Origin of the sequence: Oribacterium sp. C9, from assembly GCF_002007235.1 — a bacterium.
Lineage (GTDB): Bacteria > Bacillota > Clostridia > Lachnospirales > Lachnospiraceae > Oribacterium.
Map to the genome: position 1 here is coordinate 115,344 of NZ_MUHW01000003.1, position 57,671 is coordinate 173,014.

Annotated in this window: 45 protein-coding genes and 2 tRNA genes (2 of these 47 cut by a window edge); 5 read left to right on the forward strand and 42 right to left on the reverse strand. The window is 44.4% G+C overall.

The window, feature by feature from the left end:
• Positions 1-3,875, forward strand: partial view of a 2-hydroxyacyl-CoA dehydratase gene (locus tag BXO88_RS03245; RefSeq protein WP_078036336.1) — the 3' portion only. Its footprint begins 505 nt before the window's first position; 3,875 of the gene's 4,380 nt are visible here — the last part of the coding sequence; its start codon lies off the left edge, out of view; the stop codon is at positions 3,873-3,875.
• Between the two features lie 136 nt (positions 3,876-4,011).
• Here the strand turns inward: BXO88_RS03245 and glyA are convergent, their stop codons facing one another.
• Together glyA and recJ are read right to left on the reverse strand one after the other, a co-directional pair.
• Positions 4,012-5,265 carry a serine hydroxymethyltransferase gene (gene glyA, locus BXO88_RS03250; protein ID WP_078036337.1) on the reverse strand — a complete coding sequence of 418 codons (1,254 nt, stop codon included), beginning with the start codon at positions 5,263-5,265 and terminating at the stop codon, positions 4,012-4,014.
• A 24-nt stretch (positions 5,266-5,289) separates the two neighbouring features.
• On the reverse strand, positions 5,290-7,041 hold the full coding sequence (recJ, locus tag BXO88_RS03255) for a single-stranded-DNA-specific exonuclease RecJ (RefSeq protein WP_078036338.1): 1,752 nt from the start codon (positions 7,039-7,041) through the stop codon (positions 5,290-5,292).
• A 216-nt stretch (positions 7,042-7,257) separates the two neighbouring features.
• Here recJ and BXO88_RS03260 point away from each other — a divergent pair, with 216 nt between their 5' ends.
• Positions 7,258-8,127 carry a CPBP family intramembrane glutamic endopeptidase gene (locus tag BXO88_RS03260; RefSeq protein WP_078036339.1) on the forward strand — a complete coding sequence of 290 codons (870 nt, stop codon included), beginning with the start codon at positions 7,258-7,260 and terminating at the stop codon, positions 8,125-8,127.
• Between the two features lie 217 nt (positions 8,128-8,344).
• Here the strand turns inward: BXO88_RS03260 and BXO88_RS03265 are convergent, their stop codons facing one another.
• The 3 genes from BXO88_RS03265 to pflB form a co-directional block, all read right to left on the reverse strand.
• Complete coding sequence (locus tag BXO88_RS03265; protein ID WP_078036340.1) at positions 8,345-9,904, reverse strand: helicase HerA-like domain-containing protein; 1,560 nt, start codon at positions 9,902-9,904, stop codon at positions 8,345-8,347.
• Positions 9,905-10,007: 103 nt separating this feature from the next.
• Positions 10,008-10,745, reverse strand: a complete 738-nt coding sequence (gene pflA, locus BXO88_RS03270) for a pyruvate formate-lyase-activating protein (protein ID WP_078036341.1) — start codon at positions 10,743-10,745, stop codon at positions 10,008-10,010.
• A 209-nt stretch (positions 10,746-10,954) separates the two neighbouring features.
• On the reverse strand, positions 10,955-13,201 hold the full coding sequence (pflB, locus tag BXO88_RS03275) for a formate C-acetyltransferase (protein WP_078036342.1): 2,247 nt from the start codon (positions 13,199-13,201) through the stop codon (positions 10,955-10,957).
• 365 nt (positions 13,202-13,566) lie between these two features.
• On the opposite strand from pflB, the gene BXO88_RS03280 reads away from it, so the two are divergent.
• Together BXO88_RS03280 and BXO88_RS03285 are read left to right on the forward strand one after the other, a co-directional pair.
• The gene (locus tag BXO88_RS03280) at positions 13,567-13,977 is read left to right on the forward strand and encodes an RrF2 family transcriptional regulator (protein WP_078036343.1); all 411 of its coding nucleotides are present in this window, start codon (positions 13,567-13,569) and stop codon (positions 13,975-13,977) included.
• Positions 13,978-14,129: 152 nt separating this feature from the next.
• Positions 14,130-14,203 (forward strand) — tRNA-Arg (locus BXO88_RS03285).
• A gap of 83 nt (positions 14,204-14,286) precedes the next feature.
• Here the strand turns inward: BXO88_RS03285 and BXO88_RS03290 are convergent.
• The 21 genes from BXO88_RS03290 to BXO88_RS16435 form a co-directional block, all read right to left on the reverse strand.
• The gene (locus BXO88_RS03290) at positions 14,287-14,850 is read right to left on the reverse strand and encodes a DUF5662 family protein (protein WP_078036344.1); all 564 of its coding nucleotides are present in this window, start codon (positions 14,848-14,850) and stop codon (positions 14,287-14,289) included.
• 138 nt (positions 14,851-14,988) lie between these two features.
• Positions 14,989-15,312, reverse strand: a complete 324-nt coding sequence (locus tag BXO88_RS03295) for a hypothetical protein (RefSeq protein WP_078036345.1) — start codon at positions 15,310-15,312, stop codon at positions 14,989-14,991.
• A 251-nt stretch (positions 15,313-15,563) separates the two neighbouring features.
• Complete coding sequence (locus BXO88_RS03300; protein WP_044995130.1) at positions 15,564-15,761, reverse strand: hypothetical protein; 198 nt, start codon at positions 15,759-15,761, stop codon at positions 15,564-15,566.
• Between the two features lie 409 nt (positions 15,762-16,170).
• Entirely contained in the window at positions 16,171-19,467 is a 3,297-nt protein-coding gene (locus BXO88_RS03305) for an EAL domain-containing protein (protein ID WP_078036346.1), read from the reverse strand.
• A gap of 152 nt (positions 19,468-19,619) precedes the next feature.
• A tRNA-Ser gene (locus BXO88_RS03310) sits at positions 19,620-19,705 on the reverse strand.
• Positions 19,706-19,865: 160 nt separating this feature from the next.
• A complete protein-coding gene (locus BXO88_RS03315; protein ID WP_078036347.1) occupies positions 19,866-20,885 on the reverse strand; it encodes a glycosyltransferase family 2 protein in 1,020 nt (339 codons plus the stop codon).
• Between the two features lie 173 nt (positions 20,886-21,058).
• The gene (arcC, locus tag BXO88_RS03320; protein WP_078036348.1) at positions 21,059-21,994 is read right to left on the reverse strand and encodes a carbamate kinase; all 936 of its coding nucleotides are present in this window, start codon (positions 21,992-21,994) and stop codon (positions 21,059-21,061) included.
• A 17-nt stretch (positions 21,995-22,011) separates the two neighbouring features.
• Positions 22,012-25,227, reverse strand: a complete 3,216-nt coding sequence (gene carB, locus BXO88_RS03325) for a carbamoyl-phosphate synthase large subunit (RefSeq protein ID WP_078036349.1) — start codon at positions 25,225-25,227, stop codon at positions 22,012-22,014.
• 4 nt (positions 25,228-25,231) lie between these two features.
• On the reverse strand, positions 25,232-26,341 hold the full coding sequence (locus BXO88_RS03330) for a carbamoyl phosphate synthase small subunit (RefSeq protein ID WP_078036350.1): 1,110 nt from the start codon (positions 26,339-26,341) through the stop codon (positions 25,232-25,234).
• A 292-nt stretch (positions 26,342-26,633) separates the two neighbouring features.
• Positions 26,634-27,470, reverse strand: a complete 837-nt coding sequence (gene dapF / locus BXO88_RS03335; protein ID WP_078036351.1) for a diaminopimelate epimerase — start codon at positions 27,468-27,470, stop codon at positions 26,634-26,636.
• Positions 27,471-27,641: 171 nt separating this feature from the next.
• Positions 27,642-28,349: an ABC transporter ATP-binding protein gene (locus BXO88_RS03340; RefSeq protein ID WP_078036352.1), complete on the reverse strand. Its 708-nt coding sequence runs from the start codon at positions 28,347-28,349 to the stop codon at positions 27,642-27,644.
• Complete coding sequence (locus BXO88_RS03345; RefSeq protein WP_078036353.1) at positions 28,342-29,121, reverse strand: ABC transporter ATP-binding protein; 780 nt, start codon at positions 29,119-29,121, stop codon at positions 28,342-28,344. Before BXO88_RS03345 ends, BXO88_RS03340 begins: the two co-directional genes overlap by 8 nt.
• On the reverse strand, positions 29,118-30,227 hold the full coding sequence (locus BXO88_RS03350; RefSeq protein ID WP_078036354.1) for a branched-chain amino acid ABC transporter permease: 1,110 nt from the start codon (positions 30,225-30,227) through the stop codon (positions 29,118-29,120). Before BXO88_RS03350 ends, BXO88_RS03345 begins: the two co-directional genes overlap by 4 nt.
• Before the next feature lie 12 nt (positions 30,228-30,239).
• Positions 30,240-31,121, reverse strand: coding sequence for a branched-chain amino acid ABC transporter permease (locus BXO88_RS03355; RefSeq protein ID WP_044995138.1), 882 nt, complete (start codon positions 31,119-31,121; stop codon positions 30,240-30,242).
• An 88-nt stretch (positions 31,122-31,209) separates the two neighbouring features.
• Entirely contained in the window at positions 31,210-32,397 is a 1,188-nt protein-coding gene (locus BXO88_RS03360; protein ID WP_078036355.1) for an ABC transporter substrate-binding protein, read from the reverse strand.
• Between the two features lie 370 nt (positions 32,398-32,767).
• Entirely contained in the window at positions 32,768-34,294 is a 1,527-nt protein-coding gene (locus BXO88_RS03365) for a D-alanyl-D-alanine carboxypeptidase family protein (RefSeq protein WP_078036356.1), read from the reverse strand.
• A gap of 12 nt (positions 34,295-34,306) precedes the next feature.
• Positions 34,307-35,206 carry a DNA-3-methyladenine glycosylase family protein gene (locus BXO88_RS03370; protein ID WP_078036357.1) on the reverse strand — a complete coding sequence of 300 codons (900 nt, stop codon included), beginning with the start codon at positions 35,204-35,206 and terminating at the stop codon, positions 34,307-34,309.
• A complete protein-coding gene (locus tag BXO88_RS03375; protein WP_078036358.1) occupies positions 35,187-37,271 on the reverse strand; it encodes an aminopeptidase in 2,085 nt (694 codons plus the stop codon). Before BXO88_RS03375 ends, BXO88_RS03370 begins: the two co-directional genes overlap by 20 nt.
• A gap of 6 nt (positions 37,272-37,277) precedes the next feature.
• Positions 37,278-37,604: a hypothetical protein gene (locus tag BXO88_RS03380; protein ID WP_078036359.1), complete on the reverse strand. Its 327-nt coding sequence runs from the start codon at positions 37,602-37,604 to the stop codon at positions 37,278-37,280.
• The gene (locus BXO88_RS03385) at positions 37,604-38,104 is read right to left on the reverse strand and encodes a VanZ family protein (protein WP_078036360.1); all 501 of its coding nucleotides are present in this window, start codon (positions 38,102-38,104) and stop codon (positions 37,604-37,606) included. Before BXO88_RS03385 ends, BXO88_RS03380 begins: the two co-directional genes overlap by 1 nt.
• 1 nt (position 38,105) lies before the next feature.
• On the reverse strand, positions 38,106-38,255 hold the full coding sequence (locus BXO88_RS16435) for a hypothetical protein (RefSeq protein WP_168171603.1): 150 nt from the start codon (positions 38,253-38,255) through the stop codon (positions 38,106-38,108).
• Positions 38,256-38,371: 116 nt separating this feature from the next.
• On the opposite strand from BXO88_RS16435, the gene BXO88_RS03390 reads away from it, so the two are divergent.
• A complete protein-coding gene (locus BXO88_RS03390) occupies positions 38,372-39,235 on the forward strand; it encodes a GNAT family N-acetyltransferase (protein ID WP_078036361.1) in 864 nt (287 codons plus the stop codon).
• Between the two features lie 48 nt (positions 39,236-39,283).
• Here BXO88_RS03390 and BXO88_RS03395 read toward each other — a convergent pair whose 3' ends face one another.
• The 16 genes from BXO88_RS03395 to BXO88_RS03465 all read right to left on the reverse strand — a co-directional run.
• Positions 39,284-41,740 carry a glycogen/starch/alpha-glucan phosphorylase gene (locus BXO88_RS03395; protein WP_078036362.1) on the reverse strand — a complete coding sequence of 819 codons (2,457 nt, stop codon included), beginning with the start codon at positions 41,738-41,740 and terminating at the stop codon, positions 39,284-39,286.
• Positions 41,741-41,826: 86 nt separating this feature from the next.
• A complete protein-coding gene (gene ileS, locus BXO88_RS03400) occupies positions 41,827-45,078 on the reverse strand; it encodes an isoleucine--tRNA ligase (protein WP_078036363.1) in 3,252 nt (1,083 codons plus the stop codon).
• 93 nt (positions 45,079-45,171) lie between these two features.
• A complete protein-coding gene (locus BXO88_RS16440) occupies positions 45,172-45,324 on the reverse strand; it encodes a hypothetical protein (RefSeq protein ID WP_168171604.1) in 153 nt (50 codons plus the stop codon).
• A gap of 112 nt (positions 45,325-45,436) precedes the next feature.
• The gene (locus BXO88_RS03405) at positions 45,437-45,850 is read right to left on the reverse strand and encodes a PTS transporter subunit EIIB (protein ID WP_078036364.1); all 414 of its coding nucleotides are present in this window, start codon (positions 45,848-45,850) and stop codon (positions 45,437-45,439) included.
• Between the two features lie 13 nt (positions 45,851-45,863).
• Positions 45,864-46,772: a LysR family transcriptional regulator gene (locus tag BXO88_RS03410; protein ID WP_078036365.1), complete on the reverse strand. Its 909-nt coding sequence runs from the start codon at positions 46,770-46,772 to the stop codon at positions 45,864-45,866.
• 97 nt (positions 46,773-46,869) lie between these two features.
• Positions 46,870-47,793 (reverse strand): hypothetical protein, encoded by a 924-nt coding sequence (locus BXO88_RS03415; RefSeq protein WP_078036366.1) that lies wholly within the window; start codon positions 47,791-47,793, stop codon positions 46,870-46,872.
• A 112-nt stretch (positions 47,794-47,905) separates the two neighbouring features.
• Positions 47,906-48,889 carry a diaminopimelate dehydrogenase gene (locus tag BXO88_RS03420; RefSeq protein WP_078036367.1) on the reverse strand — a complete coding sequence of 328 codons (984 nt, stop codon included), beginning with the start codon at positions 48,887-48,889 and terminating at the stop codon, positions 47,906-47,908.
• Between the two features lie 101 nt (positions 48,890-48,990).
• Positions 48,991-50,229, reverse strand: coding sequence for an alanyl-tRNA editing protein (locus BXO88_RS03425; RefSeq protein WP_078036368.1), 1,239 nt, complete (start codon positions 50,227-50,229; stop codon positions 48,991-48,993).
• A 35-nt stretch (positions 50,230-50,264) separates the two neighbouring features.
• The gene (locus tag BXO88_RS03430) at positions 50,265-52,088 is read right to left on the reverse strand and encodes an aminopeptidase P family protein (RefSeq protein WP_078036369.1); all 1,824 of its coding nucleotides are present in this window, start codon (positions 52,086-52,088) and stop codon (positions 50,265-50,267) included.
• A gap of 80 nt (positions 52,089-52,168) precedes the next feature.
• A complete protein-coding gene (locus BXO88_RS03435; RefSeq protein WP_078036370.1) occupies positions 52,169-52,975 on the reverse strand; it encodes a Cof-type HAD-IIB family hydrolase in 807 nt (268 codons plus the stop codon).
• Between the two features lie 158 nt (positions 52,976-53,133).
• Positions 53,134-53,565 (reverse strand): aspartate carbamoyltransferase regulatory subunit, encoded by a 432-nt coding sequence (locus BXO88_RS03440; protein ID WP_044995161.1) that lies wholly within the window; start codon positions 53,563-53,565, stop codon positions 53,134-53,136.
• Positions 53,566-53,577: 12 nt separating this feature from the next.
• Positions 53,578-54,504, reverse strand: coding sequence for an aspartate carbamoyltransferase (gene pyrB, locus BXO88_RS03445; RefSeq protein ID WP_078036371.1), 927 nt, complete (start codon positions 54,502-54,504; stop codon positions 53,578-53,580).
• 35 nt (positions 54,505-54,539) lie between these two features.
• On the reverse strand, positions 54,540-55,175 hold the full coding sequence (gene pyrE / locus BXO88_RS03450) for an orotate phosphoribosyltransferase (RefSeq protein ID WP_078036372.1): 636 nt from the start codon (positions 55,173-55,175) through the stop codon (positions 54,540-54,542).
• 22 nt (positions 55,176-55,197) lie between these two features.
• Complete coding sequence (gene pyrF / locus BXO88_RS03455) at positions 55,198-55,896, reverse strand: orotidine-5'-phosphate decarboxylase (protein ID WP_078036389.1); 699 nt, start codon at positions 55,894-55,896, stop codon at positions 55,198-55,200.
• A gap of 159 nt (positions 55,897-56,055) precedes the next feature.
• Positions 56,056-56,967 (reverse strand): dihydroorotate dehydrogenase, encoded by a 912-nt coding sequence (locus BXO88_RS03460; protein ID WP_078036373.1) that lies wholly within the window; start codon positions 56,965-56,967, stop codon positions 56,056-56,058.
• A protein-coding gene (locus BXO88_RS03465) for a dihydroorotate dehydrogenase electron transfer subunit (protein WP_078036374.1) crosses the window boundary here: on the reverse strand, positions 56,961-57,671 show its 3' portion. It continues 12 nt past the right edge of the window; only the last 711 of its 723 coding nucleotides appear in the window; its start codon lies off the right edge, out of view — the gene reads right to left on this strand; it ends in the stop codon at positions 56,961-56,963. The genes BXO88_RS03460 and BXO88_RS03465 overlap by 7 nt, the downstream gene beginning before the upstream one ends.

A 57,671-nucleotide genomic window follows, 5' to 3' on the forward strand; every position in this document is an offset into this window, starting at 1 on the left:
CAGACATTCAGCCCCTGATAAATGAAGGTGCCGCAAGGGAGGATCTTGCCGCATCCATTTTTCAGGCCGTTGTAAATCAGACTATATCAGGACTTGCCCAGGGCAAGCCTATCAGGGGACACGTAGCATTTCTCGGTGGTCCTCTTCATTTTATGCCGGAATTACGTAAGGCATTTATCCGTACCCTTAATCTTCAGGGACCGGAGATCATCGAGCCCGAAAACAGCCATCTCTTTGCAGCTATAGGTTCCTGCCTTAACTGTCCTGAAGATGCAAAAACTGCAGCTATAGGTACTCTCATCGATCTGCTCCGTAACGGGATCAAGATGGATGCAGAGCTTAAGCGTATGGCTCCTCTCTTTGAGAATGAGACTCAGTACAGAGAATTCACTGAACGTCACGACCAGGCTAAGGTAAAGACAGGAAATCTGTCTAATTATCATGGCAATGTCTATCTCGGTATAGATGCCGGTTCCACCACTACAAAGCTGGCTCTCGTATCCGAGAATGGAGAGCTCCTTTACAAGTTCTATAAGAACAACAACGGTTCTCCTATAGCGACATCCATAGAATCCATGAAAGAGATAAAGTCTCTTCTTCCCGAGGATGCACGTATAGCCTATGCCTGTTCAACAGGTTACGGAGAAGCGCTTCTAAAATCAGCATTCCAGCTTGATGAGGGAGAGGTCGAGACCATCTCCCATTACTATGCCGCTTCCTTCTTCGACCCTGATGTCGATTGTATTCTCGACATCGGAGGTCAGGACATGAAGTGCATACGCATAAAGGACGGTACTGTTGATTCTGTACAGCTCAATGAGGCCTGCTCCAGCGGATGCGGTTCCTTCCTCGAAACCTTTGCAAAATCACTGGATTTTTCAGTTATTGATTTCGCCAAAGAAGCACTTTACGCCGAAAATCCTACCGATCTCGGCTCACGATGCACTGTTTTCATGAATTCCAATGTTAAGCAGGCTCAGAAGGAAGGTGCCACTGTTTCGGATATTTCCGCAGGACTTGCATATTCCGTTATCAAGAATGCTCTTTTCAAGGTAATAAAGGTAACAGATGCGAAAGAGCTCGGAAAACACATCGTGGTACAGGGCGGAACCTTCTACAACGATGCAGTTCTTCGTGCCTTCGAAAATCTTCTCGGCGCACATGTTGTACGTCCGGACATCGCCGGCATAATGGGTGCCTTTGGCGCAGCTCTAATCGCCAGAGAAAGATATCATCTTGCCAACGAGAAGCTGAAGAACATGAAGCCTACAGAGGAGGTCAAGGTCCCACGTACCGCTTATGGTCGCGTTCAGACCACCATGCTTCCTATCGACGACATCATTAACCTTAAGTACACCACCAAGATGACCCGTTGTCAGGGCTGCAACAATCATTGCGTACTGACCATAAACCAGTTCGGTGCCGGAAGAAACTTTATTTCCGGAAACCGCTGCGAGCGCGGTCTCGGCAAGACAAAGCTAAAGAGAGACATTCCTAACCTTTTTGCATATAAACTTCAGAGAATGTTCGACTACGAGCCACTCCCTCAGGATATCGCAGAGCGTGGCGAAGTAGGTATCCCAAGAGTCCTCAACATGTATGAGAACTATCCTTTCTGGGCAACCTTCTTCCGTGAGCTTAAGTTCAGAACAGTCCTCTCTCCTGCAAGTACAAGAAAGATCTACGAGCTCGGAATAGAAACCATTCCGTCCGAGTCAGAATGTTACCCTGCAAAGATCGCTCATGGTCATGTTGAATGGCTCATAAGAAACGGTCAGAAGTTTATCTTCTACCCATGCATACCATATGAACGTAATGAAACACCTGATGCAGGTAATCATTATAACTGTCCTATGGTCACATCCTACGCTGAAAACATAAAGAACAACGTGGAAGGTCTCGAGGATAACTCCATTATGTTCATGAAGCCGTTTCTGGCTTTTACCAATGAGAAGATCTGCACAGATCAGCTGGTAAAGATATTTGCACACCCTGAGGATGGAGAGCATTCCATCCGTCCTGTCGGTGAGCTCACTGCTCAGAAAATCGCTGAACAGTTTAAGAAATGGAACTTTACCGAAGAAGAAATACGTTCAGCCGCTCATGAAGCATGGAAAGAGCTCACTCAGGCTCATCTGGATATGCAGAGAAAGGGAGAGGAAACTCTCAGATGGATGAAGGAAACCGGGCACAGAGGTATAGTACTCGCCGGACGTCCTTATCATGCAGATCCTGAGATCAACCACGGTATACCTGAGCTTATCACCAGCTATGACTTCGCAATCCTTACAGAGGATTCGATCTCACATCTCGGACAGGTGGAGAGACCTATCATAGTAACAGATCAGTGGATGTATCACACGAGACTTTACCGCGCCGCCGAGTATGTAAAGACAAGAGACGATCTTGATCTCATACAGCTGAACTCCTTCGGCTGCGGTCTCGATGCAGTCACCATAGATCAGGTCAGAGACATTCTCACCGGATCCGACAAGATCTATACTGTGCTCAAGATCGATGAGGTGAACAATCTCGGTGCAGCGCGTATCCGTGTACGTTCACTTATCGCTGCCATCCGTGTACGTGATGAAAAGCATTATGTTCGCACCATGCGTCCTGCAAGTTACGAGAGACGTCTTTTCACAAAGGATATGAAGAATGAGCGTTACACCATTCTCTGCCCTCAGATGTCTCCGATACATTTTGATATGCTTGAGCCTGCCATCAGAGCTTCCGGCTACAACCTGGTGGTACTTAACAATGCAAATCGTAATGCCATAGACACCGGTCTAAAGTACGTTAACAACGATGCCTGCTATCCATCCATAATCGTTGTCGGTCAGATCATGGATGCCCTTAATTCCGGTAAATACGACCTGGACCATACAGCGATCATCATGTCTCAGACAGGAGGCGGATGCCGTGCTTCAAACTATATCGGATTCATACGTCGTGCCCTTGAGCATGCAGGTATGTCTCAGATTCCTGTTATTTCGCTCAATGCTAACGGCATGGAGTCTACACCGGGCTTTAAGCTGACACTTCCGCTGCTTACCAGAGCTATGCAGGCAATAGTTTACGGTGATGTTTTTATGCGTGCTCTGTATGCCACAAGACCTTATGAGCTTGTTCCCGGTTCCGCCGAGGAGCTTCATCAGAAGTGGCTCAAGGTATGTGTTAAGTCACTTTCCAGAAAGACCACATCCATGAACCAGTTCTCAAGGAATGTACGCGGAATCATCAGGGATTTCGATACACTTCCTATCAAGGAAGGGCTGGTCAAGCCTAAGGTCGGAATCGTAGGTGAGATACTTGTAAAGTTCTCGCCTCTCGCCAACAACCACATAGTTGAGCTTCTGGAAAAGGAAGGAGCCGAGGCTGTCGTTCCCGATCTCATGGACTTCCTGCTCTACTGCTTCTACAACCAGAACTTCAAGTACGAGAATCTGGGAGCACGCTGGAAGGGTAAGGCACTCTGCAACTGTGTCATCAACCTTTTAGAGTATTTCAGAAAGACGGCCCGTAAGGAATTTGCCAAGTCCAGTCGTTTCACTCCTCCCGGAGAGATCAGAGAGCTTGCAAAGATGGCCAAGGAATATGTTTCTATCGGCAATCAGACCGGCGAGGGCTGGTTCCTCACAGGTGAGATGCTGGAGCTTATGGATGAGGGTGTTTACAACATCGTCTGCACACAGCCTTTCGGATGCCTTCCAAACCACATCGTAGGCAAGGGTGTCATCAAGGAGCTGAAACGTCACAATCCTGAGGCAAACATCATCGCTGTGGACTATGATGCAGGTGCTTCCGAGGTAAATCAGCTTAACCGTATCAAGCTGATGCTCACTGTGGCGCAGAACAAACTAAAGACTCAATAAAAACTTGTTTTTACATTACATTCAAAAAGTCCATCAGTGCTTAAACACATTCTGTGTTTTTCACTGATGGACTTTTTTCATTACATGTTCTTTAAATACCGTGGACTGCTGCTACAAAAGTCGAATTCTGTATGTTTCAGCCCTCGTAAATCGGATACTTCTTCACAAGCTCAGCTACCTTGGCATTGATCTCATCCTTTGAATTTTCGAAATCAGTAGCTGCCTTCCAGATGCACTCCGCGATAGGAAGCATATCCTCCTCCTTGAAACCACGAGTGGTTACAGCCGCAGTACCGATGCGGACACCGGATGTGACGAACGGAGAACGAGGATCGTTAGGAATAGCATTACGATTCAAGGTAATGTGAACCTCATCACAATTGTTCTGAAGAGTCTTACCTGTAAGCTCGGGAATATTGGTAAGATCCACAAGCATGAGGTGATTGTCTGTACCACCTGAAACAAGCTTGAAGCCCTGCTTGATCATAGCGTCAGCAAGAGCCTTACAGTTCTTAACAAGCTGAGTCTGATATTCCTTGAATTCCGGCTTCAGTGCCTCGCCGAAGCAGACAGCCTTGGCTGCAACAACATGCTCGAGAGGACCACCCTGACATCCCGGGAACACTGCCTTGTTGAAATTGTATTTCTTTGCGATCTCCTCACTGGAAAGTATGAGACCTCCTCTCGGACCACGCAGAGTCTTATGAGTGGTTGTGGTAACGACATGTGCATAAGGAATAGGTGATGGATGAAGTCCTGCTGCAACAAGACCTGCGATATGAGCCATATCCACCCAGAGAACCGCATCAACCTTATCAGCGATCTCACGGAATCTCTTGAAATCAATGGTTCTCGGATAAGCAGAAGCACCTGCGATGATCATCTTTGGCTTGTGCTCAACTGCCAGAGCCTCTACTTCGTCGTAATCTATATATCCTTCAGCATTAACACCGTAAGGAACGACGTTAAAAAAGCTTCCGGAGAAATTGGCAGGTGAACCATGAGTAAGGTGTCCGCCGGCATCAAGTGACATTCCGAGGATAGTATCGCCAGGCTTACAAATAGCCATGGTAACAGCCATATTTGCCTGAGCACCGGAATGTGGCTGAACATTTGCATACTCACAATTGAAGAGCTTCTTTGCACGCTCTATGGCGATAGTCTCGATATCGTCCACATGAACGCATCCACCGTAATAACGCTTTCCCGGATAACCTTCAGCATACTTGTTTGTAAGCACAGTTCCCATGGTGAGCATCGATACATCTGATAAAATATTCTCTGATGCAATAAGCTCGATGTTGTTCTGCTGACGTTCATACTCTTTGATGACTAATTGTCCTACCTCAGGATCTGCCTGAGCGATATAGTTCATCACTTCCTTGATCATAGTTACCTCCAATTAAGACAAAATTTAAGGCTTCAGCTGGTAATCATCAATCACAATCTGAAGACTTTGAATCCCATTATATTCATTAATCTGAGGATAGTAAACAATATCTATCCTTGAAGCAGCTCCCTTTTGCCTTAAAAAATCGTCTCCATTGGTAAAAATTAACCCGTCCATGAGGCAGCCTCCATCAGACAGAAGCTTCATCTTAACCACATTTCTGTTCTTACCGAGCACTCTGCACTCAGTAATTCCGAGGTTTTTCGTCGCAAAGCTTGGTTTTTCATTTCCTTTTCCGAAAGGCTCAAGCTTTTCAAAATCATGAATCAGGTTATGCGAAATATAATCAATCGGCATAGGCACATCTATCCATAGCTTGTCCACCAGCTGCTCCCCGGAGAGTTCACATCTCCTGTTAAGCTCTGCCCTGAACATGTCAATGTTTTTCTCCATAAGAGTGAACCCGGCTGCCATTGGATGGCCTCCCCACTTTACGAGCAGTTCATCGACCTCCTGAAGATGTTCCGACATGGAATAACCGTCAATGCTTCTGCCTGAGCCCTTTGCAAGACATTCTCCGTCTTCATCTCCCTCGCAACGGGTTATGACGAAGGATGGCCTGTAAAAACGTTCCCTTAATCTTCCTGCCACTATCCCCGCCAGACTCTCATGAAGCTCTGGAAGATATACCACCAGCACCCTGTCATTCATATGGTGCCTCTGGACCATCTCTATAGCCTGATTTGTAGCCGATATGGTCATGGTCTTTCTGGAATCGTTAAGCTCCTTCAGCCTTGCAGCCTTCATGATGGCCTCTTCTCTGTCATCGGTAAGGAACAGATCAAGCGCTATCTCAGCGCTTCTGAGCCTTCCACCGGCATTGATACAGGGCCCTATGATATAGCCGATATGGTAGGCACTCACATGATCCTGAGTCAACAGATCCTGCAACTCCAAAAGAGCTCTAAGCCCCTGATTCTTTGTCTGCTTTATCTGCTGAAGACCGAACTTTACTATAGTCCTGTTCTCATCCTTAAGCTCCATAACATCACAGATAGTAGCAATGGCAGCAAACTCAAGGAAATCATAGAACTCTTCCTCGGGGATGGTATGATTCTGATACATCATAATGATTATCTTCCATGCAACAACCGCACCGCATATCTCCGGAAACGGATACCTGTTGTCCTCTCTCTTAGGATCAACAACGGCACTGGCTGGTGGAAGGATATCCCTTGACTCACATCCGAAATCCTCATCCTGATTCTGACGGACATCATGATGGTCGGTAACGAGTACAGTTATTCCCAGATCTCTTGCATGCTTCAGCTCCTCTATTGCTGCTATACCGTTATCACAGGTGAGTATCACCTGAACTCCATCTTCCTTTGCTTTGTCTATGATGCCAATGTTTATCCCGTATCCGTCCTTGATACGATCTGGAAGTACATAATCAACCACTGCTCCGAGTCGTCTAAGCCCCTTAACAAGGATATATGTGGCACACACACCGTCCACATCATAGTCTCCTACCACACGTATATGCTTTTTTTCTTTTATGGCACGATTAAGCTGATTCATGCACTTTATGGCATCTGGAAGATAAAGCGGTGAGTGCAGATCCTCCTCCAGTGAACCATGCAGGAACTGTTCTATCTGTTTTTCCGAGTTTATCTCTCTGTTACGAAGTATCCTTGCAGTGACCTGATCGATATGATATTTATCCGCTATAGCCTTAAAGTCGGCTTTTTTATTATATAGAAACCACTTTTTCATAGAATAACCTTTATCAAATGATGTATAATACAATTTCAGCGCAAATTTACTTTACGCAAACAGACAAAAGTATAACACAACATATAGATCTTTTGTTAAAATGATGCTCTGCATAAGCAACACAATTTCGCAGGAAGAGAACATACTCAGCTTCCTTCGTGATAGTGTAGGCGGCTGAAGCATTATCATCCAATATATATAGGAGTTTTTGATTTAATGACTAAATCTATCAAAAGAATATTTGCCATAATTGCCATAGTCACACTATTGTTTGAAATCGTTTTTCAGGCAACGGCAAACATACTTATTTCATATGGTTCGGATTTATACAGGAACGAATTTTTTTCTCTGACGGTATCCGCATTTCTGTCACTGCTTGCCGGATTTTTGCTCATGGGCTTTGAGCGCCACGCTGAAATGAAGCATATGAGGTTCAATCTGCTCACTCTTCTGTGGCTGATCCTCATTATGAACGGTATACAGTATCTGGTTTCCATAGCAACTCAGCCTATTCTTGATATCATTTACAGCCAGGGTTTTGATATGAAAACTGCAAGAGAAAACGCCACAGGCGCAGATATCGTAGGATTCTTTGGCATAGCTTATTCAGTGGCAGGTGCACCTATAGTTGAAGAGACCTTTTTCAGAGGGATAATATATGGAAAACTCAGGAGATACGGAAAGATTTTCGCCATAACCATAACTGCATTTCTTTTCGGGCTTCTCCACTGCAACCTAATACAGTTCTTTACCGCTGTTGTTATAGGCATTCTGTTTGGATGGATCAGAGAGAACTATGGTCTCAGATACTCGATTCTCGTCCATTCCTGCAACAATACTATGGCATTTGTAATGAGTTCACTAAACCCGGAGGATACTCTTTCATACTATGTCCTGATACTTCTGTTTTACGGAAGCATCCTCACTACGATCCTCTCTTTCATACTTAATTTCAAAAAGATCGAGACCTCATTCAGGGCCGAACCTGATCTTGGAAGAATGTACTATCTTTGGTTCACCACTATTCCGGTCATCATCGTAACAGTTTTTATGCTTATCATGACCGCCTTCAGTATCTTTACCTGAAGGTTTTTTCGATGTAAAACGGTTCACCCGTCCACTAAACACCTCTTTTTCATACTTTTTTCAAAAACAAGACCTTTGTCATGGGAAACTGTCCCATGACAAAGGTCTTTTCTGTTCATATCAGAATTAAGATTTTTCAAAAACATCGCCCAAATTCGTGAAGGCAACTCCGCATGACGTATCCCCAATTAGTCTATACAAAGCTCACTTCCCACGATTATTTATTAAACAGAGTGTCAAGTATGCCTCTTCCCAATGCCGCGCCAATGTTTCCGCCGATACGTTTTCCGAAGCTTCCAAGGAAGGTTTTACCTATAGCTCCTCCTGCCTCTCTTCCGAGAGTACCGGCAGTTGAACGTCCGACTGATTTTACCGCATTTCTTGTGCTCCTGGATGCCTTCTCCTCGGCCTTCGCTTTCTCGAGAGCCTCCTTTTCAGCCTGCTTCTCTGCCGCTATTCTTGCAGCCTCTGCTGTTGCTTCATCTGTCAGTCGCTTGAAGAATTCATAGGCAGAATCTCTGTCAACGGTTTCATTGTATTTGCCGGAAAGCTCCGAAGCGACCATAGCAGCAAGTCTCGATGTATCATCTATCGATCCCTTCTTTGACTGTGGAGGAAGTACCCTGCATCTTCTTACCATCTCAGGCTTTCCATCGGAATCAAGGAATGAAATGAGAGCCTCTCCTGTACCGAGATTCTGGAGAACCTCCGCAGTATCAAAGTTCTTATTCACTCTGAAGGATGAAGCAGCTGACTTTATCTTCTTTTCCTCCGCTGGAGTATACGCATGAAGAGCATGCTGCACCTTATTTCCGAGCTGCGCCAGAACTCCGTCAGGCACATCACCCGGATTTTGCGTAATAAAGTATACTCCTATACCCTTTGAACGTATGAGCTTAACAACCTGCTCTATCTTATCTATAAGAGCCTTCGGCGCACCATTGAACAAAAGATGCGCTTCATCAAAGAAGAACACCATCTTCGGCTTACTGAGATCTCCCACCTCAGGCATCTGCTCAAAGAGTTCTGAAAGCATATAAAGCATGAAGGTCGAATAGATCACCGGATTCTGTATGGTGGTCTCTGCATCGAGTATGTTGATCATTCCCTTACCTGCGTTATCGGTTCTGAAGAAGTCGTGAATATCTATGGCTGGTTCTCCGAAGAAACGGTCTCCACCGGCAGTTTCAAGTGCCACTACAGAACGAAGTATGGCATTGAGTGAAGCTGTGGTCATGTTTCCGTATTCCGCACTGTATTCCTTATTATTCTGAGCCACATACTGCACCATGGCACGTAGATCCTTGGTATCAAGGAGAAGCTGATCCTCCTCATCTGCGATTCTGAAAATGATGGTGAGGATATTCGCCTGAAGATCTGTGAGACCAAGTACTCGTGAAAGGAGTGTAGGACCGAATTCAGTCACTGTGGTCCTGAGTGGCATACCCTTTTTACCGTCTATATCCCAGAACTGTGTCGGGAAGGGCCTGTATGAAAAACCGGCATCAGATAGACCGAAGCTCTCTATACGCTTCTTCATATCCTCACTGTCAGCTCCGGGACTTATCATTCCTGCCAGATCACCCTTAACATCAGAGAGAAATACAGGCACTCCCATATCGCTGAACGATTCGGCAAGTACCTTTAATGTAACAGTCTTTCCGGTTCCTGTCGCACCAGCAATGAGTCCATGTCTGTTGGCCATATTTGGCAATATGCAGACCTTTTCATCAGTATCCATATCAAGGCCGGTCCAAATCTTATCTTCAAATACCATAACTATCTCCGTTCCTCCGCCCATCCTGCGAAATGTATTAATGGAAAAACCAAATCTAATGCTATTTTAACACATCGGGAAATATTTTATGATAAGAAACTGATCATCTGATTCCTAAGAGCTCCTCAGCATACTTCACAGCCTCCTGAGCAGGAGCATTAACATCACTCAAGGTATATTTGATTCCTAGCTTCTCGTATTTAAATGCACCGAGGCTGTGGTATGGAAGTATCTCTACCTTTTTAACAGTCTTCAGTGTATCGATGAACTTCCTGGTTTCGATGAGCTCTTCATCTGAATCAGTTAGTCCGGGAACCAGCACATGACGTATCCACATATCAACACCCTGATCGCTCAGATACTTGCAGCAGTCAAGGATGTTCTTATTGGTCTGTCCTGTAAGCTTTTTGTGCTTTTCATCGTCGATCTCCTTGATATCAAAGAGCACAGTGTCAGTTACCTTGATGAGACGATTGAACTTACTGAAGAAAGGCTCCTCTCTGGTGAAGGGCTGTGCTGAGGTATCGAGACATGTACTTATGCCCATTGCCTTTGCCTTCTCGAAAAGATCAATGACAAAATCTATCTGAATAAGCGGATCCCCGCCGCTTACAGTTATTCCTCCATCCTCTCCCCAGTATTCCCGATATCGTACAGCATTCTGAAGAATCTCATCAGCAGTACGCATATCTTCGCTGTGAAAATCCCATGTATCCGGGTTATGGCAGTAACGACAGCGCATATTGCAGCCCTTCAGAAATACGATATATCTGACACCGGGACCGTCTACAGATCCAAATGTTTCAATGCTGTGTATAGCACCTTTAATTGCTTCAGCCATAATATTACCTCCTGAAATATAAGCTCATTTCAAAGAAATGAGTCTGTCCCTAAGCCTTCCTGGCCGGTATATACATATTATTGAATAAAATAAGCCGTCACTCTCGTACGAAAGCGGCGGCTTATTTTCATGGAACAGATAATGATACAAAAGATATGGGTCACGCACCGGAAAGAGTATGTATCATTTAGATCTGACCTTCCTGTTTATCAGAGTGCCTTGTGCTCAGTTCTTGAAATTACATCAAGCTGCTGCTCTCTTGTAAGATCGATGAACTTAACTGCATATCCTGATACACGGATTGTGAAGTTAGCGTACTCAGGCTTCTCAGGGTGCTCCATAGCATCCTTAAGCTTCTCAACGCCGAAAACGTTAACGTTAACGTGGTGAGCGCCCTTTGAGAAGTAACCGTCCATAACTCTTACAAGAGTTGTAGACTGCTCATCCTCTGTGTGTCCGAGAGCTGCAGGGTTGATGGTCTGAGTATTTGAAATACCGTCAAGTGCATACTCATATGGAAGCTTTGCTACAGAGTTAAGAGATGCAAGAAGACCTGATGTCTCAGCACCGTAGCTTGGGTTTGCTCCAGGTGAAAGTGGAGCACCTGCCTTACGTCCGTCAGGCATAGCACCTGTAGCCTTACCGTATACTACGTTTGATGTAATAGTAAGGATAGATGTTGTAGGCTCTGAATCTCTGTATGTGTGGTGCTTCTTGATCTTGTTAAGGAATGTCTTGAGAAGATCAACAGCGATCTCATCAGCACGGTCGTCATCATTACCATACTTAGGGAAGTCACCCTCAACCTCGTAATCAACTACGAGACCATCCTCATCACGGATAGTCTTAACCTTTGCATACTTGATAGCGGAAAGTGAATCTACTACGTGTGAGAAACCAGCGATACCTGTAGCAAATGTACGACGTACGTCAGTATCGATAAGAGCCATCTCAGCAGCCTCATAGAAGTACTTGTCGTGCATGTACTGGATAAGGTTAAGTACGTTTACGTAAACGCCTGCGAGCCAGTCCATCATCTGATCGTACTTGTGGCAAACCTCATCATAATCAAGGTACTCTGATGTGATAGGCTTGTACTCAGGTCCGATCTGCTCCTTTAACTTCTCATCAACACCGCCGTTGATAGCGTAAAGAAGACACTTTGCGAGGTTTGCACGAGCTCCGAAGAACTGCATCTCCTTACCTGTCTGTGTTGCAGATACGCAGCAGCAGATTGAATAATCATCGCCCCATACAGGTCTCATAACGTCATCGTTCTCATACTGGATTGATGAAGTTGTAACAGAGATCTTTGCAGCGTACTTCTTGAAGTTCTCAGGAAGTCTCTTTGTGTAAAGAACTGTAAGGTTTGGCTCCGGTGCAGGTCCCATGTTCTCAAGAGTGTGAAGGAAACGATAGTCGTTCTTTGTTACCATTGAACGTCCATCCTGACCCATACCTGCTACCTCAAGTGTAGCCCATACAGGGTCGCCTGAGAAGAGCTGGTTATATGAAGGGATTCTTGCGAACTTAACCATACGAAGCTTCATTACGAAGTGATCGATAAGCTCCTGAGCCTCAGCCTCAGTAAGAGTTCCCTCAGCGATATCTCTGTTGATATAGATATCAAGGAATGTAGAAACACGACCTACTGACATTGCAGCACCGTTCTGTGTCTTGATAGCAGAAAGGTAACCGAAGTAGAGCCACTGAACAGCCTCTCTTGCATTCTTTGCAGGAGCTGAAATATCGAAGCCGTAAGATGCAGCCATCTCCTTCATCTGACGGAGAGCTCTCATCTGATCAGCGATCTCTTCTCTCTTACGTACGATGTCATCAGTCATTGTACCGTCGCCACAGTTATCGAAATCTTTCTTCTTCTCTTCGATGAGGAAATCGATACCATAAAGAGCGATTCTTCTGTAATCGCCTACGATACGTCCACGGCCATATGTATCAGGAAGACCTGTAAGGATGTGAGCGTGACGAACCTTCTTCATCTCCGGAGTGTAAGCATCAAATACACCCTGATTGTGTGTCTTATGATACTCTGTGAAGATCTTGTGAAGAAGTGGATCAGGTGTGTAGCCGTATGTTGTACAAGCCTGCTCTGCCATCTTGATTCCGCCGTAAGGCATGAATGCTCTCTTAAGAGGCTTATCAGTCTGAAGACCAACAACCTTTTCCTTATCCTTTGAATCGGCTGTGATATAAGCTGCATCGTAAGCTGTGATACCGGAAACGATCTTTGTCTCCATATCAAGAACTCCGCCCTTAGCTCGCTCTTCTTTCTGTAATCCCTGAACCTCATCCCAGAGCTCCTTGGTAGCGTCTGTAGGTCCCTGCAGGAAGCTGGCATCACCGTCGTATGGTGTGTAGTTATTCTGGATGAATGAACGTACATTTACGTCGCTTGTCCAATGTCCGGCATTAAAGCCTCTCCATTCCTCTCTCATGTCTTTTCCTCCAATATAAACATTGTCTTATCCATAAAGCATCAGAATCAGCACTCTGCAGTCCCACCGCACTGTGTCTTTTCTTCTGATACTATGATGATAAACTTTCACCTTCATTTTGTATGTTGCGTACGCAACGTTATTTAATTGCGTGTATACAATTTATGAAAGCATTGGAAGTATATTACCTTGATAATAATCTGTCAATACACAGAAATGCTTAAAAATCAATGTTTCTAGATAAAAACAACAGCCTTTATTGATTTTGTTTTAAGTGGAAAACAAAGATTGAAGACACGTTGAACAAACTCTAGTAATGTGGTAGGATTAATTACAGCTTTACGCTCTTTTTTGGAGGTTATTTTATGATGATTTCAACGAAGGGACGCTATGCTCTTGCGACCCTCATAGATATCGCCCAACATTGTGACGGCGAAAATCCTGTATGTATTAAGGAGATTTCTGAAAGACTGGGAATTTCCCTCAAGTATCTCGAACAGATCATTTCTCTCATGGTAAAGGGAGGCTTTTTAAAATCTATCCGTGGAGCAAAGGGAGGTTACCTGTTCACACGTCCTACGACAGAGATCAAGGTAGGTGATATACTCAATGCCGCAGAAGGAAGCCTCGCTCCTGTCGAATGTGTAAGCGGCACTTCTGTCTGCCAGAAATCTGCAAGCTGTCCTTCCTTTTCTTTATATAAGGAAATAGATACTGCCATATACAACGTAGTCAACAAATACACCCTGTATGATCTTGCCAATGAAAAAATCTGACACTGTCGTTGCTCTCAGGTCTTTATTACATTCAGGATGTTTTACATGCCGGCGAAAAAAATAAAAAAATTCAAAAATACTGTTGACATTCGTTTTCGTATTCGCTAATATAACTGAGTCGCTTGAAGAGAGCGGCACAAAAACTAAAAGATGCGTGCGTAGCTCAGCTGGATAGAGCGTCTGGCTACGGACCAGAAGGTCGTGGGTTCGAATCCTGTCGCACGCATATTTAAACCGGATCGCATTTGCGATTCGGTTTTTTTGTACCATATAAAACATATCTCATTGTTTCTTATAAAGAACGCACCCTTAGAAATGGTCATGTTCTCTCTTACGTCTCTTTATTTCTTCCTTCAGATATGTAAATGCCTTTTCTTCTCCTTCATCTTTCAGCATCATCAGAAGCTCTATAAGCTCTTTCTTCGTATCAGGATGAAGCAGAGTCGTATCCTTTGTGGGCTCAAAATACTCCCACGCTACCCCATCGTGGTAGTCCTTCCCCTTGTACACCTTTGCGGCAGCCACTCTGTCGCAGAACATCTCTGCCACATATCTGTATGGCATCCTGCAGCCGATCATGGTCCCCTTCTTATCCAGATCATAATCGCACCAATATTCAAAATGATGCTTGTTTCTCCCCTTGTGATGTAGCCAAGCCTCAGATACACCTGTTTTCAGACGTTCCTCTGTATTAGGGCTCTTATCTCCCTGATAGTACATGATACCTGTCTTGAACTCTATCCATGAATATTTAGAAAGGTCATGCAGGATTCCCTGGCTGTAAAGTCCTACCCTGAAACAATTCTTGAGTACCTCCCATTTATGTCTGTTTATAGTTTTAAAATGCTTAACAGCATTGATTATGTAGTTCATAAACCGCGCTCCTTTGATGCTAATGCTTAAATAATAGCACAGCTGCTCTTCAATGTTCATATAGTAAATACTGACTAAAATAAAAAAGACCGGCAGAAGTACAACTCCCACCGGTTTCTCTATATTGAATCACGTATATCAGAATTCATTCAGCAGCATCTGATTTGCTTTCTTATGATCTCCGAGATCTATGAAATATCCATAAAGGAAATCTCTCTGCCTTGATGTTAACGGACGAATATGTGTTGCGGAAATGTTGTTTCTCCCGGGATTATGCAGCAAACAATAGCCTTTATCACAGAGAAAATCACGTTCATTAGCACAATATCTCTCACAGAACTCATGGTACCAGCCGTTTTTGTTGATTATCTCAACGGCTCCTTCAGTGTGTTCTCCCCACTCATAAGGAGTAAAGGTTCCATCAGGTGAAATCCATCCAAGAATTGCTCTCGCTTCGCCCATAACATGCCCTCCTTTTGGGTTATCCATGACATATTTTTCATATGCAGGACCTCAGGAAGTGAGGAAATAGCGCCCCACTTAATTCATTATGACTCTTTATAACTCCTATCTGATTTCCATGACCGGAAATATTTGTTGATTCCATAATAACAAATATATAAGTCCCTCTTTATTAAATTTTGATAAAAAAAGAAGCATTTCATCGACTTCAAAATCGAAACCAATGAAATGCTTCTTTTTATGTCCCTCATTTATTTAGAGACTTCCGACCAAGATCCCTTCATGCCTACACTTCCGAACTGGCAAGGATTTACCTTTGAATAAAAATGCTGCTTTCCGCTGTCATCAATAACTGATACGCAGAACTGGTTTACATCTTCAACCTCATACATCTTTCCGTTTGTAAGTCCATTGGCAAAGCTTGAACCTTTGTACAGTAGTCTTGTCATTATTCTCTACTCTCCTTAAAGCATAAATTGTTTTTCCCCAAAAACATGGTTGATTATAGCATTTATATTTATTAATGCAAACATAAAATAAATTTAATTCCTTTTTGATATACCTGGCCCCGATATGGCACACATACCCATATATTTCCATTAATTGAAATATTTTTCCAATCAGTCATTTCCATTTATTTTAAATAATGCTCAAAGTTTGTTAAATCATTTTCAATCATAAACAGTCAAATTATTTCATTTTAAATCGCTTTCATGATCACATAACCATAAAAGTGTTGATTTGCTCTGAATGATAGCTTTTTCATAATACCAATTAAATTTATCATTAAAATAAAACCGTTTTAATAAATTCGCGAAATTTACTAAAACGGTTTCATTACTTCTGATTATATTAAAATCACTTTTTTTCCTTATGTCCTCTCATTTCTTCATCCACAACATCGCAGATAACAAAGCAGGCATTAGGCTCCTCCGTTGGAGATGCAGTAAACTTCAGCCAGTGGTGAGTAGCACCATCATACAGTGTAGCCTTTACCAGCTCCCCCTTGCATGCTCGATAGGTCAGATCTATCCAGCTTTTATCCGTCTGCGGGAAGGTCTCCAGATACCCCTGCCCCAAAAGCTCATTTCTGGTTTTTCCAGTCATTTCGCAATAAGCATTATTGACAAAGATGAATATCATATCCACAGCCTTCTCACCGCTCTTATCCATTCTCGGTCTGACCATGGTACCGGCAAGCGGTATATCAGTGTACGGATCCGGTATTGTTTCGTCTCCTAAAGCAAGCTTCTCGCCATTGAAGCGTCTTGCCTTACGTATACGGTTGTTTGCCAGCTCCATAAGATTCTGATATGATTCTGTCTCTGTACCGCTCGCCATACCGCATCGAGGCACCAATCGACATTCTCTTCCATCTATCTCGGTTATTTCACTTATCCTGGATCTGCATTCATTTATACAGCCAAATACCACATCTATAGAACGACCTCTCTCGCATATTCCAAAATGAGAACCCTCATTTCTCGATATAGCCGCTGTATTGCTGAATGTACCTTTAATTATGGCAGAAAGCTTTTTAAGAAGCTTCATGGCTACTTCACCGCCATAGTCAACCAGAACATCTGTGTACCCGTCAACCTTTAAGGAAATATACGTATAGTTCTCTCCGTTTGTACGGAAATTGTTATCAAGCTCCGTAAGTGCCCCTATAAGTCCCTGCAGATTCATGAGTCCGGTAACAGGATCTACAAACCTGGCATCTCTGTTAGGACCGTCTGCTATCACGTCATAATCTGCATCCACCAAATATCCAACGAGACCAACGATATGATTGTCTCTATACACAGGTATCTTTGATGCTATGATATGATGCGTTACTCCGTCCACCACATTGATGGTTGTTGCATTTTGTATGGATTCACCCTTTGTAAGCACTCTGACCTCATCCGATTCGAACGGAACATCATTCAGATGCCAACCCACCTCTTCATCGGTCTTTCCGAGGAATTCTTCTCCGGTCTTAAATCCATAATAATCATAAAATGCCCTTGTCGCTCCAAGAAAACGTCTGTCCTTGTCCTTCCAGAACATCTTGAGATTGCTTTCATCCACCAAAGATTTCCATATGTAGCTTTCATCAGACTCTATGTTATCGAGCTCTATATATCCGTATCTCAAAACCCTCTTAACGAAGTCTTTTTTACCTTCGGAATCCAGATTCTCTATGGCTGCCGGCTTGATGCAAAAAACAAGCTTATCCTCTTCTGTCTTACTGCCGAAAAGCAGCATAAACTCCATCCAAAGATAATTACCGTCATCTCTTTTTACCAGGAAGAAGTCCGAAAAGAATCCTCTTCCGGATTTTCTTATCTTACCAAGAATATAATCCTTTTGAGCAAATTCCTGCCACTTTTCGATCTCGTCCCTGTACAGTCTTTCCTTTACAGGCACGTTGCAAAAGACATCATCGCCTCCGATCACATCTCCTTCAGACTCTCCCTCCATGTCGCTTACAACAACAGTACGGAGATTGTTTTTCAGATCCAGAACATATATACACTCATATACAGAACCGAGATTTCTGATTATACTGTCAGTCTCCTCAGATGCCCTTATACGGTTATATATCTTCCCGTCAAGAACCGCTGAAAGAATCACGCCCTTCCTTGATTTCGCCACCAGAGTAAACGAAAAATGCAGATATCTACCTCTGAAAAGAAAAGACATCGATTCTCTTTTCTCGCTTTTTACAGCATTGTCAGCCAGGCTTCTGAACCTCGAGCTGTATGTACTGTCCTCCGAATTCATTATGGTATCAATGTATTCGTCCAGCACATCATCTTCGCCTTCTGTAGGCAATTCCGCAAGGTACAGATCATTCCTGAATATCATCTCAAACCTGCTTCCTTCATAGAAGAACAGCGCAAGCGGACTGTCAGAAACAACATCTATAAGCCCTATTTTCTGATAAAGTGTGTAATCCTCTCTGGTCTCATAAGCTATCTTGTTTTCCCGAAGGCCATCTATCGTTTTTGAAAGCGGCATAGGCTTTCCGAAATAGTATCCCTGTATACGCTCGCAGCCTATTCCTCTTAGAAACTCAACATGTTCTCTGGTTTCCACTCCCTCGGCGAGTGTATGGATTCCCAGACTTTTCGCCATCCTTACAGCCATGGTAACGATAGTCTTGGATTTCTCATTGAAATTCTTGAGAAATCCCATATCTATCTTTATTTCATCAAAGTCAAAATCCTTCAATATGTTCAGGGATGAATAACCGCTTCCGAAATCATCCATCAGAACCTCAAAACCCGCTTTATGGAATCTGTCTATAGCGTTTCTCATGGCTTCACTGTCAGATATGACTGAAGTTTCCGTGAGCTCGATGGCTATGAGATTTCGCCTTACTCCGTGAGCGTCACAGGTCGAAGCTATGATCTCCACGGGATCACAGTGTTCAAAATCCGAACGGGAAATGTTTATGGAAACGGGCACAACATTAGTACCCTGTCTGATCCGCTGCTGGAGCATGGATATAACTCTTTGAGCGATATATATGTCGAGCTTATACGAAAGATCACTCTCCTCCAAAACAGGAATGAACTGAGACGGAGGGATCATGCCAAGCTCCGGATCATCCCATCTTGCCAGCGCTTCAACACTGCACAGCTTTCCTGAAAATGCTCTGATTATAGGTTGATAATACGGTTCTATCCAACCTTCTGAGATGGCTCTTTCTATGTTAGATAAGATATAGCTTTTCTGTGTCACCCCGGTATCTGCTATAGCGATCGGAAAATTGATGAACACGTTAAACAAAGGACCTTCGCTCTGACTCAAATAGTATCTCCCGTGAGCAACAACGTTTTTTATGGTCCCTTTTTTTGATATGATCCTGAACTCTATCTTCGAATATTCATCTCCTGTCTGTGATATCTGTCTGCGTATATTCTTTTTAACTGTTTCGTAATCATCCGGATGGATCACATCCTTAAAAGAGCCTCCGGCATACTCCAGAAACTCCTCTTTACTTTCACAATCAAATTCATCGATCAGGATATCATTTACAAAGACTATCTCTTCTTTATTCCAGTCCGCCTTATGTATGATGAGACCTCCCGGAATAGCCTTTATGGCATCCATCATATATGGTTTAGAATATTCTCTTATTGATACAATATTTTCCGCCCGCATACCGAAAAAACTCCACTTATGTCTCCCAGCAAATCCATGGTTTCAACTGTTCTATCGGCACTAATCCTGCAATTAATAAATGCGACTCTTTTGTTTAATTCACTTTTAAGAATAACAAAAAAGGCCCGTGCCAAAGCACAAGCCTCATTTAGCGCAGAGGGTGGGGTTCGAACCCACGTGCCCTTGCGGACAAACGGTTTTCAAGACCGCCTCGTTATGACCACTTCGATACCTCTGCATATTCATTTGTGTCGCTGTTTCAGCGACTTGTATAATATACTCATTTTACTCTTCCAAGTCAAGAACTTTTTGATTTTTTCTCTTTGCTGTTCCGCATCTCGATAAATCCTAAGAAACCCAACATAAAACAATCCCCGCATTGCTGCGGGGATAAAATATCAGTTGAATCCGTAGAATTTCTGAGCTAGCTTATAGCACATGATAGTGAGCTTATTTCCCGCCTTGGTATTGAAATTCATACCCTGTCCGAGGAATGAAGCCCTCATACGGAGCCATACAGGGAAGTTGGTCTCTCTGATATGATTCCAAAGCTCCTTTTTCTTCTCCATATTCTCAGGAAGACCTGACTTTATGGCAAGAACAGATGAAATTGTGGTTATGATCTGAAGATAGCTGAACATGTACTTACGGAGCTTTCTGCTGGTAAGCTTGTTAATGTCACAGCACTCAAGCATGATACGGTTTACCTTGAGCTGCTGGTCTATACGTCCTATCATGACCGTCTCATTGACAGACTGGTCATCACGACCGATGAAGTAATGATACAGATTGATGTTCATATAATACATTGACTTAACGGATGGCAGCGGCTGATATACGAAGATATTGTCTACATAGAAGGTATGCTTGGGAAGCTCAAGCTTACAGTCTCTCAGCATCTGGGTACGATAGATAACTGAATGCATCAGTATATACTGTCCGATATGGAAATGCTTCACATCCTTCCATGAGAACACCTGATCCTGCGGAAGAGCAGTAGTGTATCTCATCACCTTTTTATGAGTCTGGCCAACCTTATCATAGATAAAGTTGCAGACAAACATATCTACTGAATTCCCCTCCATAACAAGAGAACGAAGCTGTGAAAGAACTTTAGGAAGTGCATCCGCATCAAGCCAGTCATCGGAGTCTACTACCTTGAAATAAAGACCTGTAGCGTTCTTCAGACCGGTGTTTACAGCCTCTCCGTGCCCGCCATTCTCCTGATGCACAGCCTTTACGATTCCCGGATACTTCGCTTCATATTCCTTTGCTATTTCAAAGGTATTATCCTTCTGAGAACCGTCATCCACAACGATGATCTCTACCTCCGGTCCTCCCGAAAGTATGGACTCAATGCACTTTCCCATGTATGCTGCGGAATTGTAGCATGGGATAGCAAAACTAACTAATTTCATTTATTTTCCTCACATTTTTTCAGATTGCCTTATTGTCTCTTCAAGACGATCCTTGGATTTATACACAGTGCAGAACCGCACGCCCTGTATGAACATTATTTCTCGATAAAAAAAGCCACGTGGAAATTTTAACCCCACGTGGCTTTTTATTCAAGTTTATTTATTTACACTCATCATGCGATGGTAGTGCCAGCCAGTCCAGCTACCGCCTTCTCTGCCAGCTCCATGGAAGTGATGATGGCACGTCTGCCGTTTCCGGCCTCTACAAAGTCGATTCCGGCTTCTACCTTTGGCTGCATGGACTTGAACTCAAAGTGACCGTCCTTTATGTACTGTCTTGCCTCATCTATGGACATCTTGCCGAGAGGTTTTTCATCAGGCTGTCCGAAATTGAGTGATACCTGATCCACAGCTGTTGTGATGAGCAGTACATCTGCATCGATCTCCTTCGCGAGAAGTCCTGCTGTTCTGTCCTTCTCTATGACCGCTGCAGCGCCCTTCAGATTATTGCCCTGTCTAAGCACGGGTATTCCGCCGCCGCCACAGGCTATTACCACCTGATCCGCATCAAGAAGAGCCTTTATGGCATCGATCTCAACGATAGACTTTGGTACAGGAGCTGGAACTATACGCTGGAACTTTCCTTCCGAGATCATGACAACATGATTACCGTTATCCTCTTCTCTCTTGGCCTCTTCAGCGTTCATGATCTTTCCGACCTTCTTGATGGGATTATAAAAGCTCTCATCATAAGGATCCACCAGCACCTGTGTAAGAACTGTAGAAGCAGATTTATAGATTCCTCTCTTAACAAGCTCAGCTCTTACAGAGTTCTGAAGATCATAACCGATCATGCCCTGACTCATGGCAGAACATACACTGAGCGGTGTAGTCACATACTGATCAGGAAGCTCATCAGAGAGATTCTTCATTGCAGTGTGTATCATACCTACCTGTGGAGCATTTGAGAAGACCAATGCCACCTGATAGCCGTTCTCAACAAAGTCAGCGATCATGACCGCAGTTTTCTCTGTCGCAGCCTTTAACTCAGGAAGTGTAAAGCCCAGATCCTTGTGTCCGAGGGCGATAACCATACGCTTCTTACTCATGTTCATTTTCCTCCCTATCAGTCATTATCATCAAGCTTTGCGATATCGATAAGGTGAAGCTCTGATGATTTGTTTTCAAGTGAAGTTGCGAGAGCCTTGGCTGTATCTATTGCAGTGAGAACATTAACACCTGTCTCAACCGCGTTTCTTCTGATAACGAAGCCGTCCTTGCTTGCCTCTGCACCTTCCTTTGGAATATCTATAACTATATCAAGTTCATGTCCGAGAACCAGATCCAGGATGTTAGGAGACTCCTGCTCAACCTTGCGAACCTGATAGCACTTTACACCGCCATCGGAAAGAGCCTTGAAGGTACCGTGGGTCGCGAAGATCCTGTAACCGAGATCCTCAAAACGCTTTGCGATAGGAATTATCTCAGCCTTGTCCTCATCCTTTACTGTGATGACCATGTTCTTGTACTTCGGAAGCTGTATTCCTGCACCCTGAAACGCCTTGTAAAGTGCCTCGTTGAAAGACTTTGCGATACCAAGACACTCACCTGTAGACTTCATTTCAGGTCCGAGGCTGATGTCTGCACCCTTGATCTTCTCGAAGGAGAATACAGGCATCTTTATTGCATAGTAATCCGCTTCCTTCTGAAGTCCCGGCTCATATCCAAGCTCTCTTATGGTATGTCCGCAGATTATCTGTGTAGCCAGAGGTACTATAGGTATACCTGTAACCTTACTGATGTAAGGCACTGTTCTTGAAGAACGAGGGTTCACCTCTATGATGTATACATCATCACCGTCAGCTATGAACTGAACGTTTACCATACCGATAACATGAAGGGCTTTTGCAAGACGCTCTGTGTAATCGATGACTCTCTGCTTTGCAGCTGCACTGAGACTACGCTGCGGATAGATGGAAATAGAGTCTCCTGAGTGGATACCTGTACGCTCGATGTGCTCCATGATTCCAGGGATAAGGATGTCATGTCCGTCACAGATAGCGTCAACCTCCAGCTCTGTTCCTCTTATGTACTTATCAACAAGTATCGGGTGCTCCTGAGCGATCTGATTGATCTCTCCGATGTACTCGTCTATATCCTCGTCGCAGATGGCGATACGCATACCGGCTCCGCCAAGCACATATGAAGGACGTACAAGTACAGGATAACCAAGCTCACCTGCAGCCTTCTTTGCCTCCTCAGCGGTGAATACAGTCTGACCTGCGGCACGCTGACAGCCGGTCTCCTGAAGGATGGCATCGAATCTCTCACGGTCCTCTGCTGCATCCACGTCATCCTGCTGTGTGCCGAGGATAGGCACTCCCATCTTCTCCAGTGCGTCTGCAAGCTTGATGGCTGTCTGTCCTCCGAACTGAACCACTGCTCCATCCGGCTTCTCCACATCAACAACATTCTTTACATCCTCAGGTGTAAGCGGCTCAAAGTAAAGCTTGTCAGCGATATCGAAGTCTGTGGAAACAGTCTCAGGGTTGTTATTTATAATTATAGTCTCGTAGCCTTCCTTTTTGAACTGCCATGTGCAGTGTACAGAACAGAAGTCGAACTCTATACCCTGACCGATACGGATAGGGCCGGAACCGAGTACCAGAACCTTTTTCTTTTTAGCAGGATCACGGAATGCACCTGTAGACTCATTCTCTGAGCCGAATACGCTGTAGTAGTAAGGTGTCTCTGCCTCAAACTCGGCAGCGCAGGTATCAACCATCTTGAAGGCTGCGTGAATATCATACTTGTCACGCATTTCTGCGATCTCATCCTCTGTGTAGCCTGTCAGACGGGCGATGACATTGTCCGGGAACTCTATTCTCTTTGCTTCACGGAGCAGAGTCTCGTTCATGGACTCACCCTTCAGACGGTTCTCCATGTCAACGATGATCTTTATCTTATCTATAAACCACTCATCGATCTTTGTGATGTTGTGGATCTCCTCATAGCTGTAGCCTCTTCTAAGGGCCTCTGCGATTACCCAGATACGGCGGTCATCAACTCTGTGAAGGAGCTTGTGAAGGTCGTGATCGTCAAGGTCTGAGAAGTCATAGGAAAGCAGTGAATCCACATGCTGCTCCAGTGAACGGATGGCCTTCATGAGACCTCCCTCGAAGTTGTTGGCGATAGCCATAACTTCACCTGTAGCCTTCATCTGGGTTCCGAGAGTGTGCTCTGCTGTTATGAACTTATCGAAAGGAAGACGGGGCATCTTTACTACCACGTAGTCAAGCATAGGCTCGAAGGATGCATAGGTCTTTCCTGTTACGGCATTCTTTATCTCATCAAGAGTGTATCCGAGAGCGATCTTCGCAGCCACCTTCGCAATAGGATATCCTGTTGCCTTTGATGCCAATGCTGAGGAACGGGACACACGCGGATTAACCTCGATTACACAGTACTCCATGCTCTCAGGGTGAAGTGCGTACTGTACGTTACATCCTCCGGTTATACCGAGCTCTGTGATGATATTGAGAGCTGAGGTACGGAGCATCTGATACTCCTTGTCTCCCAGGGTCTGTGAAGGTGCAACTACGATGGAATCACCTGTATGAACTCCTACAGGGTCGATGTTCTCCATGTTGCAGACTGTGATAACATTACCGGCCGAATCGCGGATAACCTCGTATTCCACTTCCTTCCATCCGGCGATGCACTTCTCGACGAGAACCTCATGAACTCGTGAAAGTCTGAGACCATTCTCAAGGATCTCTGTACACTCCTCACGATTCTCTGCGATACCTCCGCCTGAACCACCAAGGGTATAGGCAGGACGAAGTACTACAGGATAACCGATCTCTTCTGCCACTCTTAATCCGTCTTCAACAGAATGTACAACCTCTGAAGGCGCAACAGGCTCGTGGATCTTCTCCATGGTCTCCTTGAACATGAGACGATCCTCAGCCTTCTTAATTGTAAGGGCTGTGGTTCCTATGAGTCTTACATTGTGGGACTCAAGGAACCCTGACTCATCAAGTGCCATGGCTAGATTAAGACCAGCCTGACCGCCGAGAGTAGGAAGGATGGAATCCGGTTTTTCCTTCTCAATAAGTCTTTCCAGTACATCTATGGTAAGAGGCTCGATGTAAACGTGATCGGCAATATCCTTATCTGTCATGATGGTGGCAGGGTTTGAATTAAGAAGAACTACCTCAACTCCCTCTTCCTTAAGTGAACGGCAGGCCTGCGTTCCCGCATAGTCGAACTCCGCAGCCTGACCGATAACTATAGGTCCGGAACCGATCATCAATACTTTCTTAATGCTGTTATCCTTCATTCTCTCATGCCTCCATCATCTTCATAAAACGTTCAAACAGGTATGCGCTGTCCTTTGGTCCGGGACAAGCCTCCGGATGGTACTGAACCGTAACGATGTTCTTGCCCACATATTTAAGGCCTTCATTTGTACCGTCATTAACATTGACAAAGGCCTCCTCACATACCTTGGGATCCAGTGACTTTGGATCAACTGCATAACCGTGGTTCTGTGATGTGATATATACTCTTCCGTTTGAAAGATCCTTTACAGGGTGGTTTCCACCGCGATGACCATACTTAAGCTTGAAGGTATCAGCGCCTGTAGCAAGAGCCATGAGCTGGTGTCCTAAACATATTGCGAAGATAGGAACCTCTGAATCGTAAAGCTTCTTTATCTCCTTAATGATGGACACATTCTCCTTAGGGTCTCCGGGACCGTTTGAGATCATGATTCCGTCAGGATTCTGGCTTAAAATGGTCTCAGCTGTTGTATCTGCAGGGTAAACAGTCACATCACAGCCCTGTCTCTGGAGGGATCTGATGATGTTTCTCTTTGCTCCTACATCAAGGAATGCCACTCTCTTCGGATCCTTGCTGCCTGTGTAGCGTGTTCCGTCAGGATTCTGAGCCTTCGCTACATAAACTCCCTTTGTTGTTGTCTTTGCCACAACTCCTGTAACAGAATACTCCTTTATCTTTGAAAGGACATCCTTTAAGGCTTCCCCATTATAACGTCTGGTAGTAACCATTCCGTTCATGGTTCCTTTGTCTCTAAGGATCTTTGTAAGGGCTCTTGTATCGATTCCGGCGATGCCAGGAATGTCATTTTTCTTTAAAAAGTTCTGGATTGTATTTTCAGATCTGAAATTGGACGGCATACGTGAGAGCTCACGAACTATAAATGCGTCCAGCCATGGGCGTTCCGACTCCATATCGTCGTAACAGATACCATAATTACCAATCAAAGGATAAGTCATGACAGTTGCCTGTCCGGCATAAGAAGGGTCGGTTAATACCTCAAGATAACCGGTCATGGAAGTGTTGAATACCACTTCGGAAATGACCTCTTTCTCAGCGCCGATCGATGTTCCTTTGAAAACAGTTCCATCTTCAAGAATCAGAAATGCGTCCATTGTTTCTCCTTCGTTTTGTAAAAACTTGTTGTCAGGCTATATAGCCTTAGATGATCCCGATCGAATAGTGAAAAAGTGAACCGGGGCGTCAGATGTACATCTGTATTCTACGCCTCATGGCTTCTCGTGAAAAAATGGAGATGTATAATGCACCCCCATCTTTTATCCGATCCTGATACCTGAGTCCCATAAGCTTTCGCCTGAAGAATAAATATTCCCCGTAAAAGCTTAACAGCCTGACTTATATCTTAAATCCACCGGCATGTACCGGTGAACTTAAAGCAGCATATAATCAGACAGGGAAATCTCCGCTGAAGACTTCCGCCGCAGGTCCCGTCATGAAGCAACGGCCCGAGGCAGATTCATATTTAATTTTTAAATCTCCACCTATCAGGTGAACCGTTACTTCTGTGTCAGCCTTAAGCTTTCCTGCCATACATCCGGCAGCTACCGAAGCCGTAGCTCCTGTTCCGCATGCCAATGTCTCTCCCGAGCCTCTCTCCCATACCCTGAAGTCTATCTCAGTCTCAGAGATGATCTTGATGAACTCTGAATTCACCTTCTCCGGGAAGCGTTCATGAGTCTCGAAATCATGTCCATATAAAAGAAAATCCAAATCAGAGACCTCAGAAACATTAAGCTCAGGATTATCAGACAGGAAATAAATCGCATGGGGATTACCGACGTCAATGCCGATGAAACGTAAATGCATCCCATGAACAGTGATATCTTCAGGAAGCTCGGAAGTGAGTTTCGCAATTCCCATATCAACTGTTGCGTGGGTCATTTTCCCGTTGTCTGTATAAAGCTTAATTTTCTTAAGTCCCGATTTGGTATCGATGACTGCTTCATCACGGTCACAAGGAATGATGCCGTGATCATAAATATATTTCGCGACACAACGAATACCGTTGCCGCACATATTACCTTCGGATCCGTCCAGATTGAACATATGCATATAAGCATCTGCCTTGTCGGATGGCTCGATAAGGATGAGTCCGTCTCCTCCCACACCGAAATGCCTGTCAGCGATTTTCACCGCAAGCGCCGATGGATCCTTGACACTTTCCGAAAAGCAATTTACATATACATAGTCGTTTCCGCAACCCTGCATCTTTGTAAATTTCATAGGTTATCCTTTTTAATTCAAATTTTCAATATAATATCAAAATTACTCCGTCAGTACAATATAAATAATATACATATAATGAATTTTTGTTTGAACATGAGGGAATAACTCAAACAAAAAAGTACAACCCCGGAAGGGCACGGAGTCTGTGCCTGCCGGGGTTGATACTACTTATTTCTTCTTTCCGAGATATGCGGCCTTGATATCATCGTTGGCAAGAAGCTCTGCACCTGTTCCTGAAAGTGTGATACGACCTGTCTCCATAACGTAGGCCTTGTCTGCCACCTTCAGAGCCATGTTGGCATTCTGCTCGATAAGAAGGATGGTGGTTCCTCTCTCCTTATTGATCTTCTTGATTATGGAGAAGATCTCCTGAACAACGATAGGTGCAAGACCGAGAGACGGCTCATCCAGCATCATGATCTCAGGATTTGACATGAGAGATCTGGCAACAGCCAGCATCTGCTGCTCACCGCCTGAAAGAGTTCCTGCAAGCTGCCAGTTGCGTTCCTTAAGTCTCGGGAAAAGGTTGTAGATATTCTCGATATCGTCAGTGAGGTCGTCATTTCTCAGATATGCACCGATCTTGATATTCTCAAGAACCGTCATATCAGGAAATACTCTTCTTCCCTCAGGACAAAGAACTATTCCCTTTCCCACACGCTTTGCAGACGGCATGTTGGTAATGTCTTCACCATCCAGACTGATGGTTCCGGAGCTTGCCTTTACAAGTCCGGCTATGGTACGAAGAGTCGAAGACTTTCCGGCACCGTTCGCACCTATAAGTGTAACTATGGAGTGATCAGGAACATCGAAGCTTATTCCCTTTACAGCTTCGATTCCGCCATAGTGTATTTTGAGATCATCTACTTTAAGCATCTTCAGAACCTCCCAGATATGCTTCTATAACTTCAGGATTGCTTTGTATTTCATCAGGTGTACCCTGAGCGATCAGCTTACCGAAGTTCAGAACATAGATACGCTCGGAGATCTGCATTACGAGATCCATATGATGCTCGATCATGAAGATACTGAGATCATACTGGTCACGTATCTTCACTATGAAGTCTGTGAGCTCCTGAGTTTCCTGTGGGTTCATGCCCGCTGCAGGCTCATCCAGAAGAAGAAGCTTCGGCTGTGTCGCAAGAGCTCTTGCGATCTCAAGGTGTCTCTGGAGACCGTATGGAAGCGATGAGGCTATCTCATCCTTCAGTTCATAAAGTCCCTGCTCCTTAAGAAGCTCTGCTGTCTCTTCACGCATACGGCGCTCTTCCGCAAAATTGAGACGAAGTGTAGCGGAGAATACATTATCTTTGGCGCGAAGATGCTTCGCGATAAGAACATTGTCAAAAACAGTAAGATTTGAGAACAAACGGATATTCTGGAATGTTCTCGCGATTCCCAGCTTTGTGATCGCATCCGGTGAGTTTCCTTTGATGCTATTTCCGCCAAACCTAACGTCTCCGGATGTTGGTGTGTAAATTCCTGTGATGCAGTTAAATGCAGTTGTCTTTCCGGCACCGTTCGGTCCGATAAGAGCAACTATCTCTCCCTTATTTACGTCAAGAGAAAGATCATCTATGGCTCTTACACCTCCGAACTGCATGATGACATTCTGCATCTGAAGGACATTCTGTTTGTTGTCACTCATCTTGTCACGCCCTCCACTTTCTTAGCTTTCTTTTTTCCAAAATTCCTGAAGAAGTTTATTATTCCGTTCCAGCTGAACTCATTTGTACCCATAAGTCCCTTTGAATAGAAAAGAACGACTATCATGAGCAGTATGGAGAAAATGACCATACGGAATCCCGGTCTGAAAAGAGGAACATTGATACTTCCGATATATAAAGGTTCATCAAAGAAACGAAGCACCTCTCTGCCTGCTGTTACGATAAACGCTCCGAGCACTGAACCTGTCACCGAACCGATTCCTCCGATAACAACAATAAGGAGGATGTCATATGTAAGCGCCACCTGGAAGGTCTTGCTATCGATGGATCTCATGAACATAGCGAGCATGCCGCCACTTACTCCTGCAAAGAATGAGGAAATGACAAATGAAAGCTCCTTTGTCTTGAAAAGATTGATACCCATAGCTTCAGCCGCAATCTCATCCTCACGTACAGCCTTAAACATACGTCCATAAGAAGAGTTGATGAGAAGCACCATAAGTCCTATGCAGATCGCTGAAAGTGCCAGCGGCTGGAAGATACTGGTGAAGCCCGGAATAGACTTGAGACCGTATGATCCGTTTGTGATGGTATCAAACTGAGGTGCCGCGATACATGCACGGATGATCTCGGCAAATCCAAGTGTAGCTATGGCAAGATAATCAGACTTAAGTCTCAGTACCGGAAAACCTATAAGTGCGGCAACTCCTGCAGCCACAAGACCGCCGAGGATCAGAGCCACGATAATAGGAAGCTCGACGTTTGCGATCACAGGATTAATGCCTGAAATGTAGTAAACAGAAGGTCGCTGTGAAACCGGTATGGTGAAGATCGCTGTAACATAAGCTCCAAGTGCCATGAAGCCTGCCTGTCCCAGTGAGAAAAGACCGGTAAAACCATTAACGAGATTCATGGAAACCGCTACAACAGCATATACCATGGAACGCTCGATGATGGAGATCACATAACTGTAGGTATATTTATTTGCCTCAAGATATCCGCAGATGCCGAGAACCAGAGCGATAAGAAGAAGGCTCAGAACCGTATTTCTTCTCTTTTCCTGATTGATAAATTTATTTGCACTCATTTCCGAACCCCCTTAGACCTTGTTTGTGGTCTTCTCACCAAAAAGTCCGGTAGGACGAACGAGAAGAATAACTATCAAAATTACAAATGTGAATGCATCAGAGAAGGTTGAATATCCTGCAGCAACAAGTGCAGTCTCTCCCATTCCGATCAGGAAGCCTCCCACTACCGCTCCGGGAATGGAGCCGATTCCTCCGAATACCGCAGCTACGAAGCATTTCATTCCGGGAAGTGAGCCGGAGAACGGGAACACAGTCATACGGTCTGTAAAGTAAAGTATAGAACCTACTGCAGCAAGTATAGAGCCTATGGCAAAAGTAATGGAAATGGTACGGTTAATGTCTATACCCATAAGAGAAGCAGTCTCATAGTCCTTGGATACCGCTCTCATGGCCATACCCATCTTTGTATGCTGTATCAGTGTGATAAGAAGATAAACAAGGATCAGCGTAAGGACCGGTGTAAGGAATGTAACAAATGATGCAGAAAGACCGCCCAACTGATATACCTTCTTAAGACCAGGTACCTCAGGATAGCCCATAGGAAGTGCTGTAAAAAGATATGTTGCAAGATTCTGAAGCAGGTAGGAAACACCTATCGCAGAGATCATTACAGACATTCTTGGTGCAGATCTAAGCGGCTTGTAAGCCACTCTTTCGATACCTACTCCAAGAGCGGTAGTAACTATCAGCACTACAGGTAATGCGATGAACCATGGAAGTGATGCCATAGCAAAGATCATGAAGTATCCTGCCATCATGAATATATCACCATGAGCAAAATTGATAAGTCGGAGGATACCATATACCATGGTATATCCGATGGCAATAAGTGCGTAAGCACCACCAAGTGAAATACCTGTCAGACACTGCTGCAGGAACGTTGTAAGAGACATAAGACTTTTCCCCTTAAAATAAAATATCCTGAACATGGGAATCGAGTAGAGGCTCATACCCCTACTCGATTTCGTTAATTAAAAATGATTAGCCGCTGATCGTTGTAGTTGTAAGGAACTGGAATGCACCATCCTTAACGGTCTTGATAAATGCCATATCCTTATTGGCATCACCTTCCTCGTTAAATGAGATAGCTCCAGTTACACCATCATATGAAACACCCTTGAGAGCTTCCTTGATAGCCTCACCGTCTGCTGACTGTGCCTTTTCGATAGCATTGTAAGCTGCAAGGTAAGCATCGTATCCAAGAGCAGAAACTGCAGGGATGATATCTGACTGGTCATTCTTCTTTAAGTACTCCTTGAAGCCCTTGATGAAAGACTCTGCCTCTGCATTTGCAGGCTCAGCCTCATCGAAGAATGTTGAAAGTACTGCACCTTCAGCATCGCTGCCTGCATTGTCGATGATAGTTGAGTTCTCCCATGTATCACCGGCTGCAAGAAGTGACTCGATTCCAAGCTCTCTTGCCTGCTTGATGATAAGTGGTGCAGTTGTGATGGATGATGGAGCAAAGATCACATCAGGATTCTTAGCCTTGATGTTTGTAAGAACCGCCTTGAAATCTGTCTGATTTGTCTGGAACTGCTCTTCGTCAACCACTGTACCGCCGAGCTCTTCAAAAGCTGTCTTAAAGTATGAACCAAGACCTGATGAATAGTCATCACCGAGCTGTGTAAGGATAGCTGCATTCTTATAGCCATTCTGCATAGCGTAGTTAGCCATAACTGTTCCCTGGAACGGATCAAGGAAACATACTCTGAAGTAATACTCATTACCCTGTGTTACCTGAGGGTTTGTGCATGAGCATCCGATAGCAGGAACCTTTGCATCTGCAAAGATCTGTCCGGCTGCGATAGAAACACCTGAACCATAGGAACCGAGAACTACTGAAACCTTCTCGCCCATGAGCTTGTTGGCAGCATTGACAGCCTCTGTCTTATCTGACTTGTTATCTACCTCTACCAGCTCGATGGTATACTCTGTATCTCCGATCTTAACAGTCTTGTGAGTCTCGTTAGCATAACGGATACCGAGAACCTCCTGATATCCACCACCGCCGTTCTCACCGGTAGTCGGCTCGAAAACACCGATCTTGATCACGTTTCCACCGGCACCTGAACCACCGGCAGCTGCTCCGGATGAGCTTCCGCAAGCGGCAAGTGAAGCAGCACAAGTCACTGCAAGACCAAAAGATAAGATTTTCTTCAGTTTCATATGTCCCTCCTATAGAATGTAATCTAATCGTACATTCATGATTAAAATGTCCGTCTGCGACACACAACTGTTTCTGTATCGCAAACACTTTGCTTTATTCTATCACTTTCAGCAATAAATTCAATATATTTAAGACTTAATTATTACCTAAAGTTTGATAGAAAAAAAATACGAGAACAAGCGGTTATATCTTATATAACGAAAAGGGAGCTGTCGCTCACGCGACAGCTCCCTTGCTGTTCTTTAATCAAAATATAATGTCTTAAAACTCCATTGTCAATGAAGCAGGATGTCGAAATAAGTTATGTCTGTCATAATCCCCGGCTTTATCCGGCGCTTTAATACGGCCGACAGCTTCAGCGGCAGCATATCACTGCCTCTGTTCATGACGTCCTCTGCTGATATTGCGCCTGTTGGGAACGTCGTCCGAATCATACCCGTGTCTATGATCCTGGCCATCATTCTGTACAGAAGAACGCAAATTCCTTCTGTTGGCCAGAACAGACATGAACTCCTCTTCAGACATATTCATATCCCTGAGACGTGCTGAGCGTCTCTCTTTCATACGACGTTCAAGCTTACGGGCATCACTCATGCTCTTTAATCCTATAAGGACAGCCGAGCCAAGAACCGCAAAGCCGATTATATATGCAATGGTCCTGACATTGATGGATGAAACGACCTTGCTTTCCTCAGGCTCTTCCTCCACTGTCTCTTCAGGTACAGTGGCAAGTGCCACATTCTGTTCCTTTTCCAGATTGTATCTTCCTACCGTCAGTCCGTCAGCCTGATACTCTATCTCTGCTATGGTTCCTGCACTGACAGCTCCCGTCAGATTGTAGTTCAATCTGTAGGTAAGTCCTTCCTGAGTGGATCCGACAGGTAAAGAAACAAACATATCCTGCTTTACCGAAAGATCAGAAGCATTACAGCTCTGATCCACTATGGTATCTGCCACAAGGCGGTTCTTTATATCCTCGGTATTAAAAAGGGCTGAATCCAGTGGTTGCTTTTCTGTACTGTTAAATCCGAGATCGAGCATCGCCTTCGTATCGGTATAGTGCGAAGGGTTCTTATCTCTCAGTACAACCGCCACCAGATTTCTGTCATCCTTACTTGCCATGGTGATGAGAGTATTTCCGGAATCTCTCGTATATCCTGTCTTTCCGGCCACTACTCTTTTATCGGAATACTGAGTGTCATTTCTCAGCATCTTATGTTCCATATAAACTGTATGTCCTTCAGGATTACGTGATGTGGCTCCCAGCTTATACGCAAGGTGTGAATCTATATCCATGAAAGCTTCATTCTTCATGGCAGCTATCCCGATAAGCGCCATATCATAGGCACTGGTATAGTGGTTCACATCATAGAGACCGGAAGGATTAGTAAAATGGCTGTCCGTACACCCGAGACTCTGAGCCTTTTGATTCATAAGTTCGGCAAATGCCTCTCTTGATCCCGCCACATGACAGGCAAGTGCATTGGCCGCCTCATTTGCGGACTTAAGGAGAAGAGCGTAAAGACAATCCTCTACTGTAAGAACATCTCCCTCATCTATCTGGGCATTGGATGAACCGGCGTCAACATTGTATACATCATCATGAGAAAAGGTCACTGTATCCGTCAGTTCACAATTCTCAAGAACCACAAGCGCCGTAAGAACCTTGGTGATAGATGCTGGAGACTCCTTCAAATGAGGATTTTTCTGAAACAGTATCGCTCCGGTATCCGCATCCATAACTATCCCGGCTTCCGCCACCAGCTCGGTGCTCGGAAAATTCCAGGCCGCATAAGCCTTCACAGCGGTATATGGGCTCAATATACCAAGTATTAAAAATGTCAGTGTAAGGATTGCCGTAACATAATGCAGCCTTCCATGAATTTCTTTAGTCATCAGTTCTCTCTTTTAATTCATTATTTCTTTGATTTTTTCTTTTTCGTGCTCAAGTCTGGCATAGTAGAACATATACTGCTGAAGCACTCCCAGAACAGGCTTATAGCTTTCAGGCCATTCTCCTGAGTAAAACTGTTCCTTGACTCTCTTCATCCAGACATCCTCCGGACATATGGAGAGCCTGTGAAAACCGAACAAAGCCGTACAGCTGGCCACTTTTATTCCCACGCCCTGAATATTCAGCAGCTCATCCAGCAGTTCTCCGTCGGAAAGCCCGCCCAGGGCTTCCAGATCCAGTTCTCCGGTAGAGGCACGTCTGACAGCTTCTGCGATATATCCGGTACGGTATCCTGTACCTGTAGAGTTTATATCCTCAAGGCTGTATTTTGCCAATGTCTCCACCGAAGGGAACGGATAATAAACTATACTCTCAGGAAACTCAGGGTTTATGGCATGCCACTCTGAACAGTCCAGTACCTTTTCATCCCCTGAAAGAGCGCACAGTCTTTCCACTGTTGTTCGTATGGCAGGGACAGATTTTCTTTGAGAAATGATAAAGCTTATAAGCATCTCCCAGGGTTCCTGATTAAGTATCCTTATTCCTTTTCCGTAATCTATACACTTAAGCAGAAAACTGTCATTTTTGTCTGCATAGTCTCTGTAGGCACCATAATCTGAGTTAAGATCAAAATAAGTTTTATAAATATTCTCCCATTGAGCTTCGCTGCAGCTTACCAGAAATGAATTCTCATCTCCGTCAGGATCTCCTGAAATAAGAAGACAGCTTCCATAGGCTATGACCTTATATACGGGAAAACCCGGCTTCAGGCTTCCCACTTCCGTCATACGGAAACATTGTCCCGACTCTGCTATGGCTCTGAGATCAAAATCATCAATTGTCAAGTGGAGCATTTAATACCTCCGTACCGGGAAGAACAAATCTGCCGCCGGATATGATGCTTATCTCCTCACCCTTTTCCGTGACAGCAACTATAGAATCGAGCTCATTGTACGGAATAGTGATATCCGTATGAACCGCAAAATATGCCTTCTCAGGTTCTGTTTTTCTAAGGGCGGAGCACTCGTTTTCCTTTGCAATAAGCTCCTTACCGTCAGGATTGAAAAGCTTCATATCCTCCATGAAGGAGTAACAGGTGTCTCCCACCGCAAAATGAGGTCCGGTCTTTTCAGCAATAAGTATGGGCATCTTTGAACCCAGCTTATACTTTTCTATCATCTTATAGGCAAGAGTGTTTGTGCCTATGGCGAATTCTCCAACAGGCAGATTCTCCTTTTCTCCGAAGATGACTCTTCTTATGAGCGCCCTTGATGCCTCAGGATCCTCGAAATTATCACAGCTGTAGTCCGTTACACGCCCATCCCTGAACTCTATCCTGAGATCCCTGAACTGGATCCCCTCGATGAAAACCGACTTTACATTGAGTATGCCTTCAGTTCCTTTAAGTACAGGTGATGTAAAGACCTCTCCCAAAGGGATGTTGACATCCGAGAGACAGTTCTCGAAATTAGACTGTCCTGCAGGATCCTGAAGTCTGTGAAGGACCACCGTCATGTCAGTATCGTTGCCTCGTCCCATGACTCTGACGAGCCTTGCCTTGTCAAGCGCTTCAATAAGCTTTGACTGTACAGGCATATAGTCTTCACTTGACATGGTGTTTATATCCACAGTCTCATGAAGTATCTTCTCAAAATCCTCACCTATAGAAGGCAGCGGCCAGGCAATGATAGTAAAGGATCTCTCCTCTTCCAGAATGAACCTGTGTACCAGAAGCTGAAGATTATTTCTGTATCTGCCGTAAACCTCCTTCTGATGCTCCGTAAAGCGAAGACGTTCTTCCTTCTCCAGTGGCTCGAATTCCGGCTCACCGAAGCCCTCAAGTACAACAGGACCCGCGTATCTCTTTATATCATCGCCGAATGAGCGGAAGATCTGTTCCGTTTCTTCGATCATACGTGAAGCGATACGATCTCCCATTACCAGCGAAAGGTCATAACTGTGATCATAGTCCATCTGTCTGTTCGGACTCTCATAAAGAAGAGATGCCCCCTTAGGACTTCTTGTGAGAAAATGTCCTGATCTTCTGGGAAGTGTAAAATCATATCCATCTTCCTTGAAGTATTCAGCAGTCCTTTTAACGACACGTTCATAACCCATCTGATATCTGAACTCTATGAGAGACTTCTTTTCATATGGCTTTCCCTGTATTTTGAAACCGTCCTTAAAGCCCTTGTACCATGTAAAGGCCATACGGTCTATCTCTTCATCCGATAGTCCTGCCACATATTCCGCAGTCTTTAATGCAGTATCCGAAACGAAACTTCCGAACAAAAAGATATCCGCAATATTCTTAAAATCATGATGAAGGATAACATTTCTCGTAAACGAGTCCTCGGGAATATACTGTCCCTTCATCTGTCTGTGTATAAAATCCCATGAATAATCAAAGGCATAGGAATACAGCACATCCTTTACAGCCTGAACCTCCGGCAGCATCTTCATCTGATGATTTTCCCTGTACTCAGAGTAACTTGCCTCGAACATGCAGTAAATCTGTATAAATGTCTCGAGGACAGTAGTTATGTCCTCCATATCCTTTTCATAAGCCGAAGGAACCAGATTTTCTATCTCCAGAAGCAGCAAAGAAAGCACATTGCTATAAGGTGACAGCTTCTTTTCGCTGTATGCAGGATTAAGATATGAGATTTCATACCTCTCTGACATTTCTTCATAGAACATTTTGTTCCAGTATCGAAGTCTGTCCTGCCAATGCTTCTCTTCCGCTCCCTCTCCGAACGAAAGGGATGACAACTCCAAATCCTTTGTTTCTTCCAGAAAATCGTTCAGTTTTAAAATGAAATCTGCGCAAATCATGAAATAATCCCGGAAAGTATCCGGCACAGCCTTTTCTTCCGGGATTTGTCTTATACGCTCTATAGCATCAATATAACGTTCCATATTACCTCAGGAAAAATTAATAAATCCAATAACTATCAGGCTGATCCATATGATCACGATAAGCCCTGATATAGAACCGGCTATACGCGACGGAAGATAGTTCTTCTCCGGGTCCTTGGCACGAGGTATCATATCAAGAACTGCGTAAACCGCAAAGATCACAGAAGTCATCCCCATAGCTCCGACATACATCGGACCTTTACCTTCCATGACTGTTGACACGGCAAGACAGGCTACAAGCAGGATAAATGATATCACTGTAATGATGACCCTGAACCAGGTTCCATCCGCCAGCTTCTTCCGTATATAGTTAAATCTCTTTTTCTTTTCCACTAATAGCCTCTGTATCCTCGTCTTTTTTCAGCGAACCTCACATATCTCACAGTCCGCTTATGGAGTACATATCTGAAAATAAGGTATCCTAAAGCTCCTCCTAAAGTGTTCAGAATTATATCATCCACATCACAGCTTCCGGCCCTTGTAATCAGCTGCACCATCTCGATGCCGTAACTAAGCAGATATGTACATATCACAGCATTGTACCAATGTGTCCTGCATCTACGGCTGATTACTCCGAGTATGAAACCAAAGGGCATAAATCCTATGATATTGCCGTACAGGTTCAGCATTACTCCCCTGAAACCTATCTGCTTTGAAAAAAACAGATATCTTTTTATCTCAAGTAACGGGGTTAGATTGTAGGTGTATTCGGTTTTTGCTCCAAATCCCCTCTGCTCCATCTCAGAAAAAAACATGAGATAAAACAACGCAAGGAGATATATTACAAAGAGAACCCAGCCTATTTTCTGGTTTCTAGTCCTGTGTTTCGCCATCTCAGAATGTCAGTTCATTCTTTCTCTTCAAAAGAAGCGTTCCGTTAATGATGGAAATAATGCCAACAACCAGACCTGCTACCAAAATGATGATTCCTACTGCAATAGAACCTGCTCCTGTATATCGCATAGTTTTATATATCTTTTCCATAATTTCTCCTGCAAAAAATATCTGTATCTTTAAAGTCCGATGACTGTTTATTCCAATTGATTCATTGTATTTTAACATAATGGTATTTTGATAGCAAGTTTGATATAATCACAGCCATGGAAGCAGAATTATATAAAGAATTAAACGAAAAAGACCTCTTAGCAGTCCGCGAACTGATAGAGGAGTGTAACCATGCGGATCACACAAATTATGACACAGATCTGGATGGCGATTTTTATTACATCATCAGAAATGATGACAAGGAGGAAAGCGGAGTCGATTCCGAACTCTTTGCTGTACTCTCTGGTTTTCTTCTGGGAGAGACTATTGACGGCAAACAGGTTTTGGAGGTTGCAGCCTTTACTCATCCTGTGATGCGCGGTATAGGTTTTTTCAAAACCTGCTATAACAGTCTGAAGGATGACTTCAGGAACTATCGTATCAAATTCATGATTAAGCAGCCTCTTTCCGGACATGATGAACCGGCTCACGACCACATGCATTTTGCCCAGAATGATGAAGAACATCACGAAGGAGCTTCTCATCTGTCTCACGATGACGACTGTGATGAAGACTGCTTTTCCGGAAACCCACTGAAGGCGGCAGTTCCTTTCATCTCTCCTGATACATATGATGCTCTGTGCTCTTTAGAGGCCGTTCATCTTTATGACGAGTTGTTTATGATGAAGGAATTATCTTCATCCATATCAGACCCCGGCGATGAACTCTGCAACAGATTCGGAGAAGTCCACCTAAGCGCATACAGCCGGGATACACTTTATCTCTATGGACTGCTGGTCTACGATCAGTATCTTCATCAGGGGCATGGTCGTGAACTTATGGAATCCGTAGAGAATTACAAAAAAGGACCTTATTCCAGAATTCTTTTACAGGTCTCCAGTTCAAACACCATAGCCTGCAGACTGTATCAAAAGATGGGCTATAAAGAGCTGGATAAAATTATATATTTTCTGGTCTGAATTTTTTACAAAAAAGGAGTACATGCGATCCTGCATGTACTCCTTTTATTATACTTTGACCTTAATTTTCTCAAGTCCCCAAATCTCCTTAACGTACTCTTCTATAGTACGATCAGAAGAAAACTTTCCGGCATGAGCCGTATTCAGGATACCTGCTCTAGCCCACCAGGATTCATCCTCATACTTTTCGCAAGCCCTTCTCTGAGCTTCATCGTAGGAATCAAAATCCTTCAGGATAAAGTAACGGTCTGCCACATCCGACTCATAGGTATTGAGAAGTGAGTTATACAACGGACGGAACAGCTCCGGATTCTCAGGACTGTAGAAACCGTTCACAAGCTGCATCAGTACGCGACGTATCTCCTGATTACTGTTGAAAATCTCCATCGGATTATACTGACGGTTGTGTTCAAGTTCAATGACTTCGTCTGAACTGAGTCCGAATGTGAACGCGTGGTCCTGTCCGACCTCCTTGACGATCTCAACATTAGCACCATCCATGGTACCAAGTGTCAAAGCACCGTTAAGCATGAGCTTCATGTTGGAAGTACCTGAAGCCTCCTTTGAAGCTGTTGAGATCTGCTCTGAAATATCAGCTGCAGGAATGATCAGCTCCGCATTGGAAACTCTGTAATCCTCTATAAATACCACCTTGATCTTTCCATTGATGGATTCATCATTATTGATAACGTCCGCAACATTATTGATCAGCTTGATCGTAAGCTTTGCAGTCTTATATCCTGCAGCAGCCTTTGCACCAAATATATACACATGCGGATGGAAATCCATGTCAGGATGATCCTTCAGCTGATTATAAACATACATTACGTGAAGTATGTTCATAAGCTGTCTCTTGTATTCATGAAGTCTCTTGACCATGACATCAAATATAGCGTCCGTTGACACCTCGATGCCGTTATGTTCCAGGATATACTTGGCAAGCCTCTCCTTGTTATGTCTCTTTATGGACATAAACTCAGCCTGACACTTCTCGTCGTTTGCGTAAACTTCTAGCTTTTTGATCTTTGAAAGATCTGTTATCCAGCCATCCCCTATCTTATCGGATATCCACGCGGCAAGTTCAGGATTGGCATGAAGCAGCCATCTTCTCTGTGTTATACCGTTGGTCTTGCTGGAGAACTTATTCGGGTACATCTCATAGAAGTCCTTAAGGGTTTCCTTCTTAAGGATCTCCGTATGAAGCTGCGCAACACCGTTTACAGCATGTCCGCCTACTATCGCAAGATGTGCCATCTTTACCTGACCATCATATATGATAGCCATCTTGGCAATCTTATATTCTGAATTATCAGGATACTTGCTTCTGATCTCCTCGCAGAATCTGCGGTTGATCTCCTCAACAATCTGATAGATACGTGGAAGAAGCTTGGAGAAAAGCTCGATAGGCCACTTCTCAAGTGCTTCAGCCATGATCGTATGGTTTGTATATGCGCAGGTCTTTACAGTGATATCCCATGCCTCATCCCATGAAAGATCGTAATCATCCATGAGAACTCTCATGAGCTCAGCTACAGCTACTGTAGGATGAGTATCATTAAGCTGGAACGCCACCTTTTCGTAAAGATGCTTTACATCACCGTCATGCTTGTCAGCATATTCCTTTACAGCAGTCTGAACAGACGCCGAAATAAAGAAATACTGCTGGCGGAGACGGAGCTCCTTACCTGCATAGTGATTGTCGTTCGGATAAAGAACTTCAACGATATTACGAGCCATGTTTTCATTTTCAACAGCGGCTTCATAATTACCCTTGTCAAATTCATCAAGTCGGAAGGTATCCTTTGCCTTTGCATCCCATACACGAAGTGTGTCAACTACATGGTTGTTGTAACCGACTACCGGTGTGTCATACGGAATAGCTACAACTGACTGATAGCCCTTCTGAACGAAACGGAGTTTTCCGTTTTCATTGACAGACTCTACCCATCCGCCAAATTTGACTTCCTTTGAAAGTTCTGCTCTGCGAAGTTCAAATGGATTTCCGTCTCTGAGCCAGTCATCCGGAACTTCCTTCTGATAGCCATCTACGATCTGCTGCTTGAACATACCGTATTTGTAACGAATGCCACAGCCGCATGCCCAATATCCCAGAGTAGCAAGGGAATCGAGGAAACATGCCGCAAGTCTTCCCAGACCACCATTTCCGAGAGCCCAGTCGGGTTCTTCATTTTCGATGGCATTGAGGTCGACCTTCAATTCCTTGAGAGCCTCCTGTATACCTTCGCGGCAGCTTAAGTTGATGACATTGTTTCCCAGAGCTCTTCCCATCAGGAATTCCATGGAAAGATAATACACTCTTTTACTGTCTTTCTTCTCTGTTGTCTTCTGCGTAGCCATCCAGTCATCGATGATAGTATCCTGAACAGCGTAAGCAACTGCAAAGAAAGTTTCCTTAGTACTGAGATCCTTCAGAGATCTGCGGTACAGCTTACGAGCACTGCTTTCTACTTCTTTTTTGAATAACTCCTTATCGAACTTCTCCACTACTCTATCCTTTCCTTATCACGAAGATAACCTCTGCAGCCTTTCGGCTGCAGATAAGCTATATAAACGGAACCGAATGTAACAGCTTAGATTTTCTCAACGGCAAGAGTAAGATTCTCACCATTGATATCCCATGCCTTTTCATAGCCCTGAGACATATTGTAAACGATGGCATCAGCCATAACTATACGAATGATCTCTTCCTCATTGTTTCTCATGAGGCCAGCCATCTTATCGTTATCCTTTACATACACCTTGATATGATCCATTACCTCGAATCCGGCCTCCTTACGCATGGTCTGGATCTTGGAAATGATCTCTCTTACAAATCCCTCTTCTATAAGCTCAGGTGTAAGGTTTGTATCGAGTACTACGGTAAGAGCATTGTCCTCTTCAGTTACAAATCCGTCCTTCTCAGCAACATCGATGAGAAGATCGTCCTTTGTAAGCTCCACCTCTGTATCACCATCTACATTGAACTTGAGCACTCCCTCTGTTTCAAGTTCATCCATAGCCTTAGAGCCGTCTACCTCTGTAAGGTATGTACGGATAGCATTGAGATGCTTTCCATACTTAGGTCCGACTGTCTTGAGCTGTGGCTTGAATGTATATGAAGTGAACTTTCTGAGATCATCCTGGAAGTTCACGTTCTTAACATTAAGCTCGTCCTCGATGATGCTGATGAAATACTCATCAAGCGCTGTCTCGGACTTGACATACATGTTTCCGATAGGCTGACGATTCTTAACAGCTGCTGTATTTCTTGCAGCACGTCCGAGAATTACGATCTTCAATACCTTATCCATGCTTGCCTCAAGCTCAAGGTCGATCATTGACTCATCAACTGTAGGGAAATCGCACAGATGTACTGACTTCTTTGCAGCTGAATCCACTGAGCAAACGAGGTTACGATAGATGGACTCTGTAATAAACGGAACCATCGGAGCCGCAGCCTTTGAGAATGTTACAAGAGTTGTGTAAAGGGTCATATAAGCATTGATCTTGTCCTGCTCCATACCCTTTGCCCAGAAACGCTCTCTCGAACGGCGAACATACCAGTTAGACATATCATCGGCAAATTCCTGCATAGCATTAGCAGCTTCAGGAATTCTGAAGTTTGAAAGATTGTCATCAACAGCCTTTACCACAGAGTTAAGCTTGCTGAGGAGCCACTTATCCATAACACCTAACTTGTCATACTCGAGTGAGTACTTAGTTGGGTCAAAATTGTCAATGTTCGCATAAAGTACGAAGAACGCATATGTATTCCATAATGTTGAAAGGAACTTTCGCTGTCCCTCGACAACTGCCTTATCATGGAATCTGTTAGGAAGCCATGGAGCAGAGTTTGTATAGAAGAACCATCTGATCGCATCAGCGCCGTGCTTCTTTAATGCATCCATAGGATCAACAGCATTACCCTTTGACTTACTCATCTTCTGTCCGTTCTCATCCTGAACGTGTCCAAGAACAAGTACGTTCTCATAAGGAGCCTTGTTGAAGAGGATGGTGCTCTCCGCAAGAAGTGAATAGAACCAGCCTCTTGTCTGATCTACAGCCTCACAGATGAACTGTGCCGGGAACTGAGCCTCGAAAAGCTCCTTGTTCTCAAATGGATAATGATGCTGTGCATATGGCATAGCTCCTGAATCGAACCAGCAGTCAATAACCTCTGGTACTCTCTTCATGTCTCCGCCGCAGTGAGGGCACTTACATGTAAGCTTGTCTACATAAGGCTTATGAAGCTCGATGTGCTCATATCCGACATAATCCGAGCTGTAGCCTTCCTTACCTGAGGCCTTTAACTCAGCGAGAACATCCTCATAGTTGTAAGCCATCTCTCTGAGTTCCTGAATAGAGCCGATAGCATGCTTCTCGCCACAATCCTTACATACCCAGATATTGAGCGGTGTACCCCAGTAACGGTTACGTGAAAGGCCCCAGTCCTGAACATTCTCGATCCAAGCACCGAAACGACCTGTACCGATGGTCTCCGGGAACCACTTGACTGTAGCGTTATTCTTTACGAGGTCATCCTTTACTGCACTCATCTTGATGAACCATGACTCTCTTGCATAGTAAATGAGCGGTGTATCACATCTCCAGCAGTGCGGATATGAGTGAGTGAACTTAGGAGCGTCAAAAAGAAGCTTTCTTGATGAAAGATCCTTCAGTACCTCAGGATCACAGCTTACAGCTCCTTCAGCAATCTCCTTCTCTGTAGGTTTGCAGCGCATACCTGCGAAAGGAGTCTCAGCTGTCATGCATCCGCTCTCATCAACGAACTTAACAAGAGGCATATCATGCTCACGTCCTACACGGGCATCATCCTCACCGAATGCAGGAGCCTGGTGAACGATACCTGTACCGTCCTCAGCTGTTACGTATGCATCTGATACTACGTAGTGAGCTCTCTTATGCTGCTTTGCGGCAACATCCGCAGCGCACTGATAAAGCGGCTCATAGTCGATACCTTCAAGGTCTGTACCCTTATAAGTCTCCAGAATCTCGTAGGCCTTCTCACCTTCAGCTGCAAGAGGAGAAAGAACCTTGTCAAGAAGAGCTGACGCAAGAATATATGTATATCCGTCCGCTGCCTTTACCTTTGCGTACTCAAGATCAGGGTTAACACAGAGTGCGGTATTGGATGGAAGTGTCCATGGTGTTGTTGTCCATGCAAGGAAATAGAAATCCTTATCCTTTGCCTTGAAACGAACTATGGCAGAACGCTCATTGAGCTCCTTATAACCCTGCGCTACTTCGTGGCTGGAAAGAGGTGTTCCGCAACGAGGACAGTAAGGTACTACCTTGAATCCCTCATAGAGAAGTCCCTTCTTCCAGATTTCCTTGAGAGCCCACCACTCTGACTCGATGAAGTCATCATGATATGTTACATACGGATCGTCCATATCTGCCCAGAAGCCTACCTTATAGGAGAAATCCTCCCACATACCCTTGTACTTCCAGACATTTTCTTTACATAAATCAATAAAAGGCGCAACTCCATACTTCTCGATCTGTTCCTTACCATTGATTCCGATCGATTTCTCAACCTCAAGCTCTACAGGAAGACCGTGTGTATCCCAACCGGCCTTTCTCGGAACCATGGCACCTTTCATAGCATGGAATCTTGGAATCATGTCCTTGAAAGCACGAGTCTCAACATGTCCGATGTGAGGTTTTCCATTTGCGGTTGGAGGACCGTCGTAGAATACGTAAGAAGGATCTCCTTCATGCTCCTTGATGGAATCTTCAAAGATATGATTCTGTCTCCAGAACTCCTCAACCTCATTCTCGCGCTCTACGAAGTTCATGTTTGTATCAACTTTTTTAAACATCAGCGCCTTTTCTCCTTAAACATTTATTTAAACCGAAAAATGGGTAAACTTCGGTCTTTAGCGTACTAATTATATAAAACTCACCCTATAAAATCAAGCAAACACAGGGATTAAATCCCCTTTGGATAACTCTGAGTTATATCTTATAAAGCCATGGATAATGTAAAATTTTACTGATATTTCATCAGTATCAGCCTGAAAAGATATGTATCCCTTCCTTTTTCCGTTTTTTTCGATCTGCCTCAATCTTTACCTGCAAAAAAAAAACTGCAGCTTTCAGTTTATCCCGAAAGCTGCAGACTTTTAAATCTCAATTATATTCATTTAATGTCAGCAATAAAATTCACACACTGACGCTTCAGGCCACAGGCTCGATCAGCTTCTTAAGCTCCGTCTCTACAGGCTCCGCCTCAGATCCGATGATGATATGAACAGCTGTCTTACTTGGTCTCAGAACTCCTCCTACCTTTGCAGCTCTGATCTTTTTCTCATCTACGGCACCGTACTCGTTTATCTGAACCTTCAGGCGGGCACCGTCATGCTCGACCTTCTGCACATTACTGCTGCCTCCGAGACCTTCCAGTATGATTCGCGCAACCTCTTCCATATCCGCCTTGTTATCCAAAGTAATATGAAGCTTGTCATCCTCTGCGATCTTCATGGAAAGCTTATCGGCATTTTTACGTTTGATGGATCTGTAAATGCTGTAACCGATCATTACAGCCACCACCGCCGCAACAGCGGCAATGATCAATATCATATCTCTATCCATAATGGTCTCCTACTTACACTGCCTGAGTCTCATACTTTTTGAGCTCTGCAACATAACGTTCACCCAGCTCACTGAGTGGAATCTTCTTTTTCTTGATATAGCCTATGGTCATCTTCTCATTTGTGTCGAGCTTTACAGTGGTATACTCATCGCCGTTAAGCTCCTGACAGATGATGCCTGAACAAAGTGTGTATCCGTTCAATCCCACCATGAGATTGAGGGCCGTTGCTCTGTCATCGCACTTGATGATCTGTTTATAATCATAGGTGCTGAGAACCTCTTCCGCAAAATAGAAGGAGTTATGCTCTCCCTGATAAAAACTGAGGCAAGGATAATGTCTCAGATCGTCCATGGTGATGAGCTCCTTCTTCGCCATAGGATTGCCCTTACTCATAAATACATAAATATTGCAGTCGAAAAGGGGAACAAACTCCAGAGAATCCTCTCTAAGTATCTTACCCACTACCTTACTGTTAAAATCATTCATGTATATAACGCCAACCTCGGAAGTCTGATTTTTCACATCATTGATTACTTCTATGGTCTTTGTCTCTTTTACGGCGAACTCATAGGTATCCATGCCGAATTCTCTAGCAAGATGTATAAATGCCTCAACAGCAAAGGTGTAATGCTGCATGGAAACCGCAAACTTCTTTTTGCGGGTCCCAACATTAACATATTTATCCTCCATGAGCTGATACTGCTCGACTATCTGCCTAGCATATCCGAGGAACTCCTCTCCCTCTGCGGTGATAACTATACCTCGGTTGGATCTCAGGAATATTTCTAATCCTATCTCCTTTTCCAGCTCCTTGATGGCAGCGGATAATGAAGGCTGTGTGATAAAAAGATGCTTTGCAGCTTCATTCATAGAGCCGCAGTCAGCTACAGCGATAACCTGCTTTAACTGCTGTAATGTCATAATTTTCTCCATGGGTCATACACGGATCAGATTTACCGTAATTCGTATATGACCCTCCCAAAATATCTTGATGTTGCCAGTGTAAGCTCTGACTGCACTACTTCTTAATAAATGAATATGATATATATCCGGCAGGATCTATATGGATATGATCTGCCATCCACGTCTCATGTCCGGAACCGATGATAGCCGCAGGACGCATAGTGCTCACTGTGCCGTCTTCGTTTAAATACTCTATAGCCGCATCACTTCTGAAACAGCCATCTCCCTCATATAACTTGCTTCCCATGGATCCATCGGCATTTCTCTCATAAAGTCTCATGAAAGCATAGGTATACCATGAAAAACCATTTGCCTTTTCAGGAACGATCTGATAGCTTCCTGTAGGTCTCTGGGAAAACTCCGCATAAAGATCGGGATTCTTCACCAAAAGCTCACGATAGATATAAACTTTATCATCAAGCTTCTCTATGGGCTTATTTGATGTCATCCTGGAGCCGTTAAAGGCAAGCTTTGTTCCGTCAGGAGCAGTTGTATCTATAAGTGCAGCCCCGTCTTCTCCAACATAGAAATTCCCGACCTGCCTTGATACAGCCATTATCCCTGTTTTAGGTTCGAAATAATAGAATTTTCCATTATCGATGATCCAGCCGGAAGCCGCTTTTCCCTTCTCATAATAGAACTTATTTCCGTCGAAGTCGGTATACCAGCCTTCAAAAAGCTTCTCCTCTCCGGTCAAAGTGTCGATGCTGTAGAGACGGGCAGTCCCATCCCCCTGCTCCTCCCATGTGAGGCATTCATCCTGACAAAAGGTATTTGAAGATGCTGATGCATTTACTGCCGCAGCAGCTGATGCCAATGCCTCTGCAGAAGCATACTGAAGCTCCGATGCAGATGCCTCGCCCCCTGCAGCATAAGTTACGGCAGGACTTTCTTCAGCCATCACACATGGTGCCGCCATGGTCGAAAGCGCAGCAGCGGCAATAACCGCCGCAAGGCACATTTTTTTCTTTCTATACATAATTTGATTTCCCATCAATAATATCACTTACTATCATAAGCCCGACTTTCACTGTTCTCCTATATAAGTGAAAGTCAGGCTTACTGAATGATTCTTAATTTCTGATCAAAAATCAAAGAAGAGTATGTCTCTGCTCTTCCTCTGACTTAGGATTAAGATACTTAGGTGCTACGTCAAATACTGTGATACAGCCGGTCTCACCCTTATTAGCCATACGATAAACCGCTCTTCCGTAAGCCGCAAGAACAGAGCCGGTGAACTCAGGGTTCGAATCAAGCTTCAGGCTGTACTCGATGAGTTCATGATGCTGACCCTCATCTCCTGTCACACCTGATCTCATAACGAATCCTCCATGTGGAAGCTCCGCATGATTCTTCTTCATCTCCTCTTCTGAAATGAAGTGGATGGTGACATCATAATCCGCATAGTAATCAGGCATGGTCTTTATGGTCTCTTCAACCTTTGCAGCATCTGCACCTTCCTCAAGAACCACAAATACCTCTCTCTTATGCATCTCTCTAGCTGTAAACTCAGGCTGCTTGCCGCTTCTTACAGCATCCATAGCTTCTCCAACAGGAAGTGTATATGAACGAGCATCCTTGACACCCTCAACTCTTCTTGCTGCATCACTATGTCCCTGAGATACTCCCTTACCCCAGAATGTATAATGCTTTCCTGCCGGAAGAACAGACTCAGCATAGATTCTCGCAATAGAGAACATACCCGGATCCCATCCGCAGGAGATCATAGCAAGCTTACCGCCCTCCTTTGCTGCCGCATCAACTGCCGCAAAGTGCTGAGGTACCTTTGGATGTGTATCGAAACTGTCGATAACATTAAAATACTTTGCATACTCCGGTGTCTGCTTTGGAAGATCTGTAGCAGAACCGCCGCATATCATCAAAACATCGATCTGGTCCTTATACTCGAGGATGTTGTCAACAGTGTCAACCTTAACACCCTCTGTGTTGATCTTAACTGTAGAAGGATCACGACGTGTAAAAACTGCAACCAGCTTTTCGTCTTCGTTACGCTTAATGGCACTCTCGATTCCACGGGAAAGGTTGCCATATCCAAGTAAACCAATTCTAATCATGTTTTCTCTCCTATTGAGTAAGTCTATAACACCGCGTTACAAAACACCTGAATATTATAACATAGAGAAGGTGCCTCGCAATAATTATATTTTCATGACACTTATTTAAATATATCCGTCATGGCTTTCCTTATCTTCTCTTCAGTGCTTACCGCACTTCCCTGGATCATTTCCTTCTGTCCGCCACCACGTCCGTTAACAAGAGAATTGAAATCCTTTACATGGCTTCGGACATCCTCTGTCTCTGAACCTATGACATAGTTCCATGATGAATCCACATCACAGGCCCTGGCATCCACATCCTTAAGGCCGAAAACTCCTACAACCTTAGCCTTTGTATGCTTCATAAAGTAGTCACAGCACTTACGGAGTTCCACATTGTTCATGCCTTCTTCCACATCCACAAGAACCCCTGTAAAATCCTTCAGAATCTCCGCCTTCATGGCATAATATCTCTGATTCAGCTCAGCGATACGCCTGTCCTTTGCGGCACTCTGTTCCATATGCTGTCTAACTGCCTCCTTAACCTCTGATGGAGCAAAGGAAAGCATATGGGAAAGTTCCAAAAGGTCATTGTGTTTGTTTCTGTAATCCTGAATGGCATCCTTTCCGCAGAAGAGCTCGACTCTTACTCCGCCCTTATGTCCGAGAACCGACAGAATCTTGATGATACCTATTTCCCCTGTGGTCATCACATGAGTACCGCAGCAGGCGCAAAGATCCGCACCCCCGAGATCCACCAGTCTGACATCTCCCTTCAGGGCTTTCTTGGAACGGAAGTCAATATCCATAAGCTCTGTTTCGGAGGGCCAGATCTGATCAACAGCTCTGTTTGCAAGTACCACTTCATTGGCCTCTTCCTCTATCTTCATGAGCTGCTCCCAGGTGAGAGCTCCGTCAAAGTCGATAGTCATGACATCGCTCATATGGAAGCCAACATTGTTATATCCATAATGCTTATGTACAAGACCGGAAACTATATGTTCACCACTGTGGTTACGTGAGTTTCTCATTCTCCTCTCCCAGTCGATAATGCAGTGATAAGCTTTGCCGGCTTCCAGAGCCCTGTCAACGGTATGCAGGATACGGACAGAAACATTGCCCCTTTCATCCATAAGCTTTTCTCCTGTTTCCGGGTCCTTAAGAGCCTCCTCCTGAACATCAGACACTAATGCTTCCCCGATCATTCCATGGTCTGCCGCCTGTCCGCCCCCCTCAGGATAAAACCCATGGGCATCAAGCTCCACCTGATACAGTCCGTCCTTTTCCACACATGAAATAACTGTGGCATCAAATTCCTTTATATAAGGAAACTGATAGTAAAGTGCGTTCTTCTCCAAATTATATCTCCTCCTGTATTGTGAGATGTTTTATATCAGACCTCTCTGGTCGCGAACTTCAGCCACTGGAGCTTCTCTCCCTCAAAGTATGGTGAAAGCTTTTCATAAACCTCCCTGTGGTAAGCATTGAGAAGCTCTATATCTCTCTTTTCCATGAGACTTAGATCTACTGCATCAAGATCATATGGTGCCATGGTAATGAACTCAAAGCAAAGGAATGTTCCGAAATCATTAGTCTGCCACTTCTTAACGAGAGTCAGGTTTTCGGTACGGATACCATGACTTCCTTCTATATAAAGTCCGGGCTCATCAGAGGTGATATTACCTTCGCAAAGGGCTGTATCCTCCATTCGTCCCGGTGCCTTACGGTAACGGATAGCATTTGGTCTCTCATGGACATTCAGGCAGAAACCTACTCCGTGGCCTGTTCCGTGGTTGAAGTTCATGCCCTCGCGCCAGAACACCTCTCTGGCCGCAAGATCAACGGTTATTCCCGAAGATCCCTGAAGGAATTTCACATCTCCGAGACGGAGGTGTGCCATAAGCACCATGGTATAATGCTTACGTTCCTCACCTGTGACAGGTCCCATAGCTATGGTTCTCGTTATGTCTGTGGTTCCCTCAGGATACTGTCCGCCTGAGTCCACGAGGTAAAGTCCATGTGGCTCGATCTTTGAAAAGCTCTCGGAAGTTGGCGCATAATGAGGAAGGGCAGCGTTTTCGCCATAGGCTGAAATAGTTGTGAAGCTAGGCTCTATATAGCCCTCCTGTTCCTTTCTGAAGTTCTCAAGAACCGCTGCAGTGTTCCACTCATTTATTTCGTCTTCCCCGAGGAGCTCCCTGGCTTCCTCTGTAAGCTTTCCGTCCTCATCAAAAGCGTGCTTCATGAAATAGAGATAGTTGGTGATGGCAACACCGTCCTTTATATGGGCCTTTTTCATGTTCTCGATCTCAACAGGATTCTTACGGGACTTCCAAAATGAACTGGGAAGCATCTCGTCAACTATAGTGTTTGATGAGTCTATGTCTGAGATGGTCTCAAAATTGGTCCTGCCCTTTTCGAGAAGAACTGTACGGTTTCTTAAAGCCTTCACATCAGAATAGAAGCTGTCATAATCCTTAAGCTCCACCTTAAGTCCTGAAAGGTATGCTTCGGTCTCTTCATCAAAATCCTTCCTGTTGGCATAGAGCTTTGCGCAATCCATATCTATCATGAGATAGGAAAGGAATACAGGATTACATGGTATATCATCACCTCGTAAGTTAAGTATCCATGCGATGTCATCAAGACTTGTGACAATATGAAGATCAGCCTCCTGTTCTTTCATATAGTCTCTTATATCATTAAGCTTTTCAGCCGCGCTCTTTCCTGTGAACTGCTCGCCAAGTATCCATACTCTGGATTCCGAAAGCTCCGGTCTTCTTTCCCATATGAGTCCTACGAGATCGTCTCCCGCATGTACAGAAGCTCTCTTTTTTGAAAGCTTCATCTGAAGTTTATCTCCGTGCTCGAAATCAACACATCTTCCGTCAAATCCGAGGATTCCTCCTTCCGGAGTTTTTTCTAAAAGAAACTCATCGAGTGAAGGAACTCCCGGCTCACCCATCTTCATGAGCTCCACATCTTTTCCGGAAAGCTCCTTCTCTGCCTGAATGAAGTATCTTCCGTCGGTAAAGAGTGCCGCCGTATCTCCGGTTACAACGAGATTACCCTCTCCGGTAAATCCCGAAAGATAATGTATAGCCCTGAAATAATCTCCCACATATTCACTCTGGTGAAAATCATCAGTCGGAACGAGATACACATCGATACCTCTTTTATTCATTTCCCCACGAAGTTTATCAAGCTGTAAATTCATTTAGTTTCTCCTTATATAGTCCAGGCTATGTCGCCATGAATCTTTGATTTATTAAAGCCTGTAGATCTGTCTTAAGATCTTTAAATCAATCCGAAGTGAACAAGGGCATTTCTGATTCCATCCTTATCTATGTCATCGGTTATGTAATCCGCTGCCTCTTTTGCTTCGGGAACAGCATTGCCCATGGCTATGCCCACATGGACCTTCTCAAGCATCTCCACATCATTGGAGCTGTCACCAAAGGCATAAGTATCCATAAGTCTTATACCGAAATGTTCACAGAGGTGTTTGATTCCTTCAGCCTTACTGTACTCTGCCTCCACCACATCTGCACCATATTCCTTTGAGAACATCATGACATTAAGCTCCGGAAAAGCATACTGAAGCTCCTTTCCCCCTGATCTCTCACCATAGTACGCAAGTGATCTGACAGGAAGCTTTAGAAGCTTTTTCGGATCATCAAAGTGTCTGTGCATATCCGTTTTGAAATAAACCTTATCAAAGTAGAGCACTTTATCAGGACATACAAAATAATCAACATCATCTATATGAACGCCGATAGGCATTTCATGCTTTTCGCAGAACTCAAGCACTCTGTTAAGAAGCTCTTTATCCATACGGTGATCCATAAGTATATCGTCCTCAAGCTCCACCATGGTCCCGTTCATATGTATCAATGCATCAGGATCAACTTCTCTCAAATACTCAATCGAGGTTCTGTTCTTCATATCTCTTCCGGATGCTATAGCCACGAGATATCCGTTTTCCTTTAGTTTTTCTATACTCTCCATAGCAGAAGGTGTGATTTTCCATGTGTTATGGTCAAGTAATGTATGATCAAGGTCAAACGCAACAAGCCCCTTGTACTTTTTCTCTTTATTTTCCATATTTCCTCTTTCTGAAATACACCCTTTCGATCAATTTAGTTTAGTTTGAAAAAACACTAAAGTCAAACTGACCTACTGAAAAAGCCGGAACAAAGAGCGTTTCACTCTCATGTTCCGGCTTTTAAGTAACATATGAGGCTGATTATACCGCTGAATACTCAGTTCAGCTCTTCACTTCTCACTATAGTATCGCAGTAGACACAGCGATAAAGTGCCTTTGTACGATCAACGATCTTAAACACCTGAGGAAGCTCCTGCTCCACGGAAGTGATACAACGCGGGTTCTTACACTTAAGAACATTAGTAAGCGTCTCGGGAAGAGAAAGAGTCTTCTTTTCTACACGCTTTCCATCCTTTATATAGTTAACTGTAATTCCCGGATCGATGTATCCAAGAACATCAAGATCGATATCAAGGTCCTCTGAGATTTTCACGATGTCCTTCTTTCCCATGACATGCGAAGTACAGTTCTGGATGAGTGCCACCTGAGATCCAAGCTTGTCGAGGTGCAGATACTTATATACCAGCATAGCCTTTCCGGCTCTGATGTGGTCAAGCACGATGCCATTTTCGATTCCATCTACGTTCATTTTTACCCCCCCTTACTTATCAAGCCCTAAAAGATACAGTATAAGTGCCATTCGCATCTGCTTTCCGCAGAGTGTCTGATAAAAATATTTAGCCCTCGGATCCTTGTCAACAGCAACTGAAATTTCATTAACTCTCGGAAGCGGATGAAGTATGGCCATATCACTCTTTGCATTATGGAGCTTTTCCGGTGTAAGGATATAGGTATCCTTCAGACGAAGGTAATCCTCTTCGTTAAAGAAACGTTCCTTCTGAACTCTCGTCATGTAGAGAATATCAAGCTTGGGAATGGCATCTTCAAGAGACTTTGTCTCCTCGAACTCTACTCCTGCCTCCTTCAGCTTATCAAGCTCATACTCAGGAATACGGAGCTCCTTGGGAGAGATAAGTATGTACTTGTTGTCAGGATAGCGGAGCATGGCGTCAATAAGCGAATGAACGGTTCTTCCGAACTTCAGGTCTCCACAGAGTCCCAGTGTGATACCGCTGAGAGAACCTCTGGTTCTTCTTATGGTCAGGAGATCCGCAAGAGTCTGTGTGGGGTGGAAATGTCCACCGTCCCCGGCATTGATGAACGGTACAGTGGTATGCATTGACGCAACCACAGGTGCACCCTCCTTGGGATGACGCATGACCATGATATCCACATAGTTTGACATTACGGAAATCGTATCTGCTACAGACTCGCCCTTTGAAGCGCTGGAGCTGGATGCTCCCGCAAAACCGAGAACCTGACCGCCAAGGCCCAGCATCGCAGACTCAAAGCTCAGTCTGGTTCTTGTGGAAGGCTCATAGAAAAGGGTCGCAAGCTGCTTATGTGCACAGCGATCCTGATACTTTTCCGGATTCTTCTCGATATCATCGGCGAGATCCATAAGGTGGTCGAGCTCGTCAACAGAAAGATCCAGAATATTGATAATGCTTCTCCGATTTGTCTCCATAATTACTATTCTCCTTCTATATTTTTATTCAGATCTCAGTTTCTCCAGGATTCATCGGATGGATTGTCACGGAACTTAAGGAGCTTTGCTTCATCCTCAGGCTTAATGTAGTTCTCCTGAACTGCCACCTTTACAAGTGTATCGAGATCGCAGAGGGAGGTATTTTCAATGTTTGCCTCCTTCAGTCTGTCGATGCCCTTCTGCATACCGTAGGTGAAGATGGAAATGATTCCGAGAACCTCGGCTCCTGCCTCACGGAGAGGATTTACGCAATCAAGCACTGAACCGCCTGTAGAAATGAGGTCCTCGATCACAACCACCTTCTCTCCCTTTTCAAGGCGACCCTCGATCTGATTCTTTCGACCGTGATCCTTGGCTGAGCCTCTTACATATCCCATAGGAAGTCCCAACTTATCTGCGGCGATGGCTGCATGCGCGATTCCTGCGGTACTTGTCCCCTCAAGTGCCTCTGCCTCAGGATAAAGCTCCTTTACCTTCTCAGCTATGGCATCTTCGATAAGTGTACGGACCTCAGGGTAGCTGAGTACCAGACGGTTATCACAGTAGATAGGTGATTTGATACCTGATGCCCAGGTAAATGGGTCATCCGGCTTTAAAAATACTGCCTTGATGGATAAAAGTCCCTTTGCGATTTCTTCTTTAGTAGCCATAATATATCTCCTTTTTTACACTTTAACCAACGAACTCTCTCATTGCTCTCTCATAGGCTTCAACAGGGTTCTCCGCTGCTGTAATGGAGCGTCCCACAACTATGTAATCAGAACCTATCTCCTTTGCCTTTTCAGGTGTTGTGACTCTTGACTGGTCTCCCTTTGCATCTCCCGCAAATCTTATTCCCGGTGTCACGGTCATGAAGCCGGCTCCCACCTCATCATGTATACGTCCCGCCTCAAGTGGTGAACATACTACACCATCAAGCCCTGCGGCCTTTGCATTGGCAGCATACTTGACAACAACATCTGCGATAGGCTGATCTATGAGAAGCTCTTCTGTCATGGTCTCCTGAGATGTGGAGGTGAGCTGTGTAACCGCGATAAGAATGGGTCTGGTGCCGTCTTCTCTGGTGAGACCCTCTACCGCAGCCTTCATCATTTTGATTCCTCCTGATGCATGAACATTGGTCATATCCACTCCGAGGTCACGAAGAGACTGCATTCCCCCCTTAACAGTGTTGGGAATATCGTGAAGCTTCAGATCGAGAAATACCTTATGTCCTCTGTTCTTGATCTCTTTTACGATACTCGGACCTTCAGCATAGAAAAGCTCCATACCTATCTTTACAAAAGGCTTTCTTCCTGTGAACTTATCGAGGAAGCTGTAGGTTTCCTTTGCTCCCGGAAAATCCAGTGCTATGATGACATCTTTTCCCATATTTATCTCCATTCTGCCGGATAAGCCGGCCTGATTTCTGTTGCTCATCGACGCTGTATGTCAAAGCTCCTGTACATACATCGGCATTTTATATAGAGTGACACCCTGCCAACGAGCAGTTTAACGCTCATTCAGATAGTGTCCTTCTGAAATGCTTCATCAATCGATACATCCTATGATGTCGCTTATTTTTTCTATATTCAATTCCTGAAGAAGCTCCGGCAGTTCTTCGATGATCTTCTTGCAGGCGAAAGGATCCACCAGATTTGCGGCTCCTACTTCAACTGCACTGGCTCCTGCCATCATCATCTCAACCACATCCTTTGCACTTGAAACGCCTCCCATTCCGATAACAGGAAGTTTAACAGCCTTGCTTACCTGATAGACCATTCTGACAGCCACAGGGAATATGGCAGGACCTGAGAAGCCTCCCATCTTATTTGCGATCACCGGCTGTCGGCGTCTGATATCTATCCTCATGCCAAGAAGCGTATTGATAAGTGCGAGACCGTCAGCTCCCGCAGCCTCCGCAGCCTTTGCTATGGATACTATATCAGTGACATTAGGACTTAACTTTATATAAACCGGCTTCTTCGCCACCTTCTTGACTTCTTTTGTAACCAAAGCCACATTCTCTGCGCTTGTTCCGAAGGCCATTCCTCCACCATGAACGTTGGGGCATGAAACATTGACCTCAAGTATACCAACCTCTTTAACCTCACTCATGGCTTCCGCAAGCTTCACATATTCAGGAACACTGAAGCCCGAAATATTCGCTATGAGCGGCTTATGATAATGCTTAGCAAGTTCAGGTATCTCCTCCCTGATGACGGTGTCCATGCCGGGATTCTGAAGTCCTACGGAATTGATCATTCCCTGATAACACTCTGCGATTCTGGGAAGTTCATTTCCGTAACGCTCCTCCACTGTGGTTCCCTTGAAGGAAATAGAACCTAAAATATTTAGATCGTAAAGATCCCTGTATTCCTTTCCGAATCCGAAGGTACCCGATGCCGGTATCACCGGATTACTGAGCTTTATTCCGGAAAGTTCCGTTGTGATGTCTACCATGCTATCTCCTCCATCATGAATATAGGTCCATCCTTGCAGACTCTCTTGAATCCGGTCTTTGTCTTCTTGCTGCATCCCATGCAGGCTCCGAAGCCGCAGCCCATTCTTGCTTCAAAGCTGAACTGACCGTCTCTTACCACGTTGTAAACAGCCTTTAGCATAGGCTCAGGTCCGCAGCAAAGAGCATAGTCATGATCACCGATTATATCTGTAACGAAACCCTTTGCACCGTAGCTTCCGTCTACTGTCGCAACATTTACAGGTACACCCAGAGCCTTGAACTCAGACTCATAGAAAACATCGTCCTTTGTATTGAATCCAAGTGCCACATATGGTGTGATACCGATTTTCTTAAGTTCCTTTGCAAGAGCATACATAGGAGGAACTCCTACTCCACCACCCGCGATAACCGGATTCTTCGGAATCTTTCTAAGATCATATCCGTTTCCGAGACCTGTGAGGGCGCTAATGTAATCCCCCGGTTCCATATAGCTTAGATCCTCGGTTCCTTCTCCCACAACCTTATAAATAAGTGTAAGCCTGTTCTCTGACCAGTCACAAACTGATATGGGGCGTCTCAGATATCTTCCCGGAATGGAGATCTCCACAAACTGTCCCGGCCTTTTGATATCACTGGTATCACCGTCCAATGTCATCTTGAAGATGTCCCCTGTGAGGGGTTCATTGGTCAGTATCTTGAACTC

Excerpts from the sequence above, each read along its gene's own strand:
- glyA (WP_078036337.1), bottom strand. The coding sequence starts at position 5,265 with ATGATCAAGGAAGTGATGAACTATATCGCTCAGGCAGATCCTGAGGTA.
- recJ (WP_078036338.1), bottom strand. The coding sequence starts at position 7,041 with ATGAAAAAGTGGTTTCTATATAATAAAAAAGCCGACTTTAAGGCTATA.
- BXO88_RS03260 (WP_078036339.1), top strand. The coding sequence starts at position 7,258 with ATGACTAAATCTATCAAAAGAATATTTGCCATAATTGCCATAGTCACA.
- BXO88_RS03265 (WP_078036340.1), bottom strand. The coding sequence starts at position 9,904 with ATGGTATTTGAAGATAAGATTTGGACCGGCCTTGATATGGATACTGAT.
- pflA (WP_078036341.1), bottom strand. The coding sequence starts at position 10,745 with ATGGCTGAAGCAATTAAAGGTGCTATACACAGCATTGAAACATTTGGA.
- pflB (WP_078036342.1), bottom strand. The coding sequence starts at position 13,201 with ATGAGAGAGGAATGGAGAGGCTTTAATGCCGGACATTGGACAAGCGAC.
- BXO88_RS03280 (WP_078036343.1), top strand. The coding sequence starts at position 13,567 with ATGATGATTTCAACGAAGGGACGCTATGCTCTTGCGACCCTCATAGAT.
- BXO88_RS03290 (WP_078036344.1), bottom strand. The coding sequence starts at position 14,850 with ATGAACTACATAATCAATGCTGTTAAGCATTTTAAAACTATAAACAGA.
- BXO88_RS03295 (WP_078036345.1), bottom strand. The coding sequence starts at position 15,312 with ATGGGCGAAGCGAGAGCAATTCTTGGATGGATTTCACCTGATGGAACC.
- BXO88_RS03300 (WP_044995130.1), bottom strand. The coding sequence starts at position 15,761 with ATGACAAGACTACTGTACAAAGGTTCAAGCTTTGCCAATGGACTTACA.
- BXO88_RS03305 (WP_078036346.1), bottom strand. The coding sequence starts at position 19,467 with ATGCGGGCGGAAAATATTGTATCAATAAGAGAATATTCTAAACCATAT.
- BXO88_RS03315 (WP_078036347.1), bottom strand. The coding sequence starts at position 20,885 with ATGAAATTAGTTAGTTTTGCTATCCCATGCTACAATTCCGCAGCATAC.
- arcC (WP_078036348.1), bottom strand. The coding sequence starts at position 21,994 with ATGAGTAAGAAGCGTATGGTTATCGCCCTCGGACACAAGGATCTGGGC.
- carB (WP_078036349.1), bottom strand. The coding sequence starts at position 25,227 with ATGAAGGATAACAGCATTAAGAAAGTATTGATGATCGGTTCCGGACCT.
- BXO88_RS03330 (WP_078036350.1), bottom strand. The coding sequence starts at position 26,341 with ATGGACGCATTTCTGATTCTTGAAGATGGAACTGTTTTCAAAGGAACA.
- dapF (WP_078036351.1), bottom strand. The coding sequence starts at position 27,470 with ATGAAATTTACAAAGATGCAGGGTTGCGGAAACGACTATGTATATGTA.
- BXO88_RS03340 (WP_078036352.1), bottom strand. The coding sequence starts at position 28,349 with ATGCTTAAAGTAGATGATCTCAAAATACACTATGGCGGAATCGAAGCT.
- BXO88_RS03345 (WP_078036353.1), bottom strand. The coding sequence starts at position 29,121 with ATGAGTGACAACAAACAGAATGTCCTTCAGATGCAGAATGTCATCATG.
- BXO88_RS03350 (WP_078036354.1), bottom strand. The coding sequence starts at position 30,227 with ATGAGTGCAAATAAATTTATCAATCAGGAAAAGAGAAGAAATACGGTT.
- BXO88_RS03355 (WP_044995138.1), bottom strand. The coding sequence starts at position 31,121 with ATGTCTCTTACAACGTTCCTGCAGCAGTGTCTGACAGGTATTTCACTT.
- BXO88_RS03360 (WP_078036355.1), bottom strand. The coding sequence starts at position 32,397 with ATGAAACTGAAGAAAATCTTATCTTTTGGTCTTGCAGTGACTTGTGCT.
- BXO88_RS03365 (WP_078036356.1), bottom strand. The coding sequence starts at position 34,294 with ATGACTAAAGAAATTCATGGAAGGCTGCATTATGTTACGGCAATCCTT.
- BXO88_RS03370 (WP_078036357.1), bottom strand. The coding sequence starts at position 35,206 with ATGCTCCACTTGACAATTGATGATTTTGATCTCAGAGCCATAGCAGAG.
- BXO88_RS03375 (WP_078036358.1), bottom strand. The coding sequence starts at position 37,271 with ATGGAACGTTATATTGATGCTATAGAGCGTATAAGACAAATCCCGGAA.
- BXO88_RS03385 (WP_078036360.1), bottom strand. The coding sequence starts at position 38,104 with ATGGCGAAACACAGGACTAGAAACCAGAAAATAGGCTGGGTTCTCTTT.
- BXO88_RS16435 (WP_168171603.1), bottom strand. The coding sequence starts at position 38,255 with ATGGAAAAGATATATAAAACTATGCGATATACAGGAGCAGGTTCTATT.
- BXO88_RS03390 (WP_078036361.1), top strand. The coding sequence starts at position 38,372 with ATGGAAGCAGAATTATATAAAGAATTAAACGAAAAAGACCTCTTAGCA.
- ileS (WP_078036363.1), bottom strand. The coding sequence starts at position 45,078 with ATGTTTAAAAAAGTTGATACAAACATGAACTTCGTAGAGCGCGAGAAT.
- BXO88_RS03405 (WP_078036364.1), bottom strand. The coding sequence starts at position 45,850 with ATGGATAGAGATATGATATTGATCATTGCCGCTGTTGCGGCGGTGGTG.
- BXO88_RS03410 (WP_078036365.1), bottom strand. The coding sequence starts at position 46,772 with ATGACATTACAGCAGTTAAAGCAGGTTATCGCTGTAGCTGACTGCGGC.
- BXO88_RS03415 (WP_078036366.1), bottom strand. The coding sequence starts at position 47,793 with ATGTATAGAAAGAAAAAAATGTGCCTTGCGGCGGTTATTGCCGCTGCT.
- BXO88_RS03420 (WP_078036367.1), bottom strand. The coding sequence starts at position 48,889 with ATGATTAGAATTGGTTTACTTGGATATGGCAACCTTTCCCGTGGAATC.
- BXO88_RS03430 (WP_078036369.1), bottom strand. The coding sequence starts at position 52,088 with ATGAATTTACAGCTTGATAAACTTCGTGGGGAAATGAATAAAAGAGGT.
- BXO88_RS03435 (WP_078036370.1), bottom strand. The coding sequence starts at position 52,975 with ATGGAAAATAAAGAGAAAAAGTACAAGGGGCTTGTTGCGTTTGACCTT.
- BXO88_RS03440 (WP_044995161.1), bottom strand. The coding sequence starts at position 53,565 with ATGAACGTAGATGGAATCGAAAATGGCATCGTGCTTGACCACATCAGA.
- pyrB (WP_078036371.1), bottom strand. The coding sequence starts at position 54,504 with ATGGAGACAAATCGGAGAAGCATTATCAATATTCTGGATCTTTCTGTT.
- pyrE (WP_078036372.1), bottom strand. The coding sequence starts at position 55,175 with ATGGCTACTAAAGAAGAAATCGCAAAGGGACTTTTATCCATCAAGGCA.
- pyrF (WP_078036389.1), bottom strand. The coding sequence starts at position 55,896 with ATGGGAAAAGATGTCATCATAGCACTGGATTTTCCGGGAGCAAAGGAA.
- BXO88_RS03460 (WP_078036373.1), bottom strand. The coding sequence starts at position 56,967 with ATGGTAGACATCACAACGGAACTTTCCGGAATAAAGCTCAGTAATCCG.